This window comes from Methylorubrum sp. B1-46, from assembly GCF_021117295.1.
Taxonomy (GTDB): Bacteria; Pseudomonadota; Alphaproteobacteria; order Rhizobiales; family Beijerinckiaceae; genus Methylobacterium.
This window is the reverse complement of record NZ_CP088247.1, coordinates 3,197,749-3,253,539: the sequence shown is the minus strand read 5'-3', so window position 1 is coordinate 3,253,539 and position 55,791 is coordinate 3,197,749. Positions and strand designations below refer to the sequence as shown.

Here is a 55,791-nt window from a genome sequence, read left to right as displayed (position 1 = left end):
TTGCGCCCGAGGGCCGCTTCCAGCGCGCCGATCATCGCATCGAGCCGGACCGGACGGCCGCCGCCGATATTGACGAGGCGGTAGGGGGCCACTGCGCTCAAGGTGTCGGCGGTCGAGACCGGACCGCCCTCGCCCGGCAGCGGCGGCGGACGCTCCGACAGGGCGACGATCGCGTTGATGAGATCGTCGATGTAGGTGAAGTCGCGCTCCGCCGCGCCTTCCCCGAACACCTCGATCGGCTCGCCCGCCAGGATCTTCCGGGTGAACAGGAACAGGGCCATGTCCGGCCGTCCCCAAGGTCCGTAGACCGTGAAGAACCGGAATGCCGTCGTCGGCACGCGGAACAGGTGGGCGTAGGAATGGGCCATCGCCTCGTTGGCGAGCTTGGAGGCGGCGTAGAGCGTGAGCGGGGAGACCGCGCGGTCGGTTTCGCGGAACGGCACGCTGGCATTGCCCCCATAGGCCGAACTGGTCGAGGCCGTGAGCAGGTGCCGGACGGGGTGGGCGCGCACCGCTTCCAGCAGGTTGGCGAAGCCGACGAGGTTCGCCTCGACATAGGCGCCGGGGTCGACGAGGCTGTAACGGACGCCGGCCTGTGCCGCGAGGTGGAAGACGAGATCCGGCTTGGCGCGGGCCATCACGTCGAGGAGCGCGCCGGGCGTCTCCAGCCGGGCCTCCACCGCCTCGAAGCCGGGATGCCGGGCCAGATCCGCGTGCCGGGCCTGCTTCAGCGCGACGTCGTAATAGGGCGAGAGGCCGTCGAAGCCGGTCACGGTGTGGCCTGCCGCCAGCAGATGCCGGCTCAGCGCGTGGCCGATGAAGCCGGCGGAGCCCGTGACAAGAGCGTGCATGCGAGGCCCGTGGCGCCGAATTCCCGAGGATCAAGCGGGATAGCCTTCACGGGCGCGCCTCGCAAGAAAGGCGATCGCGGTTGCCAGAGCCCCGGATGAGGGCCTGTGCTACGGTCTTCGCTCGATCGGAGCGGAGAGCGTATCAGCAAGCCCGCGTAGCACTTGAGCGATAGCCAAAGCCGCCATCCCGACGGGATCAAGCGGATTTGGCATGAGAACCGTCGAGGGAACGTTGCCGTCTCTCCTCGATTTCCGATTTGGAAGGTTTTCCGGTGCGTTATCGCGCGCCGGGCGCTTTGTCCGTCCGCTCAAGCCTGCTTCCAGCGCGGACCTGTCGCGCCGGTTCAGGGGTTGTTTCTCGGGGAATCAGGTATACTTACGCCAGACTATCAGCCGACCTATGCCTTGCGCCCGCCCGCGACGCGGGTCCCGACGTCTGCCGGGGCCGAACGTCGTTGCACGGAAGGAGCGAGACAATCCGGTCGGCCGAGACATCCATCCAGGCCCAGGGCGCCGTGTCGCCCCTCGCTTGGGTCCAGCGAGTTCGAACACCGAGTGTCCGCACGATGAACCAACTTTTCCGCCTGCCGCAAGTCGGCGAGGCCGATGCGATTGCCGAGCCCTCCGCCAATCTCCGTGTCCCCTTCGCGCAATCCGGCACCTTCGTCTGCAAGTTCATCATCGGTGAGCCGAGCGACCAAGCCGTGTGCTGCGGAGCCCCGGTTGCCGACGGCAAGAGCTGGTGCGCCTATCACCGCCGCATCGTGTTCGAGCCGGCCCGTCCCGGCCGCGCTCGCTGAAGCACCACGCGCGCATCCGAAGTGCGCAGCGATCGGACTCGGGCGCCCTGTTCTGCACGGCGCCCGCTTCATTCCTCGAACTAATCCGCGCCGAAAGCATCGAGCGGAGACGGCTGGCCGACCACGGTGGGCGGCATGCCTGGTCCGCGCCAGCGCATGACGAGGCGTCCGCCCTCGCGCATCCCGACGCTGCGATAGGCGGCGGCGCCCTCCGGCGGTAAGCCGAGATCTCGGGACCGGTTGCCGACCGTCCCGAACCGGCGCTGCTCGTAATAGGCGTCCGCCGGAGCATCGGGCGGGATGTCGCCGTAGACCGGACGCAGGCTTCGCATCGGCGCCGCTCTCGCCTCTCTCGGCCAAGCCCTCTGCCGAATCGCGACCCGGCGGCTTGGCCGCTCGACTCTCCGCACCAACGCCACCCGTTCCTGCCGCGCCGGCCGCGCGCGAACCGCGGCCGTCCGAATCCGCTCGCGGCGAAGCTTGGCCGAACGCCGGGGAGAGCGGGCCTCGATGCGGGTCTCGCCCCGCGGCTCGTCGATTTTAGCGGGCGTCAAGACGGTCTTCGACCCGGCATTCGTCGCCGGGGGATCGACCTTGGCCGGCGGATCGGTCCACTGGCCGGCCGCTTTGCTGTCGGCTAGGGAAGGACCCGGCTTGTCCTGCGCAGCGGCAGGGCTGCCTGCCAGCAGCGTGCCGAGCAGGACCAGGAGAGTTCGAAAGCGGCTGCCGCGCGACATGGGAAATCCCCCTCGGGATCGGAGATGGACAACGCCGGCCGTCAGCTCCTGAGTCGGGTACAACGATCCCGCTGTGGAAGCTCCCAGCAAAGGTAGGGATGCGTGCCTGCGGCGTCCATAGATCCATGTATCAAAACGCGAACTTCATCGACTCTTCCACCACAGGTCTTGGCCAAGACGCTTCCTCCCGAAGCTCTGCATCCCTATCGTCACCGTTCGATACCGCCGGGACCGCGGCACGGTTCGCGCTTTTCTTTCGACGATCTCAGGAGACGGTATGGCAGCGGACGGCACGACGGCGCGGCGCCTCTGGATCCGTGATCCCCTCGCGATCCTGGCGGAGGGAGCCGGCGGAGGCGTCGTCGTCGAGGGCAGCCGCATCGCCGAGACGGTGCCCGCGGGCGCATACCCCTCCGCCCCGGTCGACGAGACCTTCGAGGCCGGGCGGCACGTGGTCATCCCCGGCCTCGTCAACACGCATCACCACTTCTTCCAGACGCTCACCCGCGCCCATCCGGCGGCGATCAACAAGCCGCTGTTTCCCTGGCTGCAGGCGCTCTACGGCGTCTGGGGCCGGCTCACCCCGGAGGCGTTCCGCCTCGCCACCCGGCTCGCCTACACCGAATTGCTGCTCTCGGGCTGCACCACGGCGGGCGACCACCACTACCTGTTTCCGCAGGGGCTGGAGAACGCCGTCGACATTCAGGTCGAGGAGGCGCGGGCTTTGGGCATCCGCGCCGTCGTCACCCGCGGTTCGATGAGCCTGCCGCAGGAAGATGGCGGCCTGCCGCCGAGAGCGCTGGTACAGGATGACGACACCATCCTCGCCGACAGCGAACGGGTGCTGCGGCTGTTCCACGATCCCAAGCCCGGCGCGATGGTGCGGATCGGGCTCGCGCCCTGTTCACCCTTCGCCGTCACCAAGCGGCTGATGCGCGAGAGCGCGGTGCTGGCCGAGCACTACGATTGCCCGCTCCACACCCATCTCGGCGAGACCCGCGACGAGAACGCCTTCTGCCTGGAGGCCTTCGGCCAGCGTCCGGTCGATTACCTCGAGGAGGTCGGCTGGATGACGCGGCGGGCCTGGCTCGCCCACGGCATCCACTTCGAGGACGAGGAGGTGCGCCGTCTCGGCGCTGCCGGCGTCGGCGTGTGCCACTGCCCGACCTCGAACATGGTGCTGGCCTCGGGCCATTGCCGGACCTGCGAACTGGAGGCGGCGGGCTCGCCCGTGGGCCTCGGCGTCGACGGCTCGGCCTCCAACGACAGCTCGAACCTGATGGAGGGCGTGCGCCACGCCCTGATGATCAACCGGTTGACCTACGGCGCCGAGGCGGTGACCCATCGCGACGCCCTGCGCTGGGCGACCGAAGGCTCCGCCGCCTGCCTCAACCGCGATGATATCGGCCGGATCGAGAGCGGGCGGGAAGCGGATCTGGCGCTGTTCACCCTCGACGAACTGCGCTTCTCCGGTGCCCACGACCCGCTCGCGGCGCTCGTGCTGTGCGGCGCCCACCGGGCCGACCGGGTGATGGTGGCCGGTTGCTGGCGGGTGATCGACGGTCAGCCGCTCGGTATCGAGACCGGGCGCCTGCGCGAGGAGCATTCGCGGCTCGCCCGCCAACTCTTCGGCTGACATCCGCCGAATTCGGCCTCCGGAACAGCCCGTACCGGCCGGGCGCTGGCCGCCGGGCCGGAGATTTGCCTCGCGATACCCGACATGTCGGACATTCCGATCGATCCGGTCTCGTTCAGTCGTGAGCGCACGGGCGCTGCGTGTCCGCCGGGCATGACCTACACGGACGGTTCAAGGGGGGGGCGAGCACGTGGGACGCGTGAAAGCGATCGTCACGCGGGTGCTCTGTCAGCGCTCTCTTTAATCCCGAGGCAAACCTGCCCTGTGCTGACACGCACCCCTCGGGAAAGGATCATGCCAACTGCTGCGGATGTAAGCAAAATCCTGCGATCCGCGCGTAAGCCATTGATTTAGCGTAGAGTTGGTGAGCGGCCTAGGCAGTTCCTTTAGTGCCTCGGCAACTCATGGCTCTGGGTCTGCCTTTGCAATGGGCAAAGTCTGGCGCTGCGTGAGGCATCGCTGCACAAATTCTATGATGCGAGCCTCGGCCTCGTGCTTAAATCCTGAATCGGAAGACCTTGTTCAGGAGTCACACGATGTCCGCACACACCGTTTCGGCCGCTCTCTTGGTGCTCGCCTTCTCGGCAGGCGGCGCCCTTGCCGGCGATCGGGGCCGGATGCCCGCGAATCCGCAAGCGGAGACCACCGGCAGCGTCGGGCGGCTGAGTGAACCGTTCAGCCTCTTCGAGGCTCCGCCCTACGATCCGCGCGATCTCGGGCCGCGCGCGTCGGGCCGCAGCGGCTTCAACCCCGACACCGCCCGCGCACGCCACTACGCGCGCTGAGGCGGCAACGAGGCGGCCGATCACCCGCGTTCAGCGACGGAGATCGGCCCCCGCTTTTTATTAGAGCGTCGTCCCGAAAGGCGGCCAGCGGCTTTCGTGTCAACGGGAGTCCGAAGGTCAGGCCAGCCTACCGGATCGGCTATCCCTCACGAGGCTTCGGCGGCGGTTCGGCGCGGCAGGACCCGGTAATGGCGTCCGGCGTAGAGCAGACCGTCGCTGTCCCTGATCTCGGCAAGCGCCTCGACCTCACAAATCAGCACGTCGTGGGTGCCGACCTCGTGCCGATCGACGATGCGGCAATCGAAGGCGACGAGGGCATCCGGCAGGACCGGTGCTCCCGTCTGCAGGATGCCCCAATCCCGCCCGTTGAAGCGCTCGTCGCGCGGTACGCGGCCGGCGAAATCGGCCGCGAGACCCTCGTGCGCCGCCGTCAGCGTGTTGATGCAGAGCACGCCGTTTCGCAGAAAGGCGGGATAGGCGGAGGAGCCGCGGTTGAGGCAGACCAGCAGCGTCGGCGGACCGTCACTGACGCTGCACACCGAGGTCGCGGTGAGACCCGCCCGGCCGACCGGCCCATCGGTGGTGACGAGATGCACCGCGCTCGCGAGTTGCGCCATCGCCTCGCGATAGGCCGAGGCGGAGAGGGTCTCCAGATCGGATGAAGTCATAGCGTGCGCCTCTCGGGGCCGAAATCGGGTCCCGATCGTTGAGCAGGACGTCGCAAGGCCCGGTCGAGCGCTCGCGAAAGCATGACGCGGTGGGCGCTCCGGCCGTTCCGGTCAAGGGCGCGCGTCGTCGTCCGGGGCTGATCGTGGCCGGTTCGTCCCGTGCGTTGCCGAAGATCGGTGCGGGATGGCACCGGACGGAGCGCGTCCGTCGTCTTGCGGACCGGGCCGGCCCTGTCGGATGAAGCGCCGGTCGAACACCGTCGGAGGCCTACCATCCCCGCTGCCGAACTGCATCTCCCGGCCCCGGTCCGCCAGCGCTCGCACGGGATTGTGCACCTGCGCGCCGCCCCGGCCGGCACCGCCGCGCCCGCCCCGACGCGGATCGTGGATCTCGCCGAGAGCGGCCCCCTGCGCCTGCGCTTCCCCCGCCAGGGCTCCGAGCGGATGCTGGAGGGCGTCCTGGTCAATACCGGCGGCGGCGTCGCCTGCGGTGACCGGTTCGAGGTCTCGGTCGGGGTCGAATCCGGCGGCGCCTGTCTGCTGACCACGACCGCGGCGGAGAAGATCTACCGCTCGGACGGGCCGGATGCGGAGATCCTCAACCGGGCGAGCGTCGGCGTGGGGGCGCGCCTCGACTGGCTGCCGCAGGAGACGATCCTGTTCGACCGTGCCCGGCTCCGGCGCCGATTCGAGGCGGATCTGGCCCGTGACGCGGCGCTGCTCGTGGTCGAGATCGCGGTACTCGGCCGGGCGGCGCGAGACGAGAGCCTGCAGGAGGCCCTGTTCGAGGATCGCTGGCGCATCCGCCGCGACGGTCGCCTCGCCTATGCCGACGATCTGCGCCTCGACGGGCCGGTGAGTGCGCTCATGGCCCGCACCGCGATCGGGGGCGGCGCCCGCGCGCTCGCGACGATCCTCGACGTCTCGCCCGGTGCTGAGGCACGGATCGACGAGGCGCGCGCCCTTCTCGGCGCGCTGCCTGACTCCGTCGAGGCCGGCGCGAGCGCCTGGAACGGTCATCTCGCCGTGCGAATGCTGGCGCCGACCGTCGCGCCGCTGCGCGAGGGCGCCGCCCGTTTCCTGGCCGCGTGGCGCGGGCGGCCGATGCCGCGGGTCTGGCAGAGCTGACCGACCCGCTTGACCTCGGCGCGAGCATGATCCTTGCTCGCGCCGACCTTCAAACCCGGCCGACTCTCACCTCAGCTCTCTGCCTCAGGACGCACGCCTTGCTCCTCACGCCCCGCGAGAAAGACAAGCTCCTCGTCGCCATGGCCGCCCAGGTCGCCCGCAACCGGCTGGCGCGCGGGGTCAAGCTCAACCATCCCGAGGCGGTCGCGCTCATCACTGACTTCGTCGTCGAGGGGGCCCGCGATGGCCGCTCCGTCGCCGAATTGATGCAGGCGGGGGCCACCGTCCTCGACGCCTCGCAGGTGATGGAAGGGGTGCCGGAGATGATCCACGACATCCAGGTCGAGGCGACCTTCCCCGACGGCACCAAGCTCGTCACGGTCCATCACCCGATCCGCGGCGTCCCCTCGGCGGACGTTCCCGGCACCGTCACGACCCTACCCGGCGAGATCGTCTTCAACGCGGGCGCGCCGCGGACCGTGATCGAGGTCGCCAATACCGGCGACCGCCCGATTCAGGTCGGCTCGCACTACCACTTCTTCGAGGTGAATCCGGGCCTCGTCTTCGACCGCGAGAAGGCCCGCGGCCAGCGCCTCGACATCGCGCCGGGCACCGCGGTGCGCTTCGAGCCGGGCTCGACACGCGCGGTGGCGCTCGTGCCTCTCTCGGGTGACCGGAAGGTCTTCGGCTTCCGCGGCGACGTGATGGGTCCCCTGTGAGCCTGACCGACGAGCTGCACGAGCGCGACCGGGGAATGATGGCGCTCGATGCCGAGGCGCATGTGCTGCCGACGAAAAAGCGTGGCGTCTGCGCGATCTCCGGCGTCGAGATGAACCGCCGCAATCTCGTTCCGTTGGCGAGCCTGCGCCCGGCGCTCGCCGGACATATCCGGTCGGACTATCCGGGCCTCGCCGACGACGCGCTCATCAGCGTCAAGGAGCTCGCCCGGTACCGCACCCGCTACGTCGCCGAACTGCTGGCGGAGGAGCACGGCGAGTATTCCGATCTCGACCGGCAGGTGGCCGAGAGCATCGCCGCCCAGGACACGATCGCCGAGAACATCGAGGAGGATTACGACGAGCACCGCAGCTTCGGCGAGCGCGTCTCGGACGGGCTCGCCGCCTTCGGCGGGTCCTGGGCCTTCCTCATCAGCTTCGCGCTGGTCCTGGCCGCGTGGATGGCGGTGAACGTCACCATGGGCGAGATGGGGGCGTTCGACCCCTACCCGTTCATCCTGCTCAACCTCGTCCTGTCCTGCCTCGCGGCGATCCAGGCGCCGATCATCATGATGAGCCAGAGCCGGCAGGACAAGAAGGACCGGCTGCGCTCGAACAACGATTACCGCGTCAACCTGAAGGCTGAGCTGGAAATCCGGCACCTGCACGAGAAGATGGATCATCTCGTCACGAAGCAGTGGCAGAGACTGGCGGAGATCCAGCAGATCCAGCTCGAGATGCTCCAAGAAATGCGCACCCGCGTGGCGCGCAAGCCCGTCGTCAAGGTCAAGAAGGTCGTGCGCAAGAAGCGCGCGAAGCCGGCGGCCTCCGACGTGGCTCCGCCCGCGGGCGAAGCCGGGCCGCCCACTGGGCCGCCCTCGTCCGATTCCGCGGCTTGAGCGCTCTCCGCCCCGATCTTCTCGGCACCGATCCTGCCTACTCCTCCTGGCGTCCGCCAAAACCTGAGTGTCCCTCATGTCTGCCCGCCTGCCCCGCGCCGCCTATGCCGACATGTTCGGTCCGACCACCGGGGATCGCATCCGGCTCGCCGACACCAGCCTGGAGATCGAGGTCGAGCGCGACTTCACGACCTACGGCGAGGAGGTGAAGTTCGGCGGTGGCAAGGTGATCCGCGACGGGATGGGCCAGTCGCAGGCGACGAACGCGGAAGGTGCGGTCGACACCGTCATCACCAACGCGGTGGTGCTGGATCACTGGGGCATCGTGAAATGCGATGTCGGCATCGTGCGCGGCCGAATCGTCAAGCTCGGCAAGGCCGGCAATCCTGACGTTCAGGCGAATGTCGACATCGTCGTCGGGCCCGGCACCGAGGTGATCGCGGGCGAGGGCAAGATCCTCACCGCCGGCGGCTTCGACAGCCACATCCACTTCATTTGCCCGCAGCAGATCGAGGAGGCCCTGTGTTCCGGCGTCACGACGATGCTGGGCGGCGGCACCGGCCCCGCGCACGGCACCTTCGCCACCACCTGCACGCCGGGCCCCTGGCACATTGCCCGGATGATCGAGGCGGCGGACCATTTTCCGATGAACCTTGCCTTTGCCGGCAAGGGCAATGCCTCGGTCCCCGGCGCGCTGGAGGAGATGATCCGTGCCGGCGCCTGCGCAATGAAGCTGCACGAGGATTGGGGCACAACGCCCGCCGCGATCGACACCTGCCTGACGGTGGCGGACGCCCACGACGTGCAGGTCATGATCCACACCGACACGCTCAACGAGTCGGGCTTCGTCGAGGACACGATCGCCGCCTTCAAGGGCCGCACCATCCACGCCTTCCACACCGAGGGCGCGGGCGGCGGCCACGCGCCGGACATCATGCGGGTGGCGGGGCTCGCCAACGTGCTCCCGTCGTCGACGAACCCGACCCGGCCCTTCACCAAGAACACCATCGACGAGCATCTCGACATGCTGATGGTGTGCCACCACCTCGACCCATCGATTCCCGAGGACCTCGCCTTCGCCGAGAGCCGCATCCGCAAGGAGACCATCGCGGCCGAGGACATCCTGCACGACATCGGCGCGCTCTCGATGATGTCCTCCGACAGCCAAGCGATGGGCCGGGTCGGCGAGGTGGTGATCCGCACCTGGCAGACCGCCGACAAGATGAAGCGCCAGCGCGGCGCCCTGCCCGGAGATGCATCGGGCAACGACAACCTGCGGGCGCGACGCTACGTGGCGAAGTACACGATCAACCCGGCCATCGCCCACGGCGTGTCGCGCCATATCGGCTCGGTGGAGGCCGGCAAGCTCGCCGACCTCGTGCTATGGACGCCCGCCTTCTTCGGGGTGAAGCCGGACCTCGTCATGAAGGGCGGGATGATCGCGACCGCGCCGATGGGCGATCCCAACGCCTCGATCCCGACGCCGCAGCCGGTGCATTACCGGCCGATGTTCGGCGCCTACGGCCGCGCCCCGTTTGCCACGGCCCTCACCTTCGTCTCGAAGGCCGCGATCGAGGACGGGGTGAAGGAGCGGCTGCGCGTCTCCAAGGAACTGGTGGCGGTGGAGAACGTGCGCGGCGGCATCTCGAAGAAGAGCATGATCCTCAACGACGCGACGCCGGTGATCGAGATCGACCCCGAGACCTACGATGTGCGCGCCGATGGCGAGCTGCTGGTCTGCGAGCCGGCCGAGGTTCTGCCGATGGCGCAGCGCTACTTCCTGTTCTGAGCTATCATCGGCCACTGACAGGAGACCCCGATGACAAAGGCCGCGCTTAAGCCGTCCTCGGCTGCCGATCTTTACGAGACGGATTTCTACGCCTGGACGCAGGCTCAGGCCGAACTGCTGCGCGCAGGCCGGTTCGATGAACTCGATCTTCTCAATCTGATCGATGAGGTGGCTAGCGTGGGAGGCAGCGAGAAGCGCGAGATCGAAAGCCGCCTCGACGTCCTCTTGGCGCATCTGCTCAAGTGGAAATACCAGCCCGGTGCTCGGACGAGCAGTTGGCAGGCCACGCTGCGGGAGCAGCGCATGCGTATCGGCCGAATTCTGAAGTCGAGTCCGAGCCTGAAGCGCTATCCGGCCGAAGTCTTCTCGGAGTGCTATCTCTCTGCGCGCCTTGAGGCAGCCAGAGAGACCGGCATCGACTTCAGCCTGTTTCCCGAGCAGCCACCCTTCACCGTCGAGCAGGCGCTCGATCCAAGCTTCCTGCCGAAGGAGCCTGGTCTCCTCGACCCATCGTAAAGTCATGATCCGCGCCACCCGCGTCATCCGCCGCGATCGTCTCGGCTCCGGCGAGATCGTCGACCGCATCGTGCTCGATTCGAACGACCGCCACCGCCGCCGCATGGCGATGCGCGGCGTCGGGGGCACCGCCTTCCTGCTCGACCTCGCCGAGGCCACCGTATTGGAGGACGGCGACGCCCTCGCGCTGGAGGATGGCCGGCTGGTCTGGGTCGAGGCGGCGACGGAGGCGCTGCTCGAAATCCGCGCGCCCTCCCCGCACGCGCTCAAGCGGCTGATCTGGCACATCGGCAACCGGCACATCCCCGCCGAGATCGGCGAGGAGGCGGTGTGGATCGGCCACGACCACGTGCTCGCCGAGATGGTGCGGGGCTTAGGGGGCAGCGCCGAGCCGGTGACGCGGCCGTTCCGGCCCGAGGGCGGCGCCTATGCCGGCGGCCACGGGCACGACCATGCTCATTCGCACGGCCACCATCACGCCCATGATTGATGCGCTGCGGCTGATGGCGTGGCTCTCGCCGACCTACCCGGTCGGAGCCTTCGCCTATTCGCACGGACTCGAATGGGCGGTGGAGTGCGGCGACGTGAGGGACGCCACCACCCTCTCCGACTGGCTCGGCGACGTGCTGGAGCGGGGCGCGGGGCGCAACGACATGATCCTCTGCGCCGCCGCCCATCGCGCGACGGAGGCGGGCGACGGGGCGGGACTCGTCGAGATCAACGATCTCGCGCTGGCGCTCGCCCCCTCGCGCGAGCTTCACCTGGAAACGAGCCAGCAGGGCCGCAGCTTTCTCGACGCGACGTTGCGGGCCTGGCCCTGCCCTGCTCTCTCGACCGTCGCCGAGCATCTCGCGGCCGAGATCGCCTATCCCGTCGCCGTCGGCGCGGCGGCCGGCGCGCACGGCGTCGTGCGGGAAGCGACGGTGGCGGCCTACGGCCTTGCCTTCGTCCAGAACCTCGTCTCGGCGGCGCTACGGGTGGCGCCGGTCGGCCAGAGCGCCGGCACAGCGGTGCTCGCCGCGCTCACGCCGCAGGTCGCTGCACTCGCGGGGACGCTTCAGGTCGGAGACCTCGACGCGCTCGGCAGCGCGACCCTGCGGCTCGACCTCGGTTCCTTCCGTCACGAGACGCAGTATTCCCGCATCTTCCGCTCCTGAGGACATTTTTGGACGTTATGGCATCCCTCAACGGACCTCTGCGCGTCGGCATTGGCGGCCCCGTCGGCTCGGGCAAGACGGCGCTGATGGAGCAGCTCTGCCGCCGGTTTCGCGACAGCTACGAGATCTGCGCGATCACCAACGACATCTACACCAAGGAGGATGCGCGCATCCTCACCGTGGCTGGGGCGCTGCCCGAGGAGCGCATCCTCGGCGTCGAGACCGGCGGCTGCCCGCACACGGCGATCCGCGAGGACGCCTCCATCAATCTCGCGGCGGTGGCGGAGATGCGCCGCCGCTTCCCGAAGCTCGATCTCGTGCTGATCGAATCCGGCGGCGACAACCTCGCGGCGACCTTCTCGCCGGAACTGGCCGACCTCACCCTCTACGTCATCGATGTGGCGGGCGGCGAGAAGATCCCGCGCAAGGGCGGCCCCGGCATCACCCGCTCGGACCTGCTCATCGTCAACAAGACCGACCTCGCCCCGCTGGTCGGCGCCGACCTCTCGGTGATGGAGGCCGACACGCGGCGGATGCGCGGTACGCGGCCCTACGTGTTCGCCTCGCTGCGCGAGGGACACGGGGCGGATACGGTGGCGCGCTTCATCGTCGAGGCCGGGGGCTTGGGATGAGGCCGGTTCAGGTGATCCGCATCGGGTGAGTGCGCATCCCCTCGCCCCGCTTTCCCCTCACGACGGCGCGGAACGGCGGAACGCATCGCGTTCCTCCAGCACCTCGATGAGGTCGAGCACCCGCACGACCTGACCCGAGACGTTCCACCACGGCGGCAGGCGGCGTGAGGCCGGGACTGGATGGTGCAGCACGGCCTGCACGAGGAACGCCGTCTCCGGCAGCGGCGGTGCCGAAAGGCCCGGCACGCGGCCCGCGGGCAGGACGGCGCGAGCAAGGAGTCCGGCCTTGTGAGCGCCGCTGACGCGGGCGCGCCGGGTGATCGCATCGAGGCCGTTCGCCTCCACCGCGCGGCCGATTTCCGCGTAGATCGTGCCGGCGGCGCGGATCGCCGGGCGGCACCCCAGGGGAAGCGCGGCGATGCCGGGTTCGGCGCGGGCGTAGAGTTCGTCGGCCGCCGTCAGCAGGTCGGCCAAGACCCTTTGCAGGCCGGGGCTGAGCCGGGGGGTGGCGAGGAAGGCGTCCGGATCGATTCCGGCGGCGTCGAGCCAGTTCCGCGGCAGGTAGAGACGCCCGGCGCGGGCATCCTCGCCGACATCGCGGGCGATGTTGGTGAACTGCATCGCCACGCCGAGGTCGCAGGCGCGGGCGAGCGCGTCCGCATCGCGCACGCCCATCACCAGCGTCATCATCGCCCCCACCGTTCCCGCGACGCGGGCGGCGTAGGCGGAAAGATCCGACAGGGTGTCGTAGCGCCGCCCTTGCGTGTCCCAGGCGAAGCCTTCGAGCAGCGCCCGCGGCAGCGCCTCGGGGATGGCGTGGCGGGCCAGGACCTCGGCGAGCGCCCGGTCGGCAGGGTGATCGGCGGGGCGGCCGGCAAGCGCCGCCGTCAGCCGCCGTTCGAGCCGCGCCAGGGAAGCGGCCCGGTTGCCGCCCGCCGCGTCCACCGCGTCGTCGGAGAGGCGGCAGAAGGCGTAGAGGCCGTAGGCGGAGACCCGCACCTTGGGCGGCAGCAGCATCGAGGCCGCGAAGAAGCTTTTCGACCCGGCGCGGATCGCGGCCCGGCAGGCGGCCCAATCGCCGGGGCCGGCGGCGGAGGGATCAGGCACGAACACGGGCATCCGGCACCACCGAATCGAGGACACGGGCCGAGGAGAGCACACCCGGCAGACCGGCGCCGGGATGCGTCCCTGCGCCGACGAGGAAGAGGTTCGCCACATCCTCCGAGCGGTTGTGCGGGCGGAACCACGCCGATTGCGTCAGCACCGGTTCGAGCCCGAAGCCCGAGCCGCGGAAGCTCAGGAAGTCGTCGGAGAAATCCTGCGGCGTTGTCACCCGCGAGGTGACGAGGGCGTCGGAGAGCCCCGGCAGCACCGAGCCTTCGAGGAAGCGGGCGATCCGCTGCCGGTACGGCTCGGCGCGCTGCGTCCAATCCTGTCCGCCGGCGAGGTTCGGCACAGGGGCGAGCACGTAGAAGGCGTCGCAGCCGGGTGGAGCGAGCAGCGGGTCGGTCGCCGTCGGGCGGTGGAGGTAGAGGCTGAAATCGTCCGCCAAGTGCTTGCGGTCGAAGATGTCCTGCAGCAGCGCGCGGTAGCGCGGGCCCATCAGGATCATGTGGTGATCGACCTCCGGGTATTTCTTCCGGGTGCCGAAATACCAGACGAACAGCCCCATAGAGGACGCGGCGCGCGCGAGACGCCGCGCGCTCCAGCGCCGGGTCCGGCCGCCCAGAAGCGTGCCGTAGGTGAAGGCGGAATCGGCGTTCGAGACGACGATGTCGGCGGAGAGATCCTCGCCGTCCGCCAGCTCGACGCCTGTCGCCGCCCCGCCCTCGACCCGGATGCGTGCCACGTCCGCGCCGCAGCGGATCGTCCCGCCCTGCCCGCGGATCAGCCCGGCGAGGCCGTCTACCAGCCGCCCGGTGCCGCCCATGGCGAAATGGACGCCCCATTGCCGCTCCAGATGGGCGATGAGGCAGTAGATGCCGCTGGCGCGGAACGGGTTCCCGCCGATGAGCAGCGGATGGAAGCTGAAGACCGTGCGCAGCCGCTCATCGCGGATGAAGCGGGCGACCACGTCGTAGACGCTGCGGTGGCCCGACAGGCGCAGAAGGTCGGGCGCGATCCGCAGCATCGCCCCGACGCTCCCGAACGGAACGTGGCCGAGCCTCTCGAAGCCGACACGGCACACGGCCTCGCTATGGGCCATGAAGCGCTCGTAGCCGGCCACGTCGTCTGGAGAGAACCGGGCGACCTCGGCCCGCATCGCCGCGCGGTCGCCGCTATAGGCGAAGCTTTCGCCGTCCTCGAAGCGGATGCGGTAGAACGGCTGCATCGGCACGAGGGTAGCGTCCTCGTGCATCGCCCGCCCGCACAGGCGCCACAGCTCCTCGAACAGGAACGGCGCGGTGACGATGGTCGGCCCTGCGTCGAAGGTGAAGCCGTCCTGCCGGTGGACGCGGGCGCGACCGCCCGGCTGGTCGAGCCGTTCCAGCACCGTGACGCGGTAGCCGCGCGCGCCGAGCCGGATCGCCGCCGCCAGCCCGCCGAAGCCGGCGCCGATCACGACGGCGTGCGGCCGGGCATCGGGGCCTGTCGCATCAGTCGGCTTGACGGCGAGTGTCAACATACGTTGACACTATGGCCGGGATTTTTGTCAGCGCAAGAGGTGATTCAGGCCGACGCAGCCTGCCTCCCACCGGCTTCCGCGAGGATGATGTCGGCCACCCGCTCCGGCGCCTCCTCGTGGGCGAGATGGCCGAGGCCGCGCAGCAGCTCGACGCGGGCGTCGGGCAGGCGCTCGCGGAGGGTGAAGGCGTCCTCCGGCTTGATCGCCTTGTCGTCTCCGCCGACGATCAGCAGCGTGCGGGTGCCGAGCCGCGGCAGATCGCGCGACAGCGCCGGAAGATCCCAGTTCGCCATCATGCCGAGGGCACCTGCGACGTGGCCGGCGCGGGTGAACAGCCGCCGGTAGAGGTCGAGACCCTGCGGATCGAGGCGCGAGCCGGTGCCGTCGATGAGCCGGCGTACGGCGGCCCGGTCGGCGCTCCAGGCGAAGACTTTCGGGGTGACGGGGTTGAGGAACAGCATCCGGGCGATGCCGGGGAACAGGAAGCTCGCCACGCCGGGAAACGGCGTCAGCGCGCCGTTGAGCGCCACCAGCAGCTCGGGGGCGATGCGTCGCTCGAGGCACATCCGCGCGAGCACGGCCGCGCCGGCCGAGTGGCCGATGGCGAGGCGCGGCGTCAGGTCGAGGCTGGCGGCGAGGTCACCCACCGCCTCGGCCATGCCCGGCAGGGAGAGGCGGCGGGCGGGCAGCGGATCGGTGAAGCCGTGGCCCGGCAGATCGGGCGCCAGCACGCGAAACCCGCGCGCGGCCAGGAGCGGCGCCAGCCCGCGCCAGGAATGCGTCGCGGCCCCGGTGCCGTGCAGGAGCAGCAGGCCGGGTGCCCCCGGCTCGCCGAATTCCTGCACGTGCCAGCGCAGGCCCGCGGCGTCCACGAAGCGGCTCGCGGCCCGGTGCGGCCAGTCGCGGCCGTCGCGCTCCCAATTCGGCCGGTCGTCGTTGCGGAGGGGCAAGAGCAGTCGAGCCTCAGGCTGTGGCGGCGCGCACCGCCGCGCTGACGCTGCCCGCATCGGCGTGGGGCAGCGGACAGTAGCGCGCCTGTGCCACTTCGGCGAGGCGGCGGGCGCCGTCCGGGCGGGCACCGGTGTCGATCACGAGGATAGGCAGGCCCTGCGTCCGTAGCAGGCGGGCGGCGCCCAGCGCCTCCTCCCCAGCCAGCGCCCGGCCGCCGAGGCCGGATCGGGCGACGTTGGCGCGCCCGTCGGTGAGCAGGACGATGACCGGGCTTCCGCCGCCGCGTCGGATGCCGAGCGCCAGGGTCGCGGCGGCGTCGAGCCCGGCGGCGAGCGGCGTGCCGCCCCCGCCCGGCAGTCCGGCGAGCGCGCGCTTGGCCCGCACCAGGGAGCGCGTCGGCGGCAGCACGGTCTCGGCACCGGTGCCGCGGAAGGCGACGAGGGCGATCCGGTCGCGTCGGACGTAAGCCTCGGCGAGCAGCAACTCGACGGCGCCCTTCGCCTCCGCCAGCCGCTCCAGAGCCGCCGAGCCGGAGGCATCGACGCAGAAGATCGTCGTGGTCTCGCTGCGCCGCTTCAGCCGCCTAATCCGGAAATCCTCCGGGGTGACGACGATGCGGCCCGCATTGTCCCCGGCGTGACGCAGGCGCTGCCAGGGCGCGGCGGCGCGGAGCGTCGCGATCAGGTCGAGCCGCCCCCGGCGCGGGTCGCCGGGACGGCTGCCGACAGGCCGGCCCAGCAGCGGCGAGGCGGAGGCCGCACCCATCCGCCCGGCGGCCGTCGCGCGCAGCGGCGGACCGCCGGCGAGAAGCTGCGCCAGCAGATTTTTTGGCAACGCGGCGCGGACGGCTTCGAGCACCGTTTCGTCGAGCGTCTGCGCCATCGACTCGTTCCGCTCTGTCGCGTCGTCGGGCTCTGGCTGAGCGTCTCGCGGAGGATGCGGCTCCGGAGGCGGCGGGTCCGCTGCCTCTGCGTCGGGTTGGGGCGGCGCGGGCAGCCGCGTCGCACGCGGGGCGAGCACGAACCGGGCCGCCTCGATCAGGTCGGCCTCGCCCAGCTCCCCGCGGCACGCCGCTGCCGCGATCTGCCGGGCGGCCCGGAGGGCGAGGAGCGGCGCCCGCAGGGATGCGACGCCGAAGGCTTCCGCGACGGCGCACAGGGTGGCGACCGGATCGTCCGGCGCCTGTCCCGGTGGCGTTAGAGCCTGCGGCTCCCGTGGCTTCGGCCCCTTTGCCCGCGGTGATGCCGTCGCCCGCGCCTCGCGCAGGCTGACGCCGCTCAGGTCGATGCGGAAGGCGAGCCGGTCGGCGAGGGCCGCCGCGACGGTCTCGTCCTCATTCCCTTCGCTGTCCTGCCCTTCGTCGAGCAGCACGAGGCCGAACCGGGCTGGGAGCCGAGCGGCGAGGCCGTCGCGTTCGAGCGTCAGCCTACCGGTATCGAGGGCGCCCGCGAGACGGGCGACGGTGCCGCGCTCCAGCCGCTCGGCCATCGGCACCAGCACGAGCCCGCCATCAGCCTCGGCCAGAAGCCCGCACTGAATCACCGGGCGGCCGGCGCGCAGGGTCGCGGGTAGGTCGAGGCCGCCAATCAGCCGGTCGTCGGCGATGCCCGGCGGCATCCGGCGGATCGGCCCGGCGAAAAGATCGCGCAGATGGTCGAGCCAGAGATCGCGCACCGGCCCTGCGCGGGCGCGCAGCACGATCCCGCCGAGACCGTGCGGATCGGCGGCGAACAGGGCGGCGGCGCGCAGCGCGTCGTCCCAGACCCCGGCCGGATCGTCGGACTCCGGGGCCATCGCGGGGCTCAGCGCTTGAACATCGGGTGCTCGACCCGGTCGCCGGCGCGGATGCCGAGCTTGGCGGCGGTGCCGGCATTGAGTTCGAGCACTGCCAGAACCGGCTCACCCGAGGAGATCACCTTGGTCGAGAGCGGCTCGGTGTCGGCGGCGATGCGGGCGATCGAGCCGTCGGAGCGGATGAACACCATGTCGAGGGAAAGGTAGGTGTTCTTCATCCACATGGTGGCTGGCGCCGGCCGCTCGAAGTCGAACAGCATGCCGTGGTCGGCGGGCATGGAACGGCGATACATCAGCCCCTTGGCGCGCTGCGCGTCGGTGCGCATCACCTCGACCTGGAAGGCGTGGCGGCCGTTCTTGGCGACGATGGCGAGCGGCTCGGTCGCAGCCTGGGCCGCGGGTGCCGCGTCCTGGGCGCGGGCCGGCAGCGGCTGAGTCGCCGCCGCCAGCGCGGCAAGACAGGCGGCGAGGAGGAGCTTGGACGCGGATCGGAACACGGGCACGCGGATCACCGTCAATGGGAGGCCGGAAGCGCCCCATCGGCGAGGCGGACTTCCGCCGCCATAGCACCCTTCGAGCCGTCGCCGTAGCGAACCAGCACCTGCTCGCCGGGCTTCAGCTCGGCGATGCCGTAGCGGCGCAGGGTCTCCATGTGGACGAAGATGTCCGGCGTGCCGTCGCCGCGGCTGAGGAAGCCGAAGCCGCGCAGGCGGTTGAACCACTTCACCACCGCGACCTCCAAGCCGCTCGTGGGCGTGACGACCTCGTGCGTGCGCGCCATCGGCAGCTCGGAGGGGTGGAGCGCGGTCGATTGATCGAGCGAGATCACCCGGAAGGTCTGCCAGCCGCGGGCACGCTTGACCGCCTCGACCACGATCCGCGCACCCTCGCTGGCGGCCTGGTGGCCATCCCGACGCAGGCAGGTGATGTGCAGCAGCACGTCCGCCGAGCCGTCGTCCGGCACGATGAAGCCGAACCCCTTCGAGACGTCGAACCACTTGATGCGCCCGGCGATCTCCACGAGTTCGGGCGGACGCTCCTCCTCGCTCTCCCGCTCCGTCGCGCGGTGCCGCATGTCCGGCGTGCGAAGCTCGACGGAACTCAATTCGTGATCGTTCGACATGTAAGCAACCCGTGCCGAATCGCGCGGCGCAATCCCGGAGCTACGTTAACAAAGTCAGATTACGCGGAAAGCCCGTTTGGCCGGCAACGGGACACTTCAAATGATCATTTTTCGAAGGCATGGCGACAATGTCGCATCTCGCCGGGGCCGTCTCGCCGGCCTGTCTGATCAGTCTTGAACAGATTCCGGCACGGGAGAGCGTGGCCGCACAAAGGGTTAAGGTCGCCCCTGCCGCCGTTCACGGAAGCGTGGCCCCTCTCGCGCACGATGCGAAGGGTCGCAGGGCCGGCTGTCCAGCAAACAGCGGCTTACGCGCGCACCCTTCGCCCGGACCCGCGAACGGTGGTAGGGCGCGGCCATGTCTGCCTCCCCCTCGTCCACGCCGCTCCGCCCGAGCCGGCGGATCGATGCCGTCGATCTGGCCCGCGGCACGGCGCTTGCGGCAATGGCGGCCTATCATGGGCTGTGGGACCTCGGCTTCCTGCAACTCACGCCGCAAAACTACGCGCTGACACCACCGGGGCGGCTGGCGGCCCACGGCATCGCCGGCGCGTTCCTGCTGCTGGTCGGTGTCGGTCTCGTGCTCGCCAACGGCGACGGCGTGCGCTGGCGGTCCTTCGCCCTGCGCCTCGCCCGCATCGGCGGCGCGGCGCTCCTCATCACGGCGGCAACGCGGATCGCCTTTCCGCAGAGCTACATCTTCTTCGGCATCCTGCACTGCATCGCCGTCTCCAGCCTGCTGGGACTGCCGTTCGTGTTCCTGCCGGCCTCGGTCGCGGCGCTCACCGCCCTCGGGGTGATGCTGGCCCCGCACGTCGTGGCCCATCCCCTGCTCGACGCGCCGGAATTCTATTTTCTGGGTCTCGGTCAGGGACTGCCGGACAGCAACGACTGGGTGCCGCTGTTTCCCTGGTTCGGGCTGGTGCTGGCCGGGATCGCGCTCGCCCGACTGCTTCGGCCGATGCTGGCCGACTCGGCGCTCGCCCGTTGGCGGGCTCGCAATCCGGTGGCCCGCGGGGCGGCCTTCGCCGGACGGCACAGCCTTGCGGTCTACCTCGCCCACCAGCCGGTGCTGCTCGCCCTGCTGACCGGCCTCGTGACGCTGACCGGCCCGCATCCGAAGGCCGGGCTCGCGAGCTTCCGCAAGGATTACGTCGCGCACTGCACCCGCACCGGCGGCGAGGCGGGAGCCTGCCGGATCGCCGCCCGCTGCACCGCCGACGCCCTACGCCGGGAGGGGCTCTGGGGCTCCGGCAAACCGTATTCGGTTGAGGAGCGGGCCGAGGCGCAGGGCCTCTCGCAGCGCTGCTACGAGGCCGCGGAAGGCACCGCAGCCCCGCCGTGAAGACTTAGTCCTTCGCACGCTCCACGTACGAACCGTCGGCCGTCATGATGACGACGCGGGTGCCGGTGGTGATGTGCGGCGGCACCGAGGTCTTCACGCCGTTCGACAGGAGCGCCGGCTTGTAGGACGAGGAGGCGGTCTGGCCCTTGGTAACCGGCTCGGTCTCGACGATCTCGAAGGTCATGCGCTGCGGCAGCTCGATGGTCAGCGGCACGCCATTATGGGTCGAGAGGGACACGGTCATGCCCTCCTGCAGGTAGGGGGCGGCGTCGCCGATGACGTCCGCCGGAACGGCGATCTGCTCGTAGCTCTCGGGGTTCATGAAGTGATACCCCTCGCCGTCCTGATACAGGAAGGTGTGGTCGCGATCCTCGACGAAGGCGCGCTCGACCTGCTCGGTGGTGCGGTAGCGCTCGGAGACCTTCACGCCATCCGTGATGCGACGCATGTCGAGCTGCGTCACCGGCGTACCCTTGCCGGGGTGGATGTTCTCAGCCGTCAGGATGACGTAGAGCTTGCCGTCCTTATCGACGACGTTGCCCTTGCGAAGGGTACTGGCAATCACTTTCACGAGCGTGGACCTTGGCTGGACGAGAACGGCGGCTCTTCACCGGCGTCTCGGCCGGGTGAGCGGAATCATCCGCGAGGCCCTACCCTATCCGCGGTTCGGTTGCCAGCCGGAGGCTGTTTTCGCGTGAGTCACGAGTCTTCGCCCTGGTGGCATCCCGGCCTCCACGCGGATCGCCGGCCGCTGCTGCTGACCCGCAACCGCATCCTCGCGGGACTCCGCGCGTGGTTCGCGAGCCGCGATTTCGTGGAGGTGGAGGCCGCCGCGCTGCAAGTCTCGCCGGGCAACGAGGCGCATCTCTCGGCCTTCGCCACGGAGGCGATCCTGCCCGATGGCGGGCGCGAGCCGCTCTACCTCCACACCTCGCCGGAATTCGCCTGCAAGAAGCTCCTGGCGGCGGGCGAGCCGCGCCTGTTCAGCCTCGCCCGCGTCTTCCGCAACCGCGAGCGCGGCGCGCTGCACCATCCCGAATTCACCATGCTCGAGTGGTACCGGGCGGGCGAGGACTACGACGCCCTGATGGCGGATTGTGCCGCCCTGCTAGCGCTCGCCGCCGAGAGTGCGGGTGCCCGGCGCCTGACCTTCCGCGGGCGCGAGGCCGACCCGTTCGCGCCCTTCGAGCGGCTGACTTTGGCCGAGGCGTTCCACCGCTTTGCGGCCATCGATCTCCTCGCCTCGATCGCCCCCGACGGCGCCACCGACCGCGACCGACTCGCCGACGCGGTGATGACCCGCGGCCTGCGCGTCGCGCCGGACGACAGCTGGGCCGACCTGTTCAGCCGCGTCCTCGTCGGGCTGATCGAGCCGCATCTCGGGCAGGGACGCCCGACGGTGCTGTGCGAGTATCCGGTGAGCGAGGCGGCGCTCGCCCGGCCGAGCCCGCGCGACCCACGCGTCGCCGAGCGGTTCGAGCTCTATGCCTGCGGCGTCGAACTCGCCAATGCCTTCGGCGAACTGACCGACCCGGCCGAGCAGCGCCGCCGCTTCGAGGCGGAGATGGCGGAGAAGGCCCGCATTTACGGCGAGCGCTACCCCATCGACGAGGAGTTTCTGGAGGCGCTCGCCGTGATGCCCGAGGCGAGCGGCATCGCGCTGGGCTTCGATCGGCTGGTGATGCTGGCCACCGGTGCGCCGCGCATCGACGACGTGATCTGGACCCCGGTCGCCCGGGGCAGGACCCGGTGAGTGGAGACGTGTTGAGTCTTGCCCTGAAGAGCACGGCCGCGCTCGCCCGCACCGGGCTGGTGGAGGCGGCCGCTCTCCCCGCTCTGGAGCGGGTCGCGGCGCGCTACGCGGTCTCGGTGACGGCCGACATGGCCGAACTGATCGACCGGGACGACCCCGACGACCCGATCGCCCGCCAGTTCGTACCGCGGGCGGACGAGATCGAGACGCGCCCGGAAGAGCGCGCTGACCCGATCGGCGACGACGCGCACGCGGCCGTTCCCGGCATCGTCCACCGCTATCCCGACCGCGTGCTGCTCAAGCCGCTCCATATCTGCCCGGTCTATTGCCGGTTCTGCTTCCGCCGCGAGCGCGTCGGGCCCGCCGGCCACGGCTCGCTCAGCGAGGCGGAGCTGGCGGTCGCCTATCGCTACATCACCGAGCATCCGGAGATCTGGGAGGTGGTGGTGACGGGGGGCGATCCCTTCGCCCTCTCGCCGCGGCGGCTGGCGGCCATCACCGAGGCGCTTGGCGCGATCCCGCATGTGCGGGTGCTGCGCTTCCACACCCGCGTCCCCGTGGTCGAGCCGCGCCGCGTCGACGAGGCGTTGGTCGCGGCGCTGAGACAATTTTCCGGCGCGGTGTTCGTGGCGCTCCACGCCAACCATCCGCGCGAATTCACGCCGGCCGCGTGCGCGGCCATCGCCCGGCTGGTCGATGCCGGCATCCCGATGGTGAGCCAGAGCGTGCTGCTACGCGGCGTCAACGACGACGCGGAGACGCTCGAGAGCCTGATGCGCCGCTTCGTCGAGAACCGGATCAAGCCCTACTACCTCCATCATGGCGACCTCGCGCCCGGCACCGGCCATCTGCGCACGGGACTGCCCGAGGGGCAGGCGCTGATGCGACGCCTGCGCGGGCGCCTCTCCGGCCTCGCCCAGCCGCTCTACGTGCTCGACATTCCCGGCGGCCACGGCAAGGTTCCGGTGGGGCCGGGCTATCTGGAGGAATCGGACGGCGCGTGGCAGGTGACCGATCCGAGCGGGGCCGTGCACGCCTATCCGCCCGAGAACACCGACGAGGACCAGGGATGACGCTGAAGCTGTGGGGGCGGGCCAGCTCCGGAAACGTGCAGAAGGCGCTCTGGGCGCTCGACGAACTCGGGCTCAACTACGAGCACATCGAGGCGGGCGGCGCTCACGGCATCGTCGGCGACGCCGCCTATCGCGCGATGAATCCCAACGGCCTCGTGCCGACGCTCGAAGAGGACGGCTTCGTCCTGTGGGAGTCGAACGCGATCCTGCGCTACCTCGCCCATGCGCATGGCGGGCCGCTCGCCCTGCCCGAAGCCCCGCGCGCCCGCGCGCTGATCGATCAGTGGCTCGATTGGCAGGCCACCGCCTTCACCCCGGCGATGCGCGACGCCTTCCTCCAGCTCGTGCGCGTCGCGCCCGACAAGCAGGACCCCCGCGTGATCGAGGCGTCACGGACGAATTCCGAGCGCTGCGCCGCCCTGCTCGACCGGCACCTCGCGGACACCCCCTACGTGGCAGGCGCGCACTTCTCCATCGCCGACATCGCCGCCGGGCTCGCGGCGAATCGCTGGTTCCAGCTCCCTCTGAAACGGGAGGAGCGCCCGAACATCCGCCGCTGGCTGGCCACACTGGCGCAACGGCCCGCCTCCTCGGCGGTTCTGTCGCTGCCGCTCACCTGACGCGCCGCCGCGAAGGTCAGCCCGTGACGGAAGCCGTGCCGAACTCTGGACGAAAGAAGACGATGTTCTTCCCGCTCTCGAAGCTGATCTTCTTCGTCCTCACGCCGTCGAACTTCCTGATTTTGCTCGGGCTTGTTGGCTGCCTGCTGCTCTTCACCGAGTTCGGCCGCGGGATCGGACGGGTTCTCGCGATAACCGGCTTCGTCGGGCTTTTCGTCGCCGGCCTCTCACCGCTCTCGGCCTGGACGCTGGCGCCGCTGGAAAACCGCTTCCCCGCCTTCGCCGACGACGGGGCGCCGGTCACCGGCATCATCGTCCTCGGCGGGACGGTCGAGGCCGATACCTCGATCGGCCGTGACCAGATCACGGTCAACGAAGCCGGCGAGCGCGCCATCGCGCTGGGCGACCTCGCCCGGCGCTACCCGCAGGCGCGCCTCGTCTTCTCCGGCGGCGCGGGCAGCACCCGCGAGGACGCGGTCTCCGAGGCCGAGATCGTCAGCCGCTACGCCGACACGCTCGGCGTGCCGCGCAACCGCCTGATCCTCGAACAGCAATCGCGCAACACGCGCGAGAACGCGGTGTTTTCGGCCCGGATGGTGCAGCCGAAGCCGGGCGAGCGCTGGCTCCTCGTCACCTCCGCCTGGCACATGCCGCGCTCGATCGGCTGCTTCCGCAAGGCCGGGTTCGACGTCACCGCCTATCCGGTCGATTACCGCACCAACTGGCCGCGCGACGCCTACCGCTTCGCCAGCTTCGCCTCGACCGGCCTGGGCGAACTCGACATCGGCGTGAAGGAGTGGATCGGGATGCTGGCCTACAAGCTCGCCGGCTACACCGACGCGGTGATGCCGAAGCCGTGAGCCGCCGTCACGCCTGCGGCAGGCTCAGGCGATAGATCCCGCGAAAATCGTCGGGGTCGGGCACGGGCTTGCCCTTTCGAAGAATCTGCACCCGGCCTTCTTTCGTCAGCCGCACGGCGACGCGGCGGACCGGCTGCATCAGCGGACTCCAGCCGTCGGGATGCGGGCCGCCGAGCGCGCGGGCGATCTCGGAGGGACAGCAGGTCTTGTCCGCCCCGCGCTCGCTCACGAGCCGCAGCATCGTCTCTTCGATCGCGGCTTCATCGGCCATGGGAATCCTCCTCGGCGAGCAGCGCGGCGCGGATCGGCGAGGCGAACTGGCGCCGCCACATCACCCAAACCACGCTGGCGGTGGCGAGCATCAGCACCGGCGCGCTCACGAACCAGCCGAGATAGGCCAGCGCGAACAGGAAGGCACGCTGTCCTTTCGCGAAATGCGACCCCGCCGCCACGTTCATGGCGCCAGCCCGCTCGGCGGCGCGTCGCATCTCCGCCTCGGGGGCGCCCGAGCCCTTGGGCGGCACCGCGCCGATCAGGATCGCGCCGTAATTGAACAGCCGGTAGGCCCAGGCGAATTTGAAGAAGGCGTAGACGAACACCACCGCCAGTCCGGCGACCTTGATCTCCCAGGTCTGCCGCGTGGTTACGGTGCCGAACGGCAGCGCCGAGAACAGGTTCAGCACGTCGTCGCCGGAGCGTGAGAGCGTCAGCACCGAGCCGAGCGCGATCAGCGAGGTCGAGGCGAAGAAGGCGGTGCCGTTCTGCAGCGAGGCGTTGATCGTCGTGTCCACCACGCGGTTGTCGCGGGCGATCATCTGGACCGCCCAGTTGCGCCGCTGACGGTTCATGATCTGGCTGAGGCTCAGCCGGTCGCCCCGTCGCCGCGCCACCGCGATGCTGTAGCCGGCCCAAGCGGCCACGAAGAAGACGAGCGCCGCGAAGTCGAGCGGGGAAAAGGCGTGGAGGTCCCACATGGTCAGGGCGTCGTCATCGCGAGTTCGTCTGGCCGGTCCGTGCGGAAGCGCTGCCCAGGCGGCTACAGGCCGGAGGCACGGCCGGCAAGCCCTCGCGGTTTCTAGGTGCGGATCTCGAAACCCGTGATGGAGGCCGCCTCGGCCTCGTCGCTGACCTCGATGCCGTCGACGCGCGCCGCGAACGGGCCGCGTCGGCACGCGGCGAGCAGCGCCTCGACCGCCTCGACCGGGCCCGTGAACAGGGCTTCGACGGTGCGGTCGGGCCGATTGCGGACCCAGCCCGCGACGCCGTGCCGTTCGGCCTGCTTCCGGGTCCAGGCGCGGTAGGACACGCCCTGGACGCGACCGCGGATCACGATGCGGATGGTCTTGCTGTCGATGCTCAAGGCGGCAGGATCTCGTGGATGGCGATCGGCGGTCAGCCGACGATGATCGTCGATGATACCATGCGGGCGCGACGGGGCGTATGCCGCCACCCGATCAGGCCGGAGCCCTGCGCTGCCAACCGCGGATCTCCTGAAGATAGGGCCCGGGCAATTGCGCCGCCTGACCGGCCGCGAGCACGGCTTCGAGGTAGCCGGGACGCGGCAGGCCCCCAGTTCCGCTGCGGCCGAGATAGATCAGGGCGCGCTTCGTGCCCTCTTCGGTGACGATCGGCTGATAGGCCTTCACGTAGAGGCCGCCCGCCACACCCTCGTAGCGGTCCAGCGCCGGGACGTCGGAGAGCGCGAGCTCCCAGAGCACGCCCCACACGGTCGCACCGGGCGCGCGCACGACGGAGGCCCAGCCCTCCCGCATGATGATGAAGCGGTGCCGCGGCAGGCGCCCGCGGCCGATCAGCCGCGAGGCCGGGCAGCGCTGGGCCATGGCGGCGGCGTCCATGTTGGCGCCGTAAGCGAAGTAGAGGGGCATGGCTTTTCGGCGGGGAACGAGCGGCGGGCCGACGCGCGGGGAGTCCGGTGCGCGTGCCCGGCGGTGCACTCACGACGCCGCAACGGCGGTGGTGATCGGCGTGAGGCCGCCGATCACCGTACTGATCAGGCGAATTCCAGGATCACCGCATCGACCGCGAGGCTGTCGCCCTCCTTGGCGGCGATCTTGGAGACGGTGCCGTCGCGCTCGGCGCGCAGCACGTTCTCCATCTTCATCGCCTCGACGATGGCGAGCGGCTCGCCGTTCTTCACCTCCTGGCCCTCGCTGACCATGATCTGCTTGACCAGACCGGGCATCGGGCAAAGGAGCTGCTTGCCGGAGCCGGCATTCTCCTTGACCGGCATCAGGTCGGCGAGTTCGGCCTCGCGACGGGTGAAGACGCGGGCTTCCGCCGCCGCGCCCGCATGCTGCAGGAACACGCCGTTGAGGAGCGGGCGCACCTGGATCGCGACCGGCTCGCCGCCGACCGTGCCGCTCCAGACCGGCTCGCCGGGGCGCCAGTCGCTGCGCACCGGCGCCTGCGTGCCGTCGTCGAAGGCGACGAGCAGATCGGCGTCCTGCGTATCGACGGTGACGTTGAAGCGCTGGCCGGAGAGCACCACCACGCGCTCGCGCTGGAAGGTCAGCAGGCTCGGATCACGCATCTGACCCGAGATGCCGCGCTTGCGGATGTTGAGCTTGTGGTCGATCGCCGCCGCCACCGCCGCGAGCCGGCGGGCAACCTGCCCCTCGGGGGCGGGCGCGGCGAAGCCCTCGGGGAATTCCTCCTTGATGAAGCCCGTGGAGAGCCGCCCCTCGCGCCAGCGCGGATGGGCCATCAGGGTGGCGAGGAAGGGGATGTTGTGGCGGATGCCGTCGATGGCGAAGGCGTCGAGGGCGGTCGCCTGCGCCTCGATCGCCTCGAGCCGCGTCGGCGCCCAGGTGACGAGTTTCGCGATCATCGGATCGTAGTGGATCGCGATCTCGCCGCCCTCCTCCACGCCGGTATCGTTGCGCACGATTCCCGAGCCGAGCGGACCTTCCTGCGGCGGCTGGTAGACCGTGAGCCGGCCGATCGAGGGCAGGAAGTTGCGGGTCGGATCCTCGGCGTAGACGCGGCTCTCGACCGCCCAGCCGTTCAGCTTCACCTCGCCCTGCGTCAGCGGCAGTTGCTCGCCGGCGGCAACGCGGATCATCAGCTCGACGAGATCGAGCCCGGTGATCATCTCGGTGACCGGATGCTCCACCTGCAGGCGGGTGTTCATTTCGAGGAAGTAGAACGACTTGTCCTGGCCGGCGACGAATTCCACCGTGCCGGCGGAATCGTAGTTCACGGCCTTGGCGAGGGCGACGGCCTGCTCGCCCATCTTACGCCGGGTCTCCTCGTCAAGGAGCGGCGACGGCGCTTCCTCGATGACCTTCTGGTTGCGGCGCTGGATCGAGCACTCGCGCTCGCCGAGATAGATCACGTTGCCGTGCTTGTCGCCGATCACCTGGATCTCGATGTGGCGCGGATCGGTGATGAACTTCTCGATGAAGACGCGGTCGTCGCCGAAGGAGGACGAGGCCTCGGACTTGGCGCGGGCGAACCCCTCGGCGACCTCGTCGGCCGATTCGGCGATGCGCATGCCCTTGCCGCCGCCGCCGGCGGACGCCTTGATCATCACCGGATAGCCGATCTCGTCGGCGATGGTCACGGCGTGCTCGGGGCTCTCGATCACGCCGAGGAAGCCCGGCACCGTTGAGACCTTGGCGGCGGCCGCGGCCTTCTTCGATTCGATCTTGTCGCCCATGGCGGCGATGGCGCCGGGATTCGGGCCGATGAAGACGATGCCGGCCTCGGCAAGCGCCTTCGGGAAGGCCTCGCGCTCCGAGAGGAAGCCGTAGCCGGGATGGACCGCCTGCGCGCCGGTTTGCTTGCAGGCGTCGATGATCTTGTCGATCAGGAGATAGGACTGCGCGGCGGGCGCCGGGCCGATATGCACGGCCTCGTCGGCCATCGCCACGTGGACCGCGTCACGGTCGGCGTCGGAATAGACGGCCACCGTCTTGATGCCCATTCTCCGGGCCGTCTTGATGATACGGCAGGCGATTTCGCCCCGGTTGGCAATCAGGATCTTATCGAACATCGCAGCCGCTTCTTGAGGGAGACTGTCTCGGCCCGCCCCTCCCGAAGGCAAGCCCGAACGCATCCCGATAAAGCAGTTGCGCGGGTGGGGGAAGCTGTGCCGCATCGCCCAAAAGGCCAGCTTCGGTGAAATTCGATTGACCGGCTCTCAATTCGAATTTCGACATTGCCCGGATGCTGGCGGCGGCGCCGCGATCCCGGGTGCATTAGGCTCCAAAACTGAATTCATCATGCAGCGCAGGACAGCCCACCGGTGCGGCACTCGGCGGTGCTGGCAGCCGCGATCTTGGCCAGAGCGCTCTTGGCCTTGAGGGCGAAGGCGATCAGCGTCTCGTCGCTGGTCTCGGCCTCACGCACGATCTCCATGGCGATGCGGCTGCCCAGAGCGGTCGGGCCCTTGCGGCCGGCGATGGAGGCGGAGAGCCACGCGGACATCTCGCGGGTGATGATGCCGGTGGGGCGCTCGCCGTAGACGGCGAAGTTCACGACTTCCGCCGTGACGAAAGCGGCGAAGCCCTCGTGGATGTCGGCGACGGCGCGGTCCAGCGCCAGCAGCAGGTCGGCCTCTTCGCGGCCCATGATGCCGTCGGGCAGGATCTCGCGGGCGAGTTCGCGGACGTCGTCCTGGGTCAGGCGGCCGGCATCGACGATGCGGGTGCAGAACAGTTCAAGCGCAGTGTTGGTCATGGTTTGATGCCTCCGCGGCCTGGTGTCGCCGGTGTTTGTCCGTGTCTGTGCTGACAATACGGACCGACAACGCTCGAAGAGGTTAATGGCCAAATCTGAACCCGTGTTCAGGTAAACGTAGGCTCACGATTGAGCCTTTCGGAAATCTTGCCGGTCAAAAGTAAGAGTCTCTTCATCGCACCACGACCTTCGCCGCCACCGGCACGCGCTCGTAGAGGTCTATCCCATCCTCGTTGAGCATGCGGATGCAGCCCGATGAGACCGCCTGCCCGCTCGTCTCCGGCTCGTTGGTGCCGTGGATGCGGGAGAGCATGTCCCTGCGATTCTGATCGAGGGAGAGGGCGCGGCCGCCGATCGGGCTGAAGGGACCGCCCTCGAGGCGCGGCGGCAGATGCGGGTGGTGCCCGATCATTTCGGGTGCCGGGTTCCAATCCGGCCATTCAAGCGTGCGATTGATCTCCGCGCGCCCGGTCCCTGCGAGACCCGGCCGACGGAGACGGGGGGCGCGCCTCACCTTGCCGCCGGGCCGCACGAGGTAGAGCCGCCGCTCGGCCGTATCGACGACGAGCGCCGACCGACACGCGCGTCGTGAAATCGACTGCGGTGCGGTCTCGGTTTAATACCTAATCAGCTTGACCTTATGAGGAGCCGCTATCGACCCTGAGCAGACTCCGGAATGGCCCGCTTTGAGGCAGGCTGTCGATCCGGCAGCGACCTCTCCTTGAATGGCGCAGCTTCGTGCCGGTCTGTTTCCAAACGGTCGGACTACTGCAGCAGATTTGGGCCTGCGAACATGTTGCCAGGGAAAGCTCGACCCCCAGCCATGATGCTCGTTAGAAGCGGGCCGCAACCCCACCCATGATTGCACGGGGCGTGCCCGGGGTCGCATAGCGGTTCTGGAAAGCGCGGTCGTAGTAAGTTGTGTCGAACAGGTTGTCGACGTTGAGATAGACCCGCACCTCCGGTGTAATCCAATAGTACGAGATCAGGTTGAAGACAGTGTACTCCGGCAGCCGAAAGGTCGAGAGAGCTGTGCCCGCCACGCGCTGACTGACATAGGTCACGCCACCACCCAGGCCGAGGCCACGCAGATCAGGCCCCTGGAACTCGTAGACGCTCTGGAAGGCGAGGCTGTCAGCGGGGATGTTGGCGATCCGCGTCCCAACCGGCAAGGTGTTGTCACGCGAGACCGCGGCATCGGCGTGGGTGTAGGTGCCGAACACCCGCCACCCAGGCGCCAGATAGCCGGCGACCGTCAGATCGAAGCCGCGGCTGCGCACCTCACCGGCCGCAACGCTGAAGTTCGGATCTAGCGGATCAACGGTGAGGACGTTGGTGCGCCGGATGTCGAACACGGCCGCTGTGGCGCTCAGTGTCCCGTCGAGCAGGCTGAACTTTGCCCCAGCCTCGTAGCCCTCGCCCTGCTCGAAGGCGAACGGGCGACCCGCTCGATCCGTGCCGGTGTTCGGCCGAAAGGAGCGGCCGTAGTTACCGTAGATCGAGACCGTGTCGGTCAGATCGTAGACGAGGCCAAACCGCGGCGTCGCGACCGTCCCTTGCAAACTCGTGGTGCGGCCGGTCCGATAGTCCGTCGAGACGAGGCCAAGGTCCTCAACGCGCACACCGATGAGGGCGTGGAGATGCGGGGTGATGTCGATTTGGTCCTGGACGTAACCCCCGAAGCTCTGGGTGTTCTGAAGGAAGTTGGTGATCGAGCCGAGCGGCGGCAGCGGCACTTGGCCGTAGCGGGGTGCGAGTAGGTCGAGGACGAAGGGGTTGGTGTTCGCGTTCGAGCGGTTGAAGATCTCGCGGTAGCGGTAGCTGTCGTATTCGAAGCCCATCAGCAGGGTGTGACGGAAGGAGCCGGTTTCGAACTTGCCGGCAAGGTTGAGCTGAACGTCGAGATCGGACCAGCTCAAGTCGCGATGCTCGAAGGTGCGCCGCAAGGTCCGTCCATCGCTCAGCACGTTCATGGCGCCCACGCCATCGCCGTAGAGACGGCCGCCGAGGGCCTGCGCGCCCGCGGTGATCACCCAATCGGGGTCGAGCCGGTGCTCGATGCGCAGCTGGCCGAGCGCGCTGTCATTGCGCACCGCCGGGATGCCAGGCTCACCGATGAAGAAGGTGCGCGGCAGGGCGCGGATGTTGCCGTTGATGGGCACGACGCCCCGGTCGAAGGTCGTGGCGGTGCTGACCAGCTCGCCTTCGAGGGTGATCGTCGTGTCGGCGGTTGGTTTCCAGGCAATGACGGGGGCGAGGTAGTAGCGGTCGCCGCGCACGAAATCGCGGAAGCTGCCGTTGTCCTCGACCGCGCCCGTGACGCGAGCGAGCACCCGACCCTCTTCATCGAGGGCTCCGGTGGCATCGAAGGTGCTGCGCTTCTGATTGAAGCTGCCGATCTGTGTGCCGATTGCGAGGGCGCGCTCGGCCAAGGGCTGCTTGGTGACGATGTTGAAGGTGCCACCCGGATCGCCGCGCCCGTAGAGGAAGGCAGAGGGGCCTTTCAGAACCTCGATCCGCGCAATCGAGATCACGTCGGGCGAGTTTGGGTAGCCGCGGTTGGCCGGGAAGCCGTTGCGGTAGAACTCGCCCGTGGAGAAGCCGCGCACGGTGAACTCGGTCAGGCCAAGGCCTGCGAAGTTGTTCCCCCGGCCAACGCCCGCGAGGTCGAGCGCGGTGTCCACGCGCGTGGCAGCGGCGTCCGTGAGCACCTGATCCGGCACGACCACGACCGTCTGCGGAACCTCGCGCAGGGGTGTGTCGGTGCGCGTGGCGCTTACGCTGTCTTTGGCAAGATAGCCATCGACCCTGCGTCCCGCTCCCCCGGCTGGCCCGCTGGCGGGTACACCGTTGCCGACAACCGACAGTTCTTCGAGCTGCACCTCCTGAGAGGCGTCAGCCGCGAGTTGAGCGGCGGCCGAACTCGGCCCGAAATGAACCAACGAACCCGATTGCACGATGAGCACGAGGGCGGCCGAAGCGGCTAGCGCGGTGTTTTTCTTGATAGTCTTGTTCGGGACAGTCACGGACGCACACCAACTTAAGTTAGTGGTGGGCCGTTACAATCGAGAAACACGAGGGGTCAAGCTTGAGAAGGAATGTGCAAAGAAGCCTAGTTGCGAGCCGTTTTAAGGTGTCCCAGCGCGGCTTTTGAAGCGTTATAATCCGCAGCTTCTCCAGGCCTGTGCGTTGCGTGGATACCACAGGGCCGGGGCTGTGGGGCGTATGACAATGTCCTCTACTCGGCACACGGCCCATGTCGCCTTCTCACCCTCAGCAGCCTTCTGTGCGGTCAAGCTGATAGAGTTTTGACGATAGGACGGGATCGAGAGGCGCCTTCGGCGCAAACTTCATCCAGGCCGCGTCCCGTCCCGGTCGCAGCAGCAGGGGCGGTACGGCGGGCCGTTCAGCGGTCGCCTGGACCGGCGGTACCACTCGGGCCGTCTGCGTTGGCCAGGCGGCCAAGATGCCTGCCAAGCCGGCGGCCACGGGGAGAAGGCGCACGAGGAGGCGGGCGGGGAAGGAGCGCAGGGCGGGTGGTCGGTTGTGCGGGGAAACGACCGCAGGTTGCGCCTGTGTTTGTGGCCGCGCTTGGGCCGCGAGCGGAGCCTTGTGGAAGAACGTGATCCGGGCCGTCGTCCCGGTTTGCCCTGTTGCGTGTGGACGGCAAGATCGACAAGTTCGAGACAACAAGAACGGCAAACCTGGCGGCAGCCGGAAGCGCCGCATCGGCAGCAACGAGGTTGCCCTGCCCCCGCAGGGCGGCGCGTGACGAGGCGGGATGGCCGAGGCTCGGCATTGCCGTTTCGCGCACCCGGGAGAAACGGCCCTGAGCACCCTGTACGTCACCCATCCGAGCGCCGTCGAACACGCGGTCCCGACCGGGCATCCGGAGCGGCCCGCCCGCATGCAGGCGGTGGAGAGCGCCCTCGAGAACGAGCGGTTCTCCGCCCTCGTCCGCTGCCACGCCCCGAAGGCGGAGGCTTCGGTCGCCGAACTCGTCCACCCGGCCGCCTTCGTCGAGACCATCGTCTCGGCGTCACCCAGCGAGGGCTTCTTCCAGATCGACGGCGACACGCTGATGTCGCCGGGCTCGCTCAACACCTGCCTGCACGCCATCGGCGGATCGAATCACGCGGTCGATGCGGTGATGAAGGGCGAGTGCGCCAACGCCTTCGTCGCCATGCGCCCGCCCGGCCACCACGCCGAGCGCGACCGCGCCATGGGCTTCTGCCTGTTCAACCACGCGGCGATCGCCGTGCGCCACGCCCAGAAGGCGTTCGGCGCCACCCGCGTCGCTCTGGTGGATTTCGACGTCCATCACGGCAACGGCTCGCAGGACATCTTCTGGGCCGACAAGAGCGTCATGTACGCCTCGACCCATCAGATGCCGCTGTTTCCCGGCACGGGCGGAACGGGCGAGCGGGGCGACCACGACACCATCGTCAATGCGCCGCTCAAGGCCTTCGACGGCAGCGAGATGTTCCGCGAAGCCTTCGAAGCGCGGATCCTGCCACGGCTTGATGCCTTCGCGCCCGACCTCATCGTGATCTCGGCCGGGTTCGATGCGCACAAGCTCGACCCGCTGGCCAACATCCAGCTCGAAGAGGCGGATTTCGGCTGGGCCACGCGCCGGCTGATGGAGGTCGCCGACCGTCACGCGGGCGGGCGCGTCGTCTCGATCCTGGAGGGGGGCTACAGCCTCGACGGGCTCGCCCGATCGGTCGCTGCTCATGTGGATGCGCTGATGGGGCGGTGACCGGCACCGCCCCAGACCAGGGGCCTATCGGTGGGTCAGGATCAGCGTGATGAGCACCGCGGCGACGCTCAGAAACATCACGCTGCCGAGGATCGCCCCGGTGATGGCGTTCGCCGAGACATAGGTTCCGGCGACGCGACCGAGCGCCGGCACGAGGCCGTGCCGGTCGGACTGGCTGCCGGGATGCCCGCAGGTGGGGCAGGCGAACGCCTTGTCCGAGACGCGGTGATCGCAGGCGGGACAGGGGACAAGGACCATGCGGTGCTCCCTTCCAGTGAGGCGGCGATGTCGCCGCCTCACTGGACCTGGGAACGGCCGCGCTTGGCCGCAAGGGGTAGAACGCGTGTCCGGGTGAGCGCCGCGTTGGGTGCGCATTCCCTCTCCCCGTACGTGGGGCGACGGGTACCCCGGCGGCGAGCGGAGCCGCTCACCCTTCCAGCGGCTCCTCGCTGACCAGCTCGATGCCGAAGCCCGACAGGCCGACATAGGAGCGCGACGAGGAGGACAGGTTGCGGATCGAGACCACGCCGAGGTCGCGCAGGATCTGCGCGCCCAGGCCCACCTCGCGCCACTGTCGCACGCGCTGCGCCTCGGCGCCTTCTTCGGCGTAGCGGTTGAGCGGAACGCCCGCGGTGCCGTCGCGCAGGTAGACGAGGATGCCGCGGCCCTCCTTGGCGAAGCGGCGCATCACGCTCTCGATCTGCCCCCCGCCCTCGATCACGTCGGCGACGACGTTCGAGCGGTGCAGGCGCACCGGCACGTTGCGGCCGTCGCCGATGGCGCCGTGGACGAAGGCGAATTGCTGGATCGGCTCGAACGGCGTCACGTAGGCGTAGCCGGTCATCGCGCCGAACTCGGTCTTGACCGGGAAGGTGCCGACCCGCTCGACCAGCCGGTCGCGGGCCTGCCGGTAGGCGATGAGGTCGGCCACCGAGACCCGCTTGAGGCCGTGCTGCTCGGAAAACGCATCGATCTGCGGCCCCTTCATCACGGTGCCGTCGTCGTTGGCGAGTTCGCAGATCACGCCGACCGGCGGCAGACCTGCGAGCTTGCACAGATCGACCGCGGCTTCCGTATGCCCGGAGCGCATCAGCACGCCGCCGTCGCGGGCGATGAGCGGGAAGACGTGGCCCGGCCGGACGAAGTCGCCCGCGCCCATATTGCCGTTGGCCAGCGCCCGGACCGTGTTGCAGCGCTGCTCGGCGGAGATGCCGGTGGTCAGTCCGTGGCGCACGTCCACCGTGACGGTGAAGGCGGTGCCGAGCGGCGCGTCGTTCGAGGCCACCATCGGGTCGAGATGGAGGCGGCGCGCCTCGTCGAGGGTGATCGGCGCGCAGACGATGCCGCAGGTGTTGCGGATGATGAACGCCATCTTCTCCGGCGTGCAGAGCGAGGCGGCGACGACGAGGTCGCCCTCGTTCTCGCGATCGTCGTCGTCGGTGACGACCACGATCTCGCCGCGGGCGAAGGCCTCGATGGCCTCGGTGACGCTGCAATGGGGCACGGGCTTCGTCTCGTTCAGCGGTTCGAAAGGGCGAGTCAGGCGCGTTCGCCGACCTGGCCGCGATGGCGAAGATAGTGATCGGCCAGCACGCAGGCCATCATCGCCTCGGCGACGGGCACGGCGCGGATGCCGACGCAGGGGTCGTGGCGGCCCTTGGTGATGAGGTCGATCTCCGCGCCGTCGCGGTTCACGCTCTGGCGGGGTGTCAGGATCGAGGAGGTCGGCTTCACGGCAAAGCGCACCACCACCGGCTCGCCCGAGGAGATGCCCCCTAAGATGCCGCCGGCATGGTTGGCGAGGAAGCGCGGGCGGCCGTCATTGCCGGCGCGCATCTCGTCGGCATTGTCCTCGCCGCGCAAGGCGGCCGCGGCGAAGCCGTCGCCGATCTCGACACCCTTGACCGCGTTGATCGACATCATCGCCGCGGCGAGATCCGCGTCGAGCTTGCCGTAGATCGGCGCGCCGAGGCCGGGGGGCACGCCCTCGGCGATCACCTCGATCACCGCGCCGACCGAGGAACCGTCCTTGCGGATGCCGTCGAGATAGGTCTCGTAGAGGGCTGCCGCCTTGGGGTCCGGGCAGAAGAACGGATTGTGGTCGACCGCCTCCCAATCCCAGTTCCCGCGGTCGATGGCGTGCGGCCCCATCTGCACCAGGGCGGCGCGGATGGTGACGCCGGGGATCACCTTGCGGGCGATGGCACCGGCCGCGACCCGCGCCGCGGTTTCGCGGGCGGAGGAGCGTCCGCCGCCGCGATAATCGCGAAAACCGTACTTGGCGTCGTAGGTGTAGTCGGCGTGGCCGGGACGATAGCTGTCGCGGATCTCGGAATAATCCTTCGAGCGCTGATCGGTGTTCTCGATCATCAGCGCGATCGGCGTGCCGGTGGTGAGCTGGCGGCCGCCGGTGCGGTCATCGCTGAAGACGCCGGACAGGATCTTCACCTGATCGGGCTCGCGCCGCTGCGTGGTGAAGCGCGACTGGCCGGGTTTGCGCCGGTCGAGTTCCGCCTGGATCTCCTCGGCCTCCAGCGCAAGGCCGGGCGGGCAACCGTCCACCACGCAGCCGAGTGCCACCCCGTGGCTCTCGCCAAAGGTGGTGACGCGGAACAGGTGGCCGAAGGTGTTGTGCGACATGGCGCGCGTGCCTTAGCGCGGGATAGCGCGAAGGGCCAGCTTCCGCCTGCGGTTCCGGCCCTGCCTCAGAACATGAGCCCGCCCCGCGCCTTCAGCGCACGGTAGGCGGCGATGCCGGTGGCGAGGTCGGCGCGCAGCCTGCGCTCGTCGGCCAGGGCGTCGAGATCGTAGGTCAGGCCGAGGATGTGAGCGGCCTCGTAGCCCTCGGGCAATTCGCCCGCGATTCCGAGGGTAATCGCGGTGGCCGGCAGGACACCCGAGAAATCCGAGAGTCGTTGCCGCAGCCGGGCGCCGCTGACGCGCAGGTGCTCGCCCGCGCAGGTGCCGTGCTCGCGGATCGCCGCCACGGTCCCTTGCGCCAGCGAGAGATGCACCGCCTCGCGATGGGCCGGAAACAGATAGACGAGGTAGTAGCCGCGTGTGGCGCTCGTCGTCACGGCGGGGTCGAACATCGCCAGCCACGGCACCGCCGCCCAGTGGCTGCCGCGGCCGGGGCTGCCCTTGACCAGGAACGGTCCGTCCAGCGGCGCGAGCGCCCGGCGCAGTTCGTCCGGCGCGCCTTTGCGGATGACGTGGGCCAGTGGATGCCCGGCCGGCGGGTCGGTGCGCGCGAGCGGATACTCCTCGACGATGCGGCGCAGGGCGTGGCCGAGACTCAACGGACGAGGCTCACGGGTCGGAGACGATGCCGCCCGTGACCGGCGCGCTGACCCCGGTGGTGGTCGGGTAGGTGAGCGGTAGGCCTTCGAGGGCGCGCAGGGCGAGATAGGCGAAGGCCTGCGCCTCCAGGAAGTCGGACGACCAGCCGATCTCGTCCGCGTTCAGCACCTCGGCGTCGAGGAGCCGCTTCAGCATCGCCATCAGCGTCTCGTTCTTCGCCCCTCCCCCGCCGACGATCCAGCGGGTCGGCGGCTCCGGCGTGAAGGTGCGGCTGCGAGCGATGGCGTGGGCGGTGAAGGCGGTGAGCGTCGCCGCCCCATCCTCGGTCGTCAGGTAGCCGGCGAGCCGGTGGGAGAACCAGTTGCGATCCAGCGATTTCGGCGGCGTGCGCAGGATCAGCGGGTGGCCGAGGAGGTTGTCGAGCAGCGCGGCATCCACCGTGCCGCGGGCGGCGGTGGCGCCGCCTTCATCGAAATCACGGCCGGCCCGCTCCTTCATCCAATCGTTGATCGGCCCGTTTCCCGGCCCGGTATCGAAGGCGAGCACGGTGCCGCGCGAGCCGATCAGCGTAACGTTGGCGAGCCCGCCGATATTGAGGATGCCCAGCGGTCCGGCAAAGCCCGCGGCCTCGGCCAGCGCCTTGTGGAACACCGGCACCAGCGGCGCGCCCTGGCCGCCCTGCGCCACGTCGTTGGCGCGCATGTCGGACACGACGCGGATGCCGAGGCGCCGGGCGAGCGCCGCGCCGTCGCCGATCTGCAGGGTGAGGCCGAGCCGAGGCCGGTGGATCACCGTCTGGCCGTGGAAGCCGATCACCTCGATCTCGGCGGGGCTCAGGCCGTTCTCGGCGAGGAACGCCTCGATCGCCTCGGCATGGGCGCGGGTGACGAAATCCTCCGCTTCCGCGAGGCGGCCCGGACGGTCGGTGCGCGTTCGGATGCCCTCGGCGTCCCGAGTGACCTCGCGCAGCAGCGCCTGCTCGGCCTCATCGTACCGACGATAGCCGGTCGGCCCGAGCGGTGCGATGAAGCCATTGGCGGACTTCACGACGCGGATGCGCTCGCCATCGCTCTCGATCAACGCGAGATCGATCCCGTCCAGCGAGGTGCCGCTCATCAGGCCGATCGCGCGCTTCATCGCCATGGCCGCCCTGTCCCCCCGTGTCTTTCGCGGCCTGCCCTGCTAAGAGCGCGCGCGAGCGCTTCCCCTCGCGGGATAGCATTGCGGCCGCGCCCCTGTCGCGCCGCCACACCATCCGAGACCGATCACCATGACCGCCGAGAGCTTCGCACTGAGATCCGACTTCATCCGGGTGCTGCAGGAGCGCGGCTATATCCACCAGGCTTCCGATCTCGCCGGCATCGACGCGCTGGCCGCGGAAGGCGGGCTGACGACCTATACCGGTTACGACTGCACGGCGGCCTCGCTCCATGTCGGTCACCTGCTCTCGATCATGATGCTGCACTGGCTGCAGCAGACCGGCGGCAAGCCGGTGGTGCTGATGGGCGGCGGCACCACCCGCGTCGGCGACCCGTCGGGCCGCGACGAAGCGCGCAAGATCCTGACGCTGGAGCAGATCGAGGCCAACAAGGAGGGGATCAAGCAGACCTTCGCCCGCTTCCTCAGCTTCGGCGAAGGCGGCAACGGCGCGGTCATGGTCGACAACGCGGAGTGGCTGACCAAGCTCAACTACATCGAGATGCTGCGCGACATCGGCCGGCACTTCTCGGTCAACCGCATGATGTCGATGGACAGCGTGCGGATGCGGCTGGAGCGCGACCAGGAACTCTCGTTCCTGGAGTTCAACTACATGATCCTCCAATCCTACGACTTCGTGGAGCTGAACCGCCGCTTCGGCACCCGCCTGCAGATGGGCGGCTCGGACCAGTGGGGCAACATCGTCAACGGCATCGATCTCGGCCGCCGCATGGGCACGCCGCAGCTCTACGCGCTCACCTGCCCGCTGCTGACGACGTCGTCTGGCGCCAAGATGGGCAAGACGGCGGCCGGTGCCGTCTGGCTCGATGCCGGGATGCTCTCCCCTTACGATTACTGGCAGTTCTGGCGGAACACCGAGGACGCCGATGTCGGCCGCTTCCTCAAGCTGTTCACCCTGCTGCCGCTGCCCGAGATCGAGCGGCTCGCCGCGCTCCAGGGGGCCGAGATCAACGAGGCCAAGACGATCCTTGCCACCGAGGCGACGGGACTGATGCACGGGGCGGAGGCCGCGGCGGCCGCCGCCGAGACGGCCCGCAAAACCTTCGTGGAAGGCACGCTGGCGCAGTCCCTGCCGACGATCTCCGTGCCGTCCCCGGTGCTGGAAGCGGGTCTTGGCGTGCTCACCGCCTTCGGGCCGGACTACGCCAAGCTCGTTCCTTCGACGAGCGAGGCGCGCCGCCAGATCAAGGGCGGCGGCCTGCGGGTCAACGACGTGCAGGTCAGCGACGAGAAGGCCGTGCTGCGCCCGTCCGATCTCACGGCGGACGGCGTGATCAAGCTTTCGTTCGGGCGCAAGAAGCACGTTCTGCTGCGGGCGGAATAGCCGCCTCTTCCGGTCGGGAGGGGCCTGCTCACCTCGGGCCCCGATCGTTCCGACAGTTCGGATGATGCTCATGCATGTCCGAGCCTTCGTCCGCGTCTCGGCGGCTGCCCTGTCGAACTCTGACCGCGTCCCGCGCGTCTCATACCGTTTCCGGTTGATTGCTTCGGTTTTTGCCCGACGCCATCATCGCGAGGCGAAGCCGAAGCGATCCAGGGCGCGACATCTCCGGAAAGTGCGGAGCCCTGGATTGCCACGGCTTCGCCTCGCAATGACGAAGAGACACCGAAGCGATCAAGCGGACCGCGTCTCAGGCGGCCTGGAGCCCTCGTACACGCGCGAAGCCAACCATCCTGCGGGCCTCTTCGTCCCAGAGCGCCAGCTTCAGGCAGCGCAGGCTCTCGCGCAGGGTCAGACGGCCCACGCGCCCGAGAACCTCGTGGCCGTCGAGGCATTCCTGCAGGCGATAATTCGGGATGCGGCTGTTGAGATGGTGGACGTGGTGCAGGCCGACATTGCCGGTGAACCACTGAAGAACCCGCGGCAGCGCATAATATGAACTGCCACCGAGCGCCACGCGATGGAAGTCCCAGGCGTCGGCCTCCTCCCAGACGGTCTCCTCGTACTGGTGCTGCACATAGAACAGCCAGCCGCCGACCCAGGCGGCGACGACGATCACCGGCAGGAATGTCCAGAGCACCGGCCCGATGCCGCCGGCCGCGAGCGCGAGCACGGCTAGAGCCGCGAGGAGCACGGCGTCGAGCGCCAGCACGTCGCGCCACGCCGTCCGCCACGGGAGTCCCATGCCGGAGGGCAGGCGTTGCAGGATGAGGAAGTTGATCGGAGAACCGAGCACGATCAAGACGAGCGGATTGCGGTAGAGGCGGTAGCGCAGCCGGCCCCAGCGCGGCAGCGCGAGATATTCGCGCACGGTCAAGGTATGGATGTCGCCGGTGCCGCGGCGGCTGAGATCGCCGGTGGTGGCGTGATGCAGGGCATGCGCGCGCTTCCAGCTGTCGTAGGGCGTCACGGTCAGCAGGCTCAGAGCGCGACCGAGCCCGTCATTGCCGCGGCGTGACGGCAGGAACGAGCCGTGCCCGCAATCGTGCTGGATGATGAAGAGCCGCACCAGGAGCCCGCCCGCCGGCACGGCCAGCGGCAGGGCGAGAAGCGCGTAACCGTTCGCCGCCGCGCCGAGCATCACGGTGCAGAGGATCAGGTAGGGCAGCAGCGTGTCGGCCACCTGCCGAAGTGCCAGCCGGGGAATCGGTTCGCGGAACGCGGCGCAGTGTCGGGCCACCTCCCGCGCCAGCCGCGCATCGTCGGTTCGGTTGGCTTCGTCCGCGCGCCCGCCTGTCGCGGTCGGGTTCGATGGTGGGGCGATCACAGCGGCCGGCAATCCTGTTCGTCGGGCGCCTTGTGAGGCGGGATAGGCGTGAAACGGAGCCGTTCGCGTGACGCGATCGGGCCGCTGCCGTCGGTTCCGCTTCCGCGGTTCGAACGGATGTTCATCACGGTTCGGGCCAAGCGGGCCCAAGCGTGCGACCTGTTCAGCCGCTCGCCGTAACCGTACGAGGTTTGCGTTGGAGAGATCTCTTTCGCCGCCCTTCGAGAGCGCTGCGATGAGCGCGAGGCTCGAACGCAGGAACCCTCACCGGTCAGACCGGTCGGTCTCAAAGGCCGTATGCGAAAGGCCGAACCTTGTGAAGGCGCGACTTGAAGCACCGTCGCGCTTCCGATCCACCCGGTGCCATTGTGCCGCGTCGCGCTCGATCAACGCCGCGCCCCGGCACGGTTCGGAGGTCGTCTACGCGATCGTTCTCGATCCCCTCCTCGACCGGACGCCCCAGATGGTCGGAAGGCTCGCGTTCGGAACCCTACCGTTCGGGCCCGCCCTGCCCTGCCCCATTGGCGAACGCCCCGCCGCCGCCAGCGCCGAACAGCTTGCGCAGGAAGCCGGGGGCGACCGCCGAGAGCGGGTTCACGTTCACCGTCGGCTTGGCGATCGGGCCCGAGACGTTGAAGTTCACCGCGAACAAGCCCTCGTTGCTGCCGCCTGCGAGCAGCGGCCCGAACAGCGGAACCTGCGCCACCACGTTGTTGAGGCCGTAGAGCGGCACGAAGGTCCCGTCGATCTGCGTGCGCTCCTTGGCGGTGTCGAGCCAGCCGGTGGCGGTGAAGCCCATCGCCGGGTTGGAGATCGCTGCGTCGGAAAAACTCACCCGCGGGCCGCTGCGCGTGAAGTTCGCCCGCATCGTGTCGAAGCCGACATCGTTGGCGTTCGGGGCCGCGCGCCGTCCGTCCGCGGGCGGAGGCGCCTGGGCGACGATGCTCGACAGGGCGGGCTCGTTGCGTAGCGCGAAGTCCTTGATCTGGACCACGCCGGCCTGCGGGCCGTCGTTGAGATAGATGTTAAGCGCGAGCCGCCCGCCATACATCCGCTTGTAGATGTCGAGGAAACGGAGGGTGGCGCCGGAATCGGCGGATTCGAGGGTGAGCAAGGGCGCACCGCGCTCGCTCCGGACGACGGCGTTCAGTGGGGCGGCGCCGAACCGGCCCTTAAACTGGGCGGCGCGCAGGTCACCGCCTTTGAAGCTCGCCTTGAGGGTCGCGTTGGTCAGCGACTCGCCGTTGAAGCCGGACACGATGCTGGCGGCCACATCCGCTTCGATCTCCTTGCCGGGCTCCTTGCTCCCCTTGCTGTCGTCCGTCATGCCCTTGAGGAAGGGCCGCGCGTCCACGACGGCCCCCTTCACCGCCACCTTGTAGGCCGAGCCGGCCCGGTCGAGGCTGACGCGCATGTCGTCGCCCGGCGAGAGCTTGAGCGTCGTCAGGTCCGCCCGTTCCAGATTGCCCTCCGCCGAAATTGTGGCGCTGCCGCGGGCGAGCGCCGGAGCGGCGTCGAGGGTGATGTCGCGCATTTCCATCCCGCCGCCGGCCGCCTCCACCAGGGTGAAGCCGAGGCGCCCGGCCTTGCCCGCGGGCTTGTTCCAGCCCGGAAGCAGGCCGTTGATCGAGGCCCGCGTGAGATCCGCCTCGACCCGTGCCGGCGGCTTGCCGGCGGAGGCCGGGCGGCCCACCGGCACCACCACGCGGGCCGGGATGGCGCCGCCGAGCTGCGGCGCGGTGGGAAGGCCGCGCTTGGCCCGGAAGGCGTCGTCGAGGACGAGGCTCACCACCGCTTCACCAGGGCTGCCGGGCTTGGGCTGCTTCAGGTCGATGGCGACCGCCGCGCCGAGGAGCCGCCCGTCGCCCTTCAGGGCGAACCCGCTGCGGTCGAAGGAAATCGTGAAGCGGCCCGCCTCGAAGCGGTCCTTGCCCACCGCCTTATCCATGCTGAAATCGGCGAGCGTCCCGGTGAGGGTCACCGGCATGTCGGCCAGATCGGGCACGTGCTTGAGGTTGATCGGCACGTCGATGCGCAGGTCCGCCTTGCCCTTGATCGTGGCCGGATCGATCTCGGCCCCCGTGAGCCCCTTGAACATCGGCGTTTCGAGGAGCGCGGCGAGCGATTCGGCCGATCCGGACAGCCGCAGGCCGAGCTGGGCGATGATCTTGTCCGGCTGCGGATCGCGGATCAGGAAGGAGGCGTCCGAGATCGACAGCACCCGCGTGTCGGAAAGGCGGATCGCAGCGGTGGCGTTCTGAATCGTCGTGGTGCGGCCGGTGATCGTGCCGCTGACCCGGCCATGGCTCAGCGGCGGGGCGTCCTGCGAGATCGAGAGGCTCGCGTCCGAGACCGCGAAGGTGATGTTGAGCGCCTGATCCGGCATCGGGTCGCCGCGGGTCGCGGCGGCGAGTTCCGGGCCGCTCATGTCGATCTGGATGTCGGCCCCGTCGAGCCGTCCGCCGCGCAGCTCGTCCACGAGGTAGTTGCGCACGCCGGGCGCGATGTTCTCGGGCCACAGCCGCAGCGCCTTGCGGCCGTCGGTTCCGCTTGCGACGATGTGCAGGGTGATGCCGTCGTCGTCGGCTCGGGTGCCGATGGTTCCGCTCAGGCGGCCCTGCAGGCCATCGGCCGCGATCGCGATCGACTCGATGTTCACGCCCCCGGCCCGGCCGGTGATCCGGCCGGTGATCTCGCCGACGCGGAAGGACGGGTCGCTGCGGGCGGCGCCGCGCAGCAGGGCATCCTTGCCGGCGAAATCCAGGGTCCAGGCATCCTCGGCGCCCTGAGGGCCGATGGCGAAGGCGCCGGTGAGGTGCGCGTCGTTGCCGCCGCCCTTGTAGTCGATCGCCGAGATGGCCAGCGCACGCCGGGTCTCGTCCCAGGCGGCCTCGGCGCGCAGCTCGTCGATGACGACGGGGTTGAAGTCTTTCTCGTCGACGAGGAGCGTGCCGCCGCCGGTCTTCACCTCGGCCTTCATCGTCTCGATGCGCCCGCCGGACAGAGCCACGTCGGCCTTGGCCGAGAGCTTGAGGTCGGTCTCCACCGGCATCTTCGAGTGGCCGGACAGCAGCAGCAGGTCGGTGACCGGAAGGTCGTCCAGGGTGATGACGCCCGCGCGCCGCCCCTCCCCCACCTCGTGGACGCGCCCGCCGAAGCGCCACTCGCCATGCGGGCCGTCGATGCGCAGCTCGAACACCCGCGAATCGTCGCTGGTGCCGCGGCGGAACAGGCCGTTCACCCGCTCGAAGGTGGCCTGATGCCGGGCGTCGTCGATGAGGTTCAGGCGCCCGTTGGTGATCCGGGCCCGATCGAGGGCGCCGATGACGCCCGCCGGATCGAGCACGACGCCGAAGATCGAGGCGACCGCCGCCGAGACCGGCGAGACGGTGCCGCGGGCGGCGTCCACGCTCGGCAGGGTGTGGGGTTTCGCGGCCTCGCCCTGCTGCGGCGCGGAGGCCGCGAAGGCGATCGAGCCGTCGTCGTGGACGAGGGCCGTCATCTCGATGTCGCGGAACTCGATCGAGCGCGGCAGCACCGACAGGCGCAGCAGACTCCAGGTGTCGAGGCTGACCACCGCGAGCGGGGCGCGCACCACTAGGGCGCCTTCCGGGTTGAAGATGTCGAGCCCGCCGACCCGCAGCGCCAGCGAAGACTCGCTGTCGAGTTCGAGCGCGCTGTCGCGCAGGGCCACCCGCCAGCCCGGTCCGAAGCGGTCCGCCACCGCCTCGGCGACCTGATGGGTGAGGCCGTCGATGCGCAGCGGTCCCTGCGACAGCCGCAGGACGACGAGACCGCCGCCGAGCCCGAGCAGGAACACGAGCAGCAGCGTGCACCAGAGAACCGGCCGCCGCCGCCGACGCGGGCGGCGCGGCTCGACCGCCTCCTGGAGCAGGGTCCTGGCCGTTTCCTGATCCATCACTCGTTCGCTGCTGCACCCGTAGGTTCGGGCGGAGGTCCGTTGGCCGCGGCGTCTTTCCTCAGGATTCAAGCCACTCCGGCATGGCGTCCCGGGACGTCTGCGTGCATGGGGTCAGGCACACCATCAATCGGCCGAAAGGAAGGCGAGATGCCGTTAGAACCCGGCAATGCGGCGCCCTTGTTCTCGTTACCGGGAGCGGGCGGGGACACCATCTCTCTGGAGAGCCTGCGCGGTCAAAAGATCGTGCTCTATTTCTATCCCAAGGACGACACGAGCGGTTGCACCCTGGAGGCGCAGAACTTCAATGCCCAGAGCGAGGCCTTCGCGGCGGCCGGGGCGACCGTGATCGGGGTCTCGCCCGATTCCGTCAAAAGCCATGACAAGTTCCGGGCGAAGTACGGCCTAACGTTTCCGCTCGCCTCCGACGAGGCCAAGACGATGCTGGAGACTTACGGCGTCTGGGTCGAGAAGAGCATGTACGGCCGGAAATACATGGGCGTGGAGCGCACGACCCTGCTCATCGACCGTGAAGGGCGCATCGCGCGGATCTGGCCGAAGGTGAAGGTGCCCGGTCACGTCGAGGAGGTTCTGGCGGCGGCGCAGGCTCTCGCCTGACAATACAACCGGATTGTTGAGCTTTCACACGCAGAAGCTTCGCTTCCATTTCCGAAACGCCGCTTCGACAAATGGGGCCCGGTGTATCGTCCCGGCACCGGCTCCCTGACGACGCACTAAGCTTCCTTAACCTTAATCGTCTGTGATCGGCCGCGTCACCGAACGACCGACGTGCCATGACATCGACTGCCTGGGCCCGCCGCAGCGCCGGCCTCTCTTCCCCACCGCCGCGCCGCCTCATCGTGGCCCTCAGCCTGGGACTGGCCGTCTCGACGCTCTGGGCGGCGGGAGCGAGCTACTACCTCGTCTTCCACGACGAGGTGCTGGCCCGCTTCGTTTCCCGCCAGAGCGCGATGCAGTTCACCTACGAGGAACGGCTCGGCACGCTTCAGCGCGCGCTCGACCGGTCGGCGGCCGAGAGCGTGGCGGCGCGCGGCAGCGTCGAGAACCGGCTCGCAACCCTCATTGAGCGACAGGCCCTGATCGAGAAGCGCCAGGGATTGCTCTCCGGCTTCGCCGGGGCGGCGTCCATCGACAATCCTCCGCCCGCACCGGCGCCGGCCCCAGCTCCGGTCGCGGACACCGCGCCGCGGGTCCGGAAGCCGTTCCCGACGCCGGGACTGCGCATGGGCGGCGAGGACCGCGTCGAGATCATCGGGCACGACTCGGCCGCACGGCTGTCGCGCCTGGAGGACGCGCTGCAGCGCGTCGCCGAGGCCCAATCGCGCACCGTCGCCGGCATGGCCCGGCAGGCCGCGCGCAGCGCCGAGCGATTTCGCGATCTGATCGCCCGCACCGGTCTCTCGCCCGCCCGCTTCGACGCGCCGCCGGCCGGCGTCGGCGGCCCTCTCGTCCCGCTCGGCACCGACACTTTCGAGAGCGCCCTGGCCGATGCCCGGCGCCAGATCGACGAGGAGACGCATCTGCGCCGGGTGGCCGCCGCCCTCCCCTTCCGCCAGCCCCTGCCGGGTGAGCTCACCTTCACCAGCAGCTTCGGCGCGCGGCTCGATCCGTTCACCCGCGGCTACGCGCTCCACACGGGCGTGGATATGCGCATCGAGACCGGTACTCCGGTCCAAGCGACCGCCGCCGGGCGGGTCACCGCGTCCGAGTATGCCGGCGGCTACGGCAACATGGTCGAGGTCGATCACGGCCGCGGCCTCGTCACCCGCTACGCGCACCTGTCCGGCACCGCCGTCTCGGTCGGGCAGCGGGTCGAGGCGGGCACCGTCGTCGGGTTTGCGGGCTCGACCGGCCGCTCTACCGGCAGCCATCTGCATTATGAGACCCGCATCGACGGCGAGCCGGTCGATCCCCAGCGGTTTCTCCGCGCCGGGGCGCAACTCGTCTTCGCCGATTGAGGGCGAAGGTCTCCTCCCCAAGCGGGGAGGAGAGCGTCAGTCGATATCCGCGACCTCTTCGCTGCCGCCGAAGACGCGCTGCGCCAGCGAGGCTTCCATGAACGGGTCGAGGTCGCCGTCGAGCACCTCGTCCGGGTCGGTCGATTGCGTGCCGGTGCGCAGGTCCTTCACGAGCTGATACGGCTGGAGCACGTAGGAGCGGATCTGGTGACCCCAGCCGATCTCCGTCTTCGAGGCCGCTTCGGCGTTGGCCTTTTCTTCCCGCTTCTTCAACTCTGCCTCGTAGAGGCGGGCGCGCAGCATGTTCCAGGCGGTGGCCCGGTTCTTGTGCTGCGAGCGCTCCTGCTGGCAGGCCACGACGATGCCGGTCGGGTTGTGCGTGATGCGCACCGCCGAATCGGTCGTGTTGACGTGCTGGCCGCCCGCGCCCGACGACCGGTAGGTGTCGATGCGGCAGTCGGATTCCTTGATCTCGATCTCGATCCGGTCGTCGATGACCGGATAGACCCACACGCTGGCAAAGCTGGTGTGCCGCCGCGCGTTGGAATCGTAGGGCGAGATCCGCACGAGGCGATGCACGCCCGATTCGGTCTTGAGCCAGCCATAGGCGTTGTGGCCCTTGATCAGGAGCGTGGCGCCCTTGATCCCGGCCTCTTCGCCGTCGGTCATCTCGACGATCTCGACCTTGAACTTCCGCCGCTCGGCCCAGCGGGCATACATGCGCTGGAGCATGTTCGCCCAGTCCTGGCTCTCGGTGCCGCCGGCGCCGGCATGGACTTCGAGATAGGTGTCGAAGCCGTCGGCCTCGCCGGAGAGAAGGGTCTCGACCTGCCGGCTCGCAGCCTCCTTCTCGACTGCCTTGATCGCGTTCTCGCCCTCGGTGATGGAGGCCTGGTCGCCCTCCATCTCGCCGAGTTCGATCAGCGTCGCGGCGTCCTCGAGATCCTGCTCGAGCTTCTTGATCGCGGTGACGGCCTCGTCGAGCTCCTGGCGCTCGCGCATGACCTTCTGCGCGGCCTCCGGATCGTTCCAGAGGTCGGGATTCTCGGAAGCCGCGTTTAGCTCCGCGAGGCGTTTATCGACGGTGTCCCAGTCAAAGATGCCTCCTCAGCAGCCCTATAGACTGCTTGGCGGCATCCGAGGCCTGCTCGATCTCGGCGCGCATCTGGTGTGAAACTCGTTTGTCGGTGTGGCCGGGGGTGATACCGGGCGGCTCCCGCCCTGTAAACCGCCGCACCGCGATGCCGATCCTCCGATCCCGCCGCATCCTCCTCCTCGCCGCCGTCCTGGCCGTGATCGTGGCGGGCATCGGCGTGCGCTACCTGCCGTTCGGCCTGCCGCGGGAGGTCGTGAAATATGCGGGCTCGGTGCTGTGGGGGGCGATGGTCTACGGGCTCATCGCCTTCCTCCGCCCGGCCGCGCCCGTCGGCCGGCTCGCGGTCGCCGCCGGGCTCATCGCGGTACTGGTCGAGCTGTTCCGCCTCGTCCATACGCCGGGACTCGACGCGTTCCGCCTGACGCTGGCGGGGCAGTTGCTGCTCGGGCGCATCTTTTCCGTCTGGAACGTCGTGGCCTATGCCGCCGGCATCGGACTAGCGGCCGGGCTCGATGCGGGGACGCGGCAACTCGACGGGCGGCGGCGCATTGCCGATAAGCTGGCCATGCCGGGCGTCGCCGAGATCGATCTCAAGCCATATCATGCGACGATCGAAAGCCGACCGGCCGATCTTTCCTGATGTGATGGTGCTCCTGAGCCGTGGCGTGGCCGGCTTCGAGCCGACCGGCCTGTCTCAGCGCCCGGAGATCGCCCGTACCACCGCCTGGTTCGGCGCAATGTAGCGCTGGAAGTAGGTCTTCCCGCGCGCCTGCGCCTCCTGGATCTGGGCGCGGTCGAGCATGCCGGCCGCCTGGATGGCATTGGCCATGGCGGACTCATCCATGATCGAGGCGTGGGTCGCCGGATAGATCCAGGCCATGCCCTCGACGGTATCGCGCGGTACGCCCTTTCCCTCGATGTAGAGAATGCCGAGTTCGTTGCCGGCCTTGTAGTGGCCACCCTTGGCCGCCCGCTCGTACCAGCGCGCGGCCTGCGCCGGGTCGACGGCGACGCCCTGGCCCTTGCGATAGGATTGGCCCAGGTTGAACGCGGCGAGCATGCTGCCGCCCTCCGCCGCCTGCCGGTAGTAGTCGAGAGCGCGCACCGGGTCGGCCGGAACGGCACGGCCCTCCGCGTAGGCGACGCCGAGATTGTAGAGCGCCTGCGGGTCGCCCTTCGCCGCGCCCGCCTCGAAGGCGCGCATCACCGCCGGGAAGTCGCCCCGTGCATAGGCCTTGATGCCCTGCGCCACCTGGGCCGAGGCGGACGTCCCGAACAGGGCGGCGAGGACGCCGAGAATGCCTGCCAAGGCCTTCCTCCTCACTTTGCTGCCCGGTCTCACGCTCACTCCGCCGCGGCCTTGCGGCTGTCGAGGAAGGCCGCGTGCTCGGCGACCAGGGCGCCGCTCAGCGCCTTCTCGATCAGCGCCCGCGTGCCGGCGATTCCGTAGAGCGCGATGAAGGAGCCGAAGCGCGGTCCCTGCGCCTCCCCGAACAGCACGTTGTAGATCGAGGCGAACCATGTCTTCGACACGCCCGGCCGCCCGTCCGGGCTCTTGGCCTTGCCGGACAGGTCGGGGAAGTGGCGCCGGCCGACCTCGTAGACGATCGCCTGCAGCGCCTCTGGGTCGGTCGAGCCCTCGTGCTCGGCGAGCGTGTCGGACAGGTCGCGCAAGGCCGCGGCCTCCTCCTCGGTCGGGGCGCGGTACTGCTTCTGCGGGCGCACGAAGTCCCGGTAATAGGCGAGCGCCCGCGTCACGAGCCCGGCGAGCTTGGGATGCGTCTCCGGCCCGACATTCGGCGCGTAGCGGCGGATGAAGCCCCACAAAACCGCCTCGTCCTCGGCATTGGCCACCGCCACGAGGTTGAGCAGCATGCCGAAAGAGAGCGTCGTGCCGGCCTCGTCGATGGTCTCGACCGCCGGCGGCGCGCCCGCGTGCAGGTGCCAGACCGGGTTGCCGAGCCGGTGCTTCGCTTCCTGGCCGGCGAAGCGGCCGAGGAAGTTGTCGTACTCGTCGACGTGGCGCGGGATCACGTCGAAGAACAGGCGCTTGGCCTCCCGCGGCTTGTTGTACATGAACAGCGCGAGCGACTCAGGGGTCGCGTAGGTCAGCCACTCGTCGATCGTCAGGCCGTTGCCCTTCGACTTCGAGATCTTCTGGCCCTTCTCGTCGAGGAAGAGCTCGTAATTGAAGCCTTCGGGGGGCTCGGCGCCGAGCGCACGGGCGATCTGGCCCGAGAGCTTCACCGAATCGATCAGGTCCTTGCCCGCCATCTCGTAATCGACGCCGAGCGCGACCCAGCGCATCGCCCAGTCGGGCTTCCATTGCAGCTTGGCGTGCCCGCCGGTGACCGGCGTCTCGTAGATCTCGTTCGTCGCCGGATCGCGCCAGACGATGGTGCCGGCGCTCGGTCTCACCTCGTCGATCGACACCTGCATGACGTGGCCGGTGACGGGATGGATCGGCAGGAAGGGCGAGTAGCTCGCCGAGCGCTCGGCCCGCAGCGAGGGCAGCATGATCGCCATCACCGCGTCGTAGCGCTCGAGGACGAGGCGCAGCGTGTCGTCGAAGACGCCGGAGGCGTAGCACTCGGTGGCCGAGCGGAACTCGTAGTCGAAGCCGAAGGCGTCGAGGAAGCGGCGCAGCTCCGCGTTGTTGTGCGCGCCGAAGCTGTCATGCGTGCCGAACGGGTCCGGCACCTTGGTCAGCGGCAGGTTGAGCGCGTCGCGCAGCATCTCCCGGTTCGGCACGTTGTCCGGCACCTTGCGCAGGCCGTCCATGTCGTCCGAGAAGGCGATCAGCCGGGTCGGCACCGCATCGTTGGTCAGCACGCGGAAGGCGTGGCGCACCATCGAGGTGCGGGCTACCTCGCCGAAGGTGCCGATATGCGGCAGGCCCGAGGGGCCGTAGCCGGTCTCGAACAGCACCTCGCTCTTCGGCTTCTTCTCCAGCCGCGCCACGAGCTTGCGCGCCTCCTCGAACGGCCAGGCGGCGGCGGAGGCGGCAGCCTCCAGAATATCGGGGTCGAGACGAAGGGGCGCGGACATCGAATGCTTTTCGGGGTTCAGGACGGGCGCCGCACCGGCCATCCGGGCCGGGGCGCGAGAGCGGGCAACCTATGGAGGGCGGGGGCCGGGGTCAACGTGAGGCCGGTCATCCCCGCCCGAGCAGCATCAGCCAGCCGACCGTCGTCGCGGTGGCAGCCAGTGTCGAGACCAGCACGGCGGCGGCGACAAGCCCCTGCTCGCTCTTGTAGCGGGCGGCGAGCAGGTAGGCGTTGATGCCCACCGGCATCGCCGCGAACAGCACGGCCACGCCGGCATAGGCCGGCGGCATGGTGAAGACGTGGAAGGCCAGGAGGTAGACCGCGAGCGGGTGCAGGCCGAGCTTGAGCGCCGCGACGATGCTGGCACCCGGCAGGTCGTGCAGCACCTTGTAGCGGGTCAGGCCGGCGCCGAGCGCGATCAGCGCGCAGGTCGAAGCGGTGCCGCCGATCGAATCGATCAGTGCCTTCGGGATGCCGGAGAGCGAGAGCCCGGTCGCCTTCATCGCCATGCCGACCGCGAGCCCCAGGAAGATCGGATTCTTGGCCAGCACCAGTCCGAGCGCCCTGAGACGCTGGCTCAAGGGCCGCTCGCCCTCCGACTCGATCAGGAAGGTGGCCGCGCCCATCATCAGCGGCAGGTGGACGGCCAGCAGCATGAAGAGCGGGAAGGCGCCCGACTCGCCATAGGCCTGGAGAATCATCGGCACGCCGACGAAGACGGTGTTCGACTGACTCGCGGCGAAGCCGTGCAGCACGGCGCCGCGCCGGTCCACACCCGCGGTGCGGCGCCCGATCAGCGAGCCGGTGGCCCAGGCGATCGCGGCCCCGCCGAAATAGCTCGCCCAGTAGCCCCAGGCGATCTCGCCCGTGAGGCCCGGCCGCGTCAGCGTCGAGACGATCAGCGCCGGCACCGCCAGCGAGAAGACGTATTCGGAGAGCCCGTCGCCGACCCGCTCGGAGATGATCTTGGTGAGCGAGGCCAGCCAACCGACGAGGACGAGGCCGAAGATCGGGAGGATGAGGGTGAGCGCCGTCATCGGCAGCTTGGGCCTTGTCGAACGGAAAAAGCCACCGGGCGCGATCCGCGCATCCGGTGGCCTCCCGATTCATTTTGGAAGAAGTGCGGGCCGCTGCGGACCCGGCGGACTTACGCGGCGGCGGGCGTCGCGGTCTCGGCGAGCTTCTTCTCGATGTCGCGCTTGAGCAGGCGGGCGGTCTGCGACAGCTCGATCTCGCGCGCCTTGACGAGGAAGGCGTCGAGGCCGCCGCGGTGCTCGACCGAGCGCAGCGCGTGGGCGGTCACCCGCAGGCGGACGCGGCGGTTGAGGGCATCCGACTGCAGCGTGACGTTGCAGAGGTTCGGAAGGAACCGGCACTTGGTCTTCCGGTTCGAGTGGCTCACGAGGTGGCCGACCTGGACGGCCTTGCCCGTGAGTTCGCAGCGACGCGACATCGTTACAGTCCTGTCAACGTTAGGCCGGGTCTCGGCGCTGAAGCGTTTCGGCAATGCCACACGGCTCTCGCGCCGAGGGCGTCGAACCCTCGCGACAATCGATACCGGCGGAGTCCTATGGAAGTGGCGAGCCTATAGGGGAGACGCACCGGATTCGTCAAGGTCGAAGGGCGAAGAACCTCGGCTTACTGGATCACCGTCCGCGCCAACTGCCGGCTCGGAGCGGGGCTCGGTGCCTGCGCCGTCTTCGGTGCCGCGCGCCGGGCCGCCATGGCACGCAGCTCCCGCACATTGGCCGCCGCTTCCGCCGGGCCGAGGTCCTGGGCCAGGACCTGCTCCGCCTCGTCGTAGCGGCCCTTGAGGCCGAGCACCAGAGCGAGGTTCTGGCGCACGCGGGCATCCGCCTTCGGCTGGCCGACCGCGAGGCGCAGGGTCGTCTCGGCCTCCTCGAGGCGGCGGGAGAGGGCGTAGGACAGGCCGAGATTCGACAGGACGCGCGGCTCGTTCGGCGCGATCTTGAGAGCTGCGTCGTAGAGGCTCTGCGCCCTCGCGTGGTCGCCGGTCTCGTCCGCCACCATTCCCTGCGCGGAGAGCACGCGCCAATCGGGCTGGGCCGGGCTGTGAGCGTTCTGGAGGACCTCGTTGGCCTCCCCGTAGCGGCCGGCATCGGCGAGGCTCTTGCCGTAGGCCGCGAGCACCGCCTTGTCCTTCGGGTTGCGCAGCGCAAGCTGCTGCAGCACCGCGACCGCTTGCGATTTCTGATCGGTGGCGCGCAACGCCGCGGCGTAGCGCATCGCGTTGCGCGCATCGCTCGGATCGGCGTTGTAGCGCTCCGCCAGAGCCTCGACCTCGGCGCGGGGCGAGCGCTCCGGGCGGCTCTTGCCGAACGGGTTGAGGCTGCTGATCGAGCCCGTCGTCTCCGGGGACCGGGTCTGGCAGCCGGCGAGTCCCAGGCCCACCAGAACCAGGGCGAGCAGGCGGCGGGTGCGGACCGTTCCAGGCTGGCTCGGGGCCCTGCCGCAGATGCCGGTCATGTTGTCCTCTCCCCCAATCCCGCGGCCGGCGCTTGCGCCGTACCGATGCCGGGGTGATAGAGCGTTAACCCTAATGGCCGGTTAAGCTTATTTTCCATGACCTCAGACCCGACCCAGTCCGGACCCGCCCTCCTCGATGCAACCGCGGGCGCAGTCCCGATTCGCTGCGTCTCGGTGGACGGATGGGCCGCGGTCGAGGCCGGCCTGCCCCTGCTCCAGCGCAACTTTGCTGCTGCCACCGGCTTCGCGCCGAAGGCGGGTCGCGTCGCGCTGCTGCCGGGCGAGGACGGCGGGCTCGGCCTCGTGCTGCTCGGGCTCGGCGAGGCTGGACAGGGACATCGCGACCGGTTCCTCGCCGGCAAGCTGCCGGGCGCCCTGCCCGCCGGCGATTACCGTCTCGAGCCCTGCGACGCCCTCGATTCCGGTGAGGCGGCGCTGGCCTGGCTGCTCGGCAGCTACCGGTTCGATCGCTACCGCAAGCCGGGCGAGCCGCCCCCGCGCCTCGTGGCGCCGGAAGGCGTCGATGCGGCGGCGGTCGGCCGTGTCGCGCGCGCGGTCGCGGCCGGGCGGGACCTTGTCAACACTCCCGCCAACGACCTCGGCCCGGCCGAGGTGGAGGCGGCCGTGCACGCCGTCGGCGAGCGGTTCGACGCGAGGGTGGCCGTCACCCACGGCGCTGAGCTGGCGAAGGAGTTTCCTCTCGTCCACGCGGTCGGCGCTGCCTCGCCGCGAGCGCCTCGCCTCATCGACCTGACCTGGGGCGAAGAGGACGCACCGCGGGTGACGCTGGTGGGCAAGGGCGTGGTGTTCGACACCGGCGGGCTCGACATCAAGCCGGCCTCCAATATGCTGCTGATGAAGAAGGACATGGGTGGCGCCGCTGCGGCGCTCGCGGCGGCGGAGATGATCATGGGCGCCGGCCTGCCGGTGCGGCTTCGGCTGATCGTGCCGAGCGTCGAGAACGCCATTGCCGGCGACGCCTTCCGCCCCGGCGACGTGATCCGCTCCCGCGCCGGTCTCACGGTGGAGATCGGCAACACCGATGCGGAGGGACGCCTGATCCTCGCCGACGCCCTGGCGCTGGCCGATGCCGAGGAGCCGGACCTCATCCTCGATTTCGCGACGCTTACCGGCGCCGCCCGCGTCGCACTGGGCCCAGACCTGCCGGCCTTCTTCACCGAGGATGAGGCACTGGCGGGCGCCGTCGCGGAGGCGGGCCTGCGGGTCAACGACCCGGTCTGGCGCCTGCCGCTGCACCCGCCCTACGCGAGCCTGCTCGATTCGAAGGTGGCCGACCTCAACAACGCGCCGGGCGGCGGCTTCGCCGGAGCGATCACCGCAGCCCTGTTCCTGCGCCGCTTCGTGCGCCGGACGCGGGCGCACGTGCATTTCGACCTGTACGGCTGGAACCCCTCGACCAAGCCCGGCCGGCCCGAGGGGGGCGAGGTGCAGACCGCCCGCCTCGCCCATGCCCTGGTGGCCGAGCGCTACAGGCGGAACGGCTGACCGAGCGCGCCGGGCGACCTCAGCGCCGTCCGGCGGGGCGGGGCTCCGGCGCGTAGCGCTCCTGGGCCCGCGCCACGCTGGGCGGAAGCACCTCTTCCGGCCGGATCCCGCCCGGCAGACCGGGCGTCGCCGAATCGCGCTCGCCGCGCTCTAACGCCCATCCCGCATTCACGCCGGCATAGAAGCCGGTGAAATCCTCAGCCGCGGCCGGTGCCGCGAAGAGGAGGAGCAGGCCAAGGGCGCTCACGGTTCGACGCATCGCGTGTCCCATCGTGATGTCTGCCGCCCGAAGGCGGTCGGTGCGGTCTACGCGCCAAACGAAAACGGCGGCCCTGAGGCCGCCGCGTCCGTCATCGAAGTTTTTGACGTCGATCAGTACTCGACGGTGATGCTCGAAGCCTCGCGGCCCTTCTGGCCCTCGACCACGCCGAGGGTGACCTGCTGGCCCTCGGCCAGGGAGTCGAGGCCGGCGCGAGAGAGCGCCGAGCGGTGGACGAACACGTCCTTGCCGCCGTCGTTCACCGACACGAAGCCGAAGCCCTTGGCCGGGTCGTACCACTTCACGGTGCCGGTCATCTCGACTGACGGACCGGAGGCGAAACGTCCACCGCC

The 55,791-nt window shown here is 69.5% G+C and carries 55 protein-coding genes (2 of these 55 cut by a window edge); 22 read left to right on the top strand and 33 right to left on the bottom strand.

Annotated elements, in window-relative coordinates; translation table 11 throughout:
* Positions 1 to 851, bottom strand: partial view of an NAD-dependent epimerase/dehydratase family protein gene (locus LPC10_RS15055; RefSeq protein WP_231342935.1) — the 5' portion only. Its footprint begins 163 nt before the window's first position; the window shows 851 of its 1,014 coding nt (coding positions 1-851); its start codon is at positions 849 to 851; the stop codon falls past the left edge of the window.
* A gap of 497 nt (positions 852 to 1,348) precedes the next feature.
* Here LPC10_RS15055 and LPC10_RS25705 point away from each other — a divergent pair, with 497 nt between their 5' ends.
* Positions 1,349 to 1,651, top strand: a complete 303-nt coding sequence (locus LPC10_RS25705; protein ID WP_370644728.1) for a hypothetical protein — start codon at positions 1,349 to 1,351, stop codon at positions 1,649 to 1,651.
* 80 nt (positions 1,652 to 1,731) lie between these two features.
* Here the strand turns inward: LPC10_RS25705 and LPC10_RS15045 are convergent, their stop codons facing one another.
* Positions 1,732 to 2,388 (bottom strand): hypothetical protein, encoded by a 657-nt coding sequence (locus LPC10_RS15045; protein ID WP_231342933.1) that lies wholly within the window; start codon positions 2,386 to 2,388, stop codon positions 1,732 to 1,734.
* 277 nt (positions 2,389 to 2,665) lie between these two features.
* Between LPC10_RS15045 and LPC10_RS15040 the strand changes: the two genes are divergently transcribed.
* Positions 2,666 to 4,024, top strand: a complete 1,359-nt coding sequence (locus tag LPC10_RS15040; protein WP_231342932.1) for an 8-oxoguanine deaminase — start codon at positions 2,666 to 2,668, stop codon at positions 4,022 to 4,024.
* A 536-nt stretch (positions 4,025 to 4,560) separates the two neighbouring features.
* Positions 4,561 to 4,809: a hypothetical protein gene (locus LPC10_RS15035; protein ID WP_231342931.1), complete on the top strand. Its 249-nt coding sequence runs from the start codon at positions 4,561 to 4,563 to the stop codon at positions 4,807 to 4,809.
* A gap of 146 nt (positions 4,810 to 4,955) precedes the next feature.
* Here LPC10_RS15035 and LPC10_RS15030 read toward each other — a convergent pair whose 3' ends face one another.
* Positions 4,956 to 5,477, bottom strand: coding sequence for a flavin reductase (locus LPC10_RS15030; RefSeq protein WP_231342930.1), 522 nt, complete (start codon positions 5,475 to 5,477; stop codon positions 4,956 to 4,958).
* A gap of 273 nt (positions 5,478 to 5,750) precedes the next feature.
* Here LPC10_RS15030 and LPC10_RS15025 point away from each other — a divergent pair, with 273 nt between their 5' ends.
* From LPC10_RS15025 to ureG, 8 genes are all read left to right on the top strand, one after another.
* Complete coding sequence (locus LPC10_RS15025; protein ID WP_231347058.1) at positions 5,751 to 6,605, top strand: urease accessory protein UreD; 855 nt, start codon at positions 5,751 to 5,753, stop codon at positions 6,603 to 6,605.
* A 98-nt stretch (positions 6,606 to 6,703) separates the two neighbouring features.
* Positions 6,704 to 7,324 carry an urease subunit gamma gene (locus LPC10_RS15020; RefSeq protein ID WP_231342927.1) on the top strand — a complete coding sequence of 207 codons (621 nt, stop codon included), beginning with the start codon at positions 6,704 to 6,706 and terminating at the stop codon, positions 7,322 to 7,324.
* A complete protein-coding gene (locus tag LPC10_RS15015) occupies positions 7,321 to 8,220 on the top strand; it encodes a DUF1003 domain-containing protein (RefSeq protein WP_231342925.1) in 900 nt (299 codons plus the stop codon). The genes LPC10_RS15020 and LPC10_RS15015 overlap by 4 nt, the downstream gene beginning before the upstream one ends.
* Positions 8,221 to 8,296: 76 nt before the next feature.
* Positions 8,297 to 10,009, top strand: coding sequence for an urease subunit alpha (ureC, locus tag LPC10_RS15010; protein WP_231342924.1), 1,713 nt, complete (start codon positions 8,297 to 8,299; stop codon positions 10,007 to 10,009).
* 30 nt (positions 10,010 to 10,039) lie between these two features.
* Complete coding sequence (locus LPC10_RS15005) at positions 10,040 to 10,525, top strand: DUF29 domain-containing protein (protein WP_231342922.1); 486 nt, start codon at positions 10,040 to 10,042, stop codon at positions 10,523 to 10,525.
* Positions 10,526 to 10,529: 4 nt separating this feature from the next.
* Positions 10,530 to 11,015, top strand: coding sequence for an urease accessory protein UreE (locus LPC10_RS15000; RefSeq protein WP_231342920.1), 486 nt, complete (start codon positions 10,530 to 10,532; stop codon positions 11,013 to 11,015).
* Complete coding sequence (locus LPC10_RS14995; protein WP_231342918.1) at positions 10,978 to 11,682, top strand: urease accessory protein UreF; 705 nt, start codon at positions 10,978 to 10,980, stop codon at positions 11,680 to 11,682. The genes LPC10_RS15000 and LPC10_RS14995 overlap by 38 nt, the downstream gene beginning before the upstream one ends.
* A gap of 17 nt (positions 11,683 to 11,699) precedes the next feature.
* Positions 11,700 to 12,314 carry an urease accessory protein UreG gene (ureG, locus tag LPC10_RS14990; protein WP_231342916.1) on the top strand — a complete coding sequence of 205 codons (615 nt, stop codon included), beginning with the start codon at positions 11,700 to 11,702 and terminating at the stop codon, positions 12,312 to 12,314.
* Positions 12,315 to 12,371: 57 nt separating this feature from the next.
* Here ureG and LPC10_RS14985 read toward each other — a convergent pair whose 3' ends face one another.
* The 6 genes from LPC10_RS14985 to LPC10_RS14960 are packed head-to-tail and all read right to left on the bottom strand — an operon-like array spanning position 12,372 to position 18,760.
* Positions 12,372 to 13,433, bottom strand: coding sequence for a phytoene/squalene synthase family protein (locus LPC10_RS14985; protein WP_231342915.1), 1,062 nt, complete (start codon positions 13,431 to 13,433; stop codon positions 12,372 to 12,374).
* Complete coding sequence (gene crtI / locus LPC10_RS14980; protein WP_231342914.1) at positions 13,414 to 14,940, bottom strand: phytoene desaturase family protein; 1,527 nt, start codon at positions 14,938 to 14,940, stop codon at positions 13,414 to 13,416. The genes LPC10_RS14985 and crtI overlap by 20 nt, the downstream gene beginning before the upstream one ends.
* Positions 14,941 to 14,984: 44 nt before the next feature.
* Positions 14,985 to 15,890, bottom strand: coding sequence for an alpha/beta fold hydrolase BchO (gene bchO, locus LPC10_RS14975; RefSeq protein WP_231342910.1), 906 nt, complete (start codon positions 15,888 to 15,890; stop codon positions 14,985 to 14,987).
* Positions 15,891 to 15,903: 13 nt separating this feature from the next.
* On the bottom strand, positions 15,904 to 17,685 hold the full coding sequence (locus LPC10_RS14970; protein ID WP_231342908.1) for a magnesium chelatase subunit D: 1,782 nt from the start codon (positions 17,683 to 17,685) through the stop codon (positions 15,904 to 15,906).
* Positions 17,686 to 17,693: 8 nt separating this feature from the next.
* A complete protein-coding gene (locus tag LPC10_RS14965; protein WP_231342906.1) occupies positions 17,694 to 18,203 on the bottom strand; it encodes a DUF192 domain-containing protein in 510 nt (169 codons plus the stop codon).
* Entirely contained in the window at positions 18,200 to 18,760 is a 561-nt protein-coding gene (locus tag LPC10_RS14960; protein ID WP_231347057.1) for a cold-shock protein, read from the bottom strand. Before LPC10_RS14960 ends, LPC10_RS14965 begins: the two co-directional genes overlap by 4 nt.
* 406 nt (positions 18,761 to 19,166) lie before the next feature.
* Between LPC10_RS14960 and LPC10_RS14955 the strand changes: the two genes are divergently transcribed.
* The gene (locus tag LPC10_RS14955) at positions 19,167 to 20,153 is read left to right on the top strand and encodes a heparan-alpha-glucosaminide N-acetyltransferase (RefSeq protein ID WP_231342904.1); all 987 of its coding nucleotides are present in this window, start codon (positions 19,167 to 19,169) and stop codon (positions 20,151 to 20,153) included.
* Positions 20,154 to 20,157: 4 nt separating this feature from the next.
* Here the strand turns inward: LPC10_RS14955 and efp are convergent, their stop codons facing one another.
* Positions 20,158 to 20,724 (bottom strand): elongation factor P, encoded by a 567-nt coding sequence (gene efp / locus LPC10_RS14950; RefSeq protein ID WP_108940846.1) that lies wholly within the window; start codon positions 20,722 to 20,724, stop codon positions 20,158 to 20,160.
* Between the two features lie 123 nt (positions 20,725 to 20,847).
* Between efp and epmA the strand changes: the two genes are divergently transcribed.
* The 4 genes from epmA to LPC10_RS14930 all read left to right on the top strand — a co-directional run bounded on the left by epmA (position 20,848) and on the right by LPC10_RS14930 (position 24,459).
* Positions 20,848 to 21,906 (top strand): EF-P lysine aminoacylase EpmA, encoded by a 1,059-nt coding sequence (epmA, locus tag LPC10_RS14945; protein ID WP_231342903.1) that lies wholly within the window; start codon positions 20,848 to 20,850, stop codon positions 21,904 to 21,906.
* An 11-nt stretch (positions 21,907 to 21,917) separates the two neighbouring features.
* Positions 21,918 to 22,979 (top strand): lysine-2,3-aminomutase-like protein, encoded by a 1,062-nt coding sequence (locus LPC10_RS14940; protein WP_231342901.1) that lies wholly within the window; start codon positions 21,918 to 21,920, stop codon positions 22,977 to 22,979.
* The gene (locus LPC10_RS14935; protein WP_231342899.1) at positions 22,976 to 23,599 is read left to right on the top strand and encodes a glutathione S-transferase family protein; all 624 of its coding nucleotides are present in this window, start codon (positions 22,976 to 22,978) and stop codon (positions 23,597 to 23,599) included. The genes LPC10_RS14940 and LPC10_RS14935 overlap by 4 nt, the downstream gene beginning before the upstream one ends.
* Before the next feature lie 62 nt (positions 23,600 to 23,661).
* The gene (locus LPC10_RS14930) at positions 23,662 to 24,459 is read left to right on the top strand and encodes a YdcF family protein (RefSeq protein ID WP_231342897.1); all 798 of its coding nucleotides are present in this window, start codon (positions 23,662 to 23,664) and stop codon (positions 24,457 to 24,459) included.
* 7 nt (positions 24,460 to 24,466) lie between these two features.
* On the opposite strand, the gene LPC10_RS14925 is transcribed toward LPC10_RS14930, so the two are convergent.
* The 8 genes from LPC10_RS14925 to LPC10_RS14890 form a co-directional block, all read right to left on the bottom strand.
* Positions 24,467 to 24,730, bottom strand: a complete 264-nt coding sequence (locus LPC10_RS14925; protein WP_231342895.1) for a DUF3253 domain-containing protein — start codon at positions 24,728 to 24,730, stop codon at positions 24,467 to 24,469.
* Entirely contained in the window at positions 24,720 to 25,433 is a 714-nt protein-coding gene (locus tag LPC10_RS14920; protein ID WP_231342894.1) for a DUF599 domain-containing protein, read from the bottom strand. The genes LPC10_RS14925 and LPC10_RS14920 overlap by 11 nt, the downstream gene beginning before the upstream one ends.
* 101 nt (positions 25,434 to 25,534) lie before the next feature.
* Positions 25,535 to 25,819: an acylphosphatase gene (locus LPC10_RS14915; RefSeq protein ID WP_231342891.1), complete on the bottom strand. Its 285-nt coding sequence runs from the start codon at positions 25,817 to 25,819 to the stop codon at positions 25,535 to 25,537.
* Positions 25,820 to 25,913: 94 nt separating this feature from the next.
* On the bottom strand, positions 25,914 to 26,345 hold the full coding sequence (locus LPC10_RS14910; protein ID WP_108940839.1) for a gamma-glutamylcyclotransferase family protein: 432 nt from the start codon (positions 26,343 to 26,345) through the stop codon (positions 25,914 to 25,916).
* 125 nt (positions 26,346 to 26,470) lie between these two features.
* Positions 26,471 to 28,474, bottom strand: coding sequence for an acetyl/propionyl/methylcrotonyl-CoA carboxylase subunit alpha (locus tag LPC10_RS14905; protein WP_231342890.1), 2,004 nt, complete (start codon positions 28,472 to 28,474; stop codon positions 26,471 to 26,473).
* 227 nt (positions 28,475 to 28,701) lie between these two features.
* The gene (locus tag LPC10_RS14900) at positions 28,702 to 29,160 is read right to left on the bottom strand and encodes a hypothetical protein (protein WP_231342889.1); all 459 of its coding nucleotides are present in this window, start codon (positions 29,158 to 29,160) and stop codon (positions 28,702 to 28,704) included.
* A gap of 172 nt (positions 29,161 to 29,332) precedes the next feature.
* Complete coding sequence (locus LPC10_RS14895; RefSeq protein ID WP_231342887.1) at positions 29,333 to 29,674, bottom strand: L,D-transpeptidase; 342 nt, start codon at positions 29,672 to 29,674, stop codon at positions 29,333 to 29,335.
* A 319-nt stretch (positions 29,675 to 29,993) separates the two neighbouring features.
* Positions 29,994 to 32,186 (bottom strand): TonB-dependent siderophore receptor, encoded by a 2,193-nt coding sequence (locus LPC10_RS14890; RefSeq protein ID WP_231342886.1) that lies wholly within the window; start codon positions 32,184 to 32,186, stop codon positions 29,994 to 29,996.
* A gap of 803 nt (positions 32,187 to 32,989) precedes the next feature.
* On the opposite strand from LPC10_RS14890, the gene LPC10_RS14885 reads away from it, so the two are divergent.
* Entirely contained in the window at positions 32,990 to 33,919 is a 930-nt protein-coding gene (locus LPC10_RS14885) for a histone deacetylase family protein (RefSeq protein WP_231347056.1), read from the top strand.
* 24 nt (positions 33,920 to 33,943) lie between these two features.
* Here LPC10_RS14885 and LPC10_RS14880 read toward each other — a convergent pair whose 3' ends face one another.
* The 5 genes from LPC10_RS14880 to LPC10_RS14860 all read right to left on the bottom strand — a co-directional run bounded on the left by LPC10_RS14880 (position 33,944) and on the right by LPC10_RS14860 (position 38,362).
* Positions 33,944 to 34,177, bottom strand: a complete 234-nt coding sequence (locus LPC10_RS14880; RefSeq protein ID WP_231342883.1) for a hypothetical protein — start codon at positions 34,175 to 34,177, stop codon at positions 33,944 to 33,946.
* 169 nt (positions 34,178 to 34,346) lie between these two features.
* Positions 34,347 to 35,423: a 3,4-dihydroxy-2-butanone-4-phosphate synthase gene (gene ribB / locus LPC10_RS14875; protein ID WP_231342881.1), complete on the bottom strand. Its 1,077-nt coding sequence runs from the start codon at positions 35,421 to 35,423 to the stop codon at positions 34,347 to 34,349.
* Positions 35,424 to 35,458: 35 nt separating this feature from the next.
* Positions 35,459 to 36,559: a chorismate synthase gene (gene aroC / locus LPC10_RS14870; RefSeq protein ID WP_231342878.1), complete on the bottom strand. Its 1,101-nt coding sequence runs from the start codon at positions 36,557 to 36,559 to the stop codon at positions 35,459 to 35,461.
* Between the two features lie 65 nt (positions 36,560 to 36,624).
* Complete coding sequence (locus LPC10_RS14865) at positions 36,625 to 37,218, bottom strand: DUF3578 domain-containing protein (protein ID WP_231342874.1); 594 nt, start codon at positions 37,216 to 37,218, stop codon at positions 36,625 to 36,627.
* A gap of 10 nt (positions 37,219 to 37,228) precedes the next feature.
* The gene (locus LPC10_RS14860; RefSeq protein WP_231342873.1) at positions 37,229 to 38,362 is read right to left on the bottom strand and encodes an anhydro-N-acetylmuramic acid kinase; all 1,134 of its coding nucleotides are present in this window, start codon (positions 38,360 to 38,362) and stop codon (positions 37,229 to 37,231) included.
* Positions 38,363 to 38,489: 127 nt separating this feature from the next.
* Between LPC10_RS14860 and tyrS the strand changes: the two genes are divergently transcribed.
* The gene (gene tyrS / locus LPC10_RS14855) at positions 38,490 to 39,761 is read left to right on the top strand and encodes a tyrosine--tRNA ligase (RefSeq protein WP_231342872.1); all 1,272 of its coding nucleotides are present in this window, start codon (positions 38,490 to 38,492) and stop codon (positions 39,759 to 39,761) included.
* Between the two features lie 307 nt (positions 39,762 to 40,068).
* Here the strand turns inward: tyrS and LPC10_RS14850 are convergent, their stop codons facing one another.
* Together LPC10_RS14850 and LPC10_RS14845 are read right to left on the bottom strand one after the other, a co-directional pair.
* Entirely contained in the window at positions 40,069 to 41,145 is a 1,077-nt protein-coding gene (locus LPC10_RS14850; protein ID WP_231342871.1) for a fatty acid desaturase, read from the bottom strand.
* Positions 41,146 to 41,635: 490 nt separating this feature from the next.
* Positions 41,636 to 45,064, bottom strand: a complete 3,429-nt coding sequence (locus LPC10_RS14845; RefSeq protein ID WP_231342869.1) for a DUF3971 domain-containing protein — start codon at positions 45,062 to 45,064, stop codon at positions 41,636 to 41,638.
* A gap of 150 nt (positions 45,065 to 45,214) precedes the next feature.
* On the opposite strand from LPC10_RS14845, the gene LPC10_RS14840 reads away from it, so the two are divergent.
* Together LPC10_RS14840 and LPC10_RS14835 are read left to right on the top strand one after the other, a co-directional pair.
* Entirely contained in the window at positions 45,215 to 45,682 is a 468-nt protein-coding gene (locus tag LPC10_RS14840) for a peroxiredoxin (protein WP_231342867.1), read from the top strand.
* Between the two features lie 176 nt (positions 45,683 to 45,858).
* Positions 45,859 to 47,043, top strand: coding sequence for a M23 family metallopeptidase (locus LPC10_RS14835; RefSeq protein ID WP_231342865.1), 1,185 nt, complete (start codon positions 45,859 to 45,861; stop codon positions 47,041 to 47,043).
* Positions 47,044 to 47,079: 36 nt separating this feature from the next.
* Here LPC10_RS14835 and prfB read toward each other — a convergent pair.
* Positions 47,080 to 48,208 (bottom strand): peptide chain release factor 2 gene (gene prfB, locus LPC10_RS14830; protein ID WP_108940824.1). Its coding sequence is split into 2 segments (ribosomal slippage): positions 47,080 to 48,138 and positions 48,140 to 48,208, totalling 1,128 coding nucleotides; the frame shifts between segments, so codons are not numbered across the junction.
* Between the two features lie 76 nt (positions 48,209 to 48,284).
* Between prfB and LPC10_RS14825 the strand changes: the two genes are divergently transcribed.
* Entirely contained in the window at positions 48,285 to 48,779 is a 495-nt protein-coding gene (locus tag LPC10_RS14825) for a DUF2809 domain-containing protein (protein WP_231342864.1), read from the top strand.
* Positions 48,780 to 48,833: 54 nt separating this feature from the next.
* Here LPC10_RS14825 and LPC10_RS14820 read toward each other — a convergent pair whose 3' ends face one another.
* The 5 genes from LPC10_RS14820 to LPC10_RS14800 form a co-directional block, all read right to left on the bottom strand.
* Complete coding sequence (locus LPC10_RS14820; protein WP_231342859.1) at positions 48,834 to 49,448, bottom strand: tetratricopeptide repeat protein; 615 nt, start codon at positions 49,446 to 49,448, stop codon at positions 48,834 to 48,836.
* A 35-nt stretch (positions 49,449 to 49,483) separates the two neighbouring features.
* Positions 49,484 to 51,187 (bottom strand): lysine--tRNA ligase, encoded by a 1,704-nt coding sequence (locus LPC10_RS14815; RefSeq protein ID WP_231342858.1) that lies wholly within the window; start codon positions 51,185 to 51,187, stop codon positions 49,484 to 49,486.
* 106 nt (positions 51,188 to 51,293) lie between these two features.
* Positions 51,294 to 52,223, bottom strand: coding sequence for an AEC family transporter (locus tag LPC10_RS14810; RefSeq protein ID WP_231342856.1), 930 nt, complete (start codon positions 52,221 to 52,223; stop codon positions 51,294 to 51,296).
* Between the two features lie 110 nt (positions 52,224 to 52,333).
* Entirely contained in the window at positions 52,334 to 52,639 is a 306-nt protein-coding gene (gene rpmB, locus LPC10_RS14805; protein ID WP_110349860.1) for a 50S ribosomal protein L28, read from the bottom strand.
* A 185-nt stretch (positions 52,640 to 52,824) separates the two neighbouring features.
* Positions 52,825 to 53,673 carry a tetratricopeptide repeat protein gene (locus LPC10_RS14800; protein ID WP_231342855.1) on the bottom strand — a complete coding sequence of 283 codons (849 nt, stop codon included), beginning with the start codon at positions 53,671 to 53,673 and terminating at the stop codon, positions 52,825 to 52,827.
* Between the two features lie 96 nt (positions 53,674 to 53,769).
* Here LPC10_RS14800 and LPC10_RS14795 point away from each other — a divergent pair, with 96 nt between their 5' ends.
* Positions 53,770 to 55,179, top strand: coding sequence for a M17 family metallopeptidase (locus tag LPC10_RS14795; RefSeq protein WP_231342850.1), 1,410 nt, complete (start codon positions 53,770 to 53,772; stop codon positions 55,177 to 55,179).
* A 19-nt stretch (positions 55,180 to 55,198) separates the two neighbouring features.
* Here the strand turns inward: LPC10_RS14795 and LPC10_RS14790 are convergent, their stop codons facing one another.
* Together LPC10_RS14790 and LPC10_RS25585 are read right to left on the bottom strand one after the other, a co-directional pair.
* Complete coding sequence (locus tag LPC10_RS14790) at positions 55,199 to 55,438, bottom strand: hypothetical protein (protein WP_231342848.1); 240 nt, start codon at positions 55,436 to 55,438, stop codon at positions 55,199 to 55,201.
* 113 nt (positions 55,439 to 55,551) lie between these two features.
* Positions 55,552 to 55,791, bottom strand: the final stretch of a protein-coding gene (locus LPC10_RS25585) for a cold-shock protein (protein ID WP_305080607.1). It continues 555 nt past the right edge of the window; the window shows 240 of its 795 coding nt (coding positions 556-795); its start codon lies off the right edge, out of view; its stop codon occupies positions 55,552 to 55,554.

Bases quoted from the DNA above. Each gene is read 5' to 3' on its own strand.
- LPC10_RS15045 (WP_231342933.1), bottom strand. From the start codon at position 2,388: ATGTCGCGCGGCAGCCGCTTTCGAACTCTCCTGGTCCTGCTCGGCACG.
- LPC10_RS15040 (WP_231342932.1), top strand. From the start codon at position 2,666: ATGGCAGCGGACGGCACGACGGCGCGGCGCCTCTGGATCCGTGATCCC.
- LPC10_RS15035 (WP_231342931.1), top strand. From the start codon at position 4,561: ATGTCCGCACACACCGTTTCGGCCGCTCTCTTGGTGCTCGCCTTCTCG.
- LPC10_RS15030 (WP_231342930.1), bottom strand. From the start codon at position 5,477: ATGACTTCATCCGATCTGGAGACCCTCTCCGCCTCGGCCTATCGCGAG.
- ureC (WP_231342924.1), top strand. From the start codon at position 8,297: ATGTCTGCCCGCCTGCCCCGCGCCGCCTATGCCGACATGTTCGGTCCG.
- LPC10_RS15005 (WP_231342922.1), top strand. From the start codon at position 10,040: ATGACAAAGGCCGCGCTTAAGCCGTCCTCGGCTGCCGATCTTTACGAG.
- LPC10_RS15000 (WP_231342920.1), top strand. From the start codon at position 10,530: ATGATCCGCGCCACCCGCGTCATCCGCCGCGATCGTCTCGGCTCCGGC.
- LPC10_RS14995 (WP_231342918.1), top strand. From the start codon at position 10,978: ATGCTCATTCGCACGGCCACCATCACGCCCATGATTGATGCGCTGCGG.
- ureG (WP_231342916.1), top strand. From the start codon at position 11,700: ATGGCATCCCTCAACGGACCTCTGCGCGTCGGCATTGGCGGCCCCGTC.
- LPC10_RS14985 (WP_231342915.1), bottom strand. From the start codon at position 13,433: ATGCCCGTGTTCGTGCCTGATCCCTCCGCCGCCGGCCCCGGCGATTGG.
- crtI (WP_231342914.1), bottom strand. From the start codon at position 14,940: ATGTTGACACTCGCCGTCAAGCCGACTGATGCGACAGGCCCCGATGCC.
- LPC10_RS14970 (WP_231342908.1), bottom strand. From the start codon at position 17,685: ATGGCCCCGGAGTCCGACGATCCGGCCGGGGTCTGGGACGACGCGCTG.
- LPC10_RS14960 (WP_231347057.1), bottom strand. From the start codon at position 18,760: ATGCGGCACCGCGCGACGGAGCGGGAGAGCGAGGAGGAGCGTCCGCCC.
- LPC10_RS14955 (WP_231342904.1), top strand. From the start codon at position 19,167: ATGTCTGCCTCCCCCTCGTCCACGCCGCTCCGCCCGAGCCGGCGGATC.
- LPC10_RS14935 (WP_231342899.1), top strand. From the start codon at position 22,976: ATGACGCTGAAGCTGTGGGGGCGGGCCAGCTCCGGAAACGTGCAGAAG.
- LPC10_RS14930 (WP_231342897.1), top strand. From the start codon at position 23,662: ATGTTCTTCCCGCTCTCGAAGCTGATCTTCTTCGTCCTCACGCCGTCG.
- LPC10_RS14925 (WP_231342895.1), bottom strand. From the start codon at position 24,730: ATGGCCGATGAAGCCGCGATCGAAGAGACGATGCTGCGGCTCGTGAGC.
- LPC10_RS14920 (WP_231342894.1), bottom strand. From the start codon at position 25,433: ATGTGGGACCTCCACGCCTTTTCCCCGCTCGACTTCGCGGCGCTCGTC.
- LPC10_RS14910 (WP_108940839.1), bottom strand. From the start codon at position 26,345: ATGCCCCTCTACTTCGCTTACGGCGCCAACATGGACGCCGCCGCCATG.
- LPC10_RS14905 (WP_231342890.1), bottom strand. From the start codon at position 28,474: ATGTTCGATAAGATCCTGATTGCCAACCGGGGCGAAATCGCCTGCCGT.
- LPC10_RS14900 (WP_231342889.1), bottom strand. From the start codon at position 29,160: ATGACCAACACTGCGCTTGAACTGTTCTGCACCCGCATCGTCGATGCC.
- LPC10_RS14880 (WP_231342883.1), bottom strand. From the start codon at position 34,177: ATGGTCCTTGTCCCCTGTCCCGCCTGCGATCACCGCGTCTCGGACAAG.
- aroC (WP_231342878.1), bottom strand. From the start codon at position 36,559: ATGTCGCACAACACCTTCGGCCACCTGTTCCGCGTCACCACCTTTGGC.
- LPC10_RS14860 (WP_231342873.1), bottom strand. From the start codon at position 38,362: ATGGCGATGAAGCGCGCGATCGGCCTGATGAGCGGCACCTCGCTGGAC.
- tyrS (WP_231342872.1), top strand. From the start codon at position 38,490: ATGACCGCCGAGAGCTTCGCACTGAGATCCGACTTCATCCGGGTGCTG.
- LPC10_RS14845 (WP_231342869.1), bottom strand. From the start codon at position 45,064: ATGGATCAGGAAACGGCCAGGACCCTGCTCCAGGAGGCGGTCGAGCCG.
- LPC10_RS14840 (WP_231342867.1), top strand. From the start codon at position 45,215: ATGCCGTTAGAACCCGGCAATGCGGCGCCCTTGTTCTCGTTACCGGGA.
- LPC10_RS14835 (WP_231342865.1), top strand. From the start codon at position 45,859: ATGACATCGACTGCCTGGGCCCGCCGCAGCGCCGGCCTCTCTTCCCCA.
- LPC10_RS14825 (WP_231342864.1), top strand. From the start codon at position 48,285: ATGCCGATCCTCCGATCCCGCCGCATCCTCCTCCTCGCCGCCGTCCTG.
- LPC10_RS14815 (WP_231342858.1), bottom strand. From the start codon at position 51,187: ATGTCCGCGCCCCTTCGTCTCGACCCCGATATTCTGGAGGCTGCCGCC.
- LPC10_RS14810 (WP_231342856.1), bottom strand. From the start codon at position 52,223: ATGACGGCGCTCACCCTCATCCTCCCGATCTTCGGCCTCGTCCTCGTC.
- rpmB (WP_110349860.1), bottom strand. From the start codon at position 52,639: ATGTCGCGTCGCTGCGAACTCACGGGCAAGGCCGTCCAGGTCGGCCAC.
- LPC10_RS14800 (WP_231342855.1), bottom strand. From the start codon at position 53,673: ATGACCGGCATCTGCGGCAGGGCCCCGAGCCAGCCTGGAACGGTCCGC.
- LPC10_RS14795 (WP_231342850.1), top strand. From the start codon at position 53,770: ATGACCTCAGACCCGACCCAGTCCGGACCCGCCCTCCTCGATGCAACC.
- LPC10_RS14790 (WP_231342848.1), bottom strand. From the start codon at position 55,438: ATGCGTCGAACCGTGAGCGCCCTTGGCCTGCTCCTCCTCTTCGCGGCA.